Source organism: Amycolatopsis pithecellobii (assembly GCF_009707865.1).
Lineage (GTDB): Bacteria > Actinomycetota > Actinomycetes > Mycobacteriales > Pseudonocardiaceae > Amycolatopsis_E > Amycolatopsis_E pithecellobii.
In genome coordinates this window covers 1-54,036 of record NZ_WMBA01000044.1, presented here as the reverse complement: position 1 = coordinate 54,036, position 54,036 = coordinate 1, and the positions used below count along the sequence as shown (strand labels likewise).

Below are 54,036 nucleotides of genomic sequence, written 5' to 3'. Positions count from 1 at the left end.
CCGGCGTTTCCGTCGGGGGCGCTGGATCGCCGGGCTTGGCAGGCGGGTCGGCCGGTGCGGGGGCGACAGGCGCCGGTTCGCCGGGTTCCGGGGCGACCGGTCGCGGCGCCGGTTGGTCCGGTGTGGACGGTCGCGGAATCGCCGGTGTGGAAGGCGTTCCGGCCGGGCGCCCGGGTGCGGTAGGCACGCCTGGGAGCATGGGGTCCTGAGGAGTAGGCGGCACCGCTGGAGCTTCTGACGCGTCGGGCGCCGGACTGGGCTCGGGTGCCGGTGCGGCCGGCTCCGGAGCTGGCCGGGGGACGGGTTTCGGCAGCGGCCCGAGAGCTTGCACGGTGGTGGGGGACAGGTCGCCACCCAGTTCCCGCACGACGATCCCGGCCGACCACAGACAGGACGCGGCGGCCAGCACAGCCGCGGCGTACGTTCCAAGCTTGGCTATCACGGTGATTCCGGACGCGTCCGGCGCCGCCGAAGTTCCGGCTCTCCCCGCCGCGGGGCACTGGAAGGTCAAATACGTTCCACCACGGGCGGTTCACCCAGCCAGATCGTCGTTCTCCCCCAACAGGTATCGCACGCGCCTCGGCTCGTCGAGCAGTTCGGCCACTTCTGGCAACGCATCCCGTGGGATGGCTTCGACACTCGCCATGATCGTCGGCCGTGGCAGCAGGTCCACGAACCGCGCGATGGTGATCCAGTCCCGGCGCCGCGCCAGTTCCGCCGCGACCGCCGTCACCACGGGCGCCGGCAGGCCCGCGATGATCCCGGCCGCCCGCCGCGGATCCAGCTCCGCGGCGACATCGGCGAGAAAGCGCGACGAAAGGCGTTTCGCGATGTCCACCCCGTGACGCGCCTCGACAAGGCCCGCGATCCGCGCCGAGAGCAGCGGGCCGAACACCCGCTCCGCCAGCCTTGCCAGCAACGGGCTCGGCAGCAGCCTGCTCGCGCCCGCCATCCGCTCCAGTACATCCAGGTGCGCGTCGTAAAGCACGTCCGTCGTCCGCGCGCGCAGCGCCCGTAACTCCCCGACGGGCACGTCCCGCAGATAACCCAGCCGTTCCGGCGGTACTTCGAGTGCCCTGGCGAGCTTGCGAATCTCGGCGTCAGAACCCATTCACAGCCCCATCGCGCGGCGGATCGCCGGGCGCACCAGCGCGGGGATGAAGCGCAGTGCCTCGTTGCCCGCCTTCGCCAGCGCCCGTCCTTGCCGCTGCCGCGCCTCGCGCAGCGCGTCCGCGAGATCCTGCTGATGTTCTTCGGGAAGTGCCGCGACCCCTTCGGGCAGCGGTCCGAGCTGCGCGGCGAGACTGCGGTCGTTCATCGTCCGATCATCTCACCTCACTAAGGTTCGGGGCATGACAACAGCCACAGAGACCGGCACCGTCAGCGTCGGCGAACTGAACGCCTATCTCGCCCGCCCGGCGGGTGGATCCGCACGCGGCATGCTGCTGCTGCCGATGATCACCGGTATCGGCGCCCAGCTGCGGGACTGGGCCGACGAACTGGCCGCGCGCGGCGTCACAGCACTGGTCTGGGACCCGTTTCACGGCGTGAGCAGCGACGACACCAGCATCGAAGAGCTCATGGGCCTCATGCAGAAGTTCGATGACGAAACGTGTCTCGCCGAGCAGCGGGCCCTGCTGGACCACCTGTTCGGCGAACTCGGCTGCACGAAAGCGGGCGTCATGGGCTGGTGCCTCGGCGGCCGGTTCGCGCTGCTGCTCGGTGGAGTGGACAACCGCGTCGCGAACGTCGTCGCCTACCACCCGACCGTGCCCGGAACCCCGGCGCCGAACCACACGCTCGACGCCGCTGAGCACACCGGGCGGATCGAAGCGCCGGCGCTGCTGATCTACCCGGGAGCCGACACCCTGGTGCCGGTCGAGAGTTTCAACCGGCTGCAGGCCGCGCTCGAATCGCGGGAGCACGGTGCGACTTTCGTCCAGCTGTTCCCGCACGCCGAGCACGGATTCAGCGCCAAGGCCCGGCAGGAGAATCCGGTCAACGCCGAGGCTTTCGCGCTCTCCTGGCCGCAGGCGCTTGCCCTGATCGACACTACGACCGCCGCTTAGTGTGGCGGGTCGCGGTGGCGGTGACCGGGTCCTCGGGCCACGGATGCTTGGGATAACGGCCACGCAGTTCCGCGCGCACCGAGGAGTACCCGTTGTCCCAGAAGGACTTCAGGTCACTCGTCACCGCGACCGGCCGCCCGGCGGGGGAGAGCAGGTGCAGGAGCACCGGTACTCCGGACACTCGCGGGGTTTCCAGCCAGCCGAACGTTTCCTGCAGCTTCACCGCGAGCACGGGTTCTCCGGTCGAGTAGTCGACGCGGACATGCGAGCCCGAGGGCACCTCGATCCGTTCGGGGGCAAGCTCGTCGAGCCGGGCCGCTTCCGGCCAGGGAAGTAATCCGCGCAGTGCCTTGGCCGTGTCGATCCGGGCGAGATCGGCCCGGCGTCGTGCCGTGCCGAGCCACTCGCGCGCAGCGGCCAGCACCGCGTCGTCGGACATGTCCGGCCACGGCTCGCCGTGCACGAGATGCAGGAAAGCCAAGCGCTGCCGCAGATTCCGGGCTCCAGCCGACCACGACAAGAGGTCTGGACCTTCTTCGCGAAGGCCGTCGAGCAGTGCCTGGCGCACCAGTTCCGGTGCCGGGTCGCGCAATGGGCGTTCGGACAGCGTGATCGCGCCCAGCCGCCGCACCGACCGTGCGACGATGTCGCCCGACCAGCGCACTTCGTCCACTTCGGACACCAGGTTCGGCGCGGCGCGGAGCGCGAGCTCGAGATCGGCACGGGCGGCGAGCCGGATGATTCCGTGTGCCCGCCCCGGATCGCGCGTCGCTTCGGCCACGGCCAGCCATTCGGCGTCGCCAAGTCCGCTGCCGGCGGGCAGTTCCGCCGCCGTGCCGCCGGCCATCAGATACACCGCGGAATCCCTGTCCCGCCTGCGTGCCAGCCGTTCCGGATGCGCCAGCGCCACGACCAGAGCCGGGTCGGGCGCTTCCGGCGCCGCGGGCACGAGCCGGGCGAGCCGCTGGACTTCCGTGCGCCGGCGCTGATCCGTGGCGAGTCTGCGGAGTTCGGCCTCGACATCGGTGTGCGTCCCGCCGGCGTCCAGCAGCGCCACGACCTCGGCGGCGGACCGCGGCCCGACCTCGGCGGCGCCGTCGAGCAAGGCGCGCGCGAGCCGTGGATGCAGGCCGAGGGTGGCCATTTTACGGCCACGGGCGGTGATTTTGCCGCCCTGGAGCGCGCCCAGCGTGTGCAGGAGCGCCTGCCCGGCTTCGAGCGGGCCTTCCGGCGGCGCCTCCCACCAGGACAGCCCGGCGCCATCCGGGGTCGACCAGCAGGCCAGTTCGAGCGCGAGCCGGGCCAGATCGGCGGTCCGGATCTCGGGTTCGGGATAGGCGGGCAGTCCGGCCTGCTCGTATTGCGGCCAGCAGCGGTAGACGCGGCCAGGCGCCTCACGACCGGCCCGGCCGGCTCGTTGTGCGGCCACCGCGGCGGAAACCCGCACGGTGGCGAGCCCCGAAAGCCCACGGCGATGGTCCACCCGCGGTATCCGGGAGAGGCCGGAGTCGACGACCGCACGCACCCCGGGCACCGTGAGGCTCGACTCGGCGACCGCGGTGGCCAGTACGACCCTGCGTCGTGGCCCCGGCGTGAGCGCGGCTTCCTGGCGTGCGGCGGTGAGCCTGCCGTGCAACGGAAGCACGTCAGCGTCCACATCGGACAGTAAGGAGGTCGTCCTGGCGATCTCGCCGGCACCGGGAAGGAAGGCGAGTACGTCACCGTCCCCTTCGGACAACGCGACGCGCACCGCGCGAGCGACCGATGCCTCCACGCGTTCGTTCCGTACGGGTGGCAGGTAGCTGATTTCGACGGGAAAGGTCCGGGCGTGCGCGGTGATGACGGGCGCTTCGCCGAGTAGCGTAGCGAGCCTGTCCGCCGCGACGGTCGCCGACGTGGCCAGCAGCTTGAGGTCCTCGCGTAGCCCGGCACGAACGTCCAGCAGCAACGCGAGCAGCAGATCGGCGTCGAGATGACGTTCGTGACACTCGTCGAGCAGTACAATGTCCACATTGGACAATTCTGGATCGGACTGTACGCGTCGCACGAGGAGTCCCGAGGTGACGACCTCGATCCTGGTACGTGCGGACACTTTCCGGTCCCCGCGCACCGCATAGCCGACCGTCTCGCCGACTTTCTCCCCGAGCAGCGACGCCATCCGGCTTGCCGCCGCCCGTGCCGCAAGCCGCCGCGGTTCGGCCACGACGATGCGCCCGCCCGTGTGCTCGGCGAGGGCGAGCGGCACCAGTGTCGTCTTGCCGGTGCCCGGTGGCGCGACGAGCACCGCTGTGCCGTGTGCGTCGAGTGCGGCGGTCAGCTCACCCAGTACCGCGTGGACGGGCAGGGTCATCGTTCGGTCACGGCAGGTGGGACGGGCAACGGGTAGCCGGATGGGCCGAGGTTGGTACGCAACGAATCCAGCCAGCTACCGCTGCTGATCATGCGCTGGATGGCGTCGTTCAGCGCGCGTTGTCCATCGGGGTCGTTCTTGCGAAGGCCGATTCCGTAGCGCTCGGTGGAGAACGGTTTCCCGACCACCTTGAGCAGTTCGGGATTCTGGGTTACATAACCGGCGAGGATGACCCCGTCGGTGGTGATCGCGTCGACCTGGCCGGCGAGCAAAGCCGTGACGCAGTCCGGATAACGCGGGTATTCCACCAGTTCTACCGCCTGCGCGAAGCGGGCCTTGACCTCCTGGGCGGGCGTCGAACCGGCGACCGAGCACAGGCGGCGGCCGTTGAGCGTCTCGGGCCCGGTGATGGTGTTGTCGGAGCGTCGCACGAGCAGATCCTGCCCGGTCTCGAAGTAGGGTCCGGCGAAGGAGATGACTTCCTTGCGCGCGTCGGTGATGGAGTACGTCGCGACGACCAGGTCGACGGTGCCCGACGTGAGATCGGTCTCCCGGGTAGAGGAGGTCGTTTCCCGCCAGGTGATGCCCGACGGCGGCACGCCGAGCGCTCCCGCGACATACTCGGCCACGTCCACGTCGAACCCGGTGAACCGGCCGTCGAGGGTGTGTTCGGCGAGACCGGGCTGGTCAAAGCGGATCCCGATGGTCAGCCGGCCGCTGTCGGCCTGGTGCAGCAGCGTGCCGGGGGCATGGGAGGAGCACGCGACGAGCCCGGCGAGCAAGAGGAGGGCGGCGATCACTCGAACGAGCGGCACCGAGTCCTCCCCTCCGTCCTGATTGCCTGAACTCACAGTTTTCTCAGGGCGCGCCGATAGCCTAGGCGTGTGTTCCGACCTTCCCAAGCCGTTCTCGACACAGTCGGGACTTTCGTACGGCTCGGCCTGGCCGCTGTCTGGCTCACGTCGGGGGCGATCAAACTCGCCGATCCCGGGCAGACCTACCTCGCGGTCAAGGCCTACGAGGTGCTGCCCGATGCCCTGCTGCATCCGGTGGCCACCGCGTTGCCGCTGCTGGAACTGGCGCTCGGGGTGCTCGCGCTGGCGGGGTTGCTGACGAGGTCGGTGGCGGTCGTGTCCGCGATCCTGCTGGTGTTGTTCATCGTCGGGGTGTCCCAGTCATGGGCGCGAGGGCTCACCATCGACTGCGGCTGTTTCGGCGGCGGTGGTCAGGTCGCAGCCGGGCAGACGCAGTACCCGCAGGAAATCGCCCGTGACCTGGGCTTTCTCGTGCTGGCGGGATGGCTGATCCGGCGCCCCCGCACGCGGCTGGCGGTGGACGGGTGGCTTCGTCCACGGGAGACGGAACCGGCTGTGCGTGAAACAGAAAGGGCTTGAGACAAGTGGGTGGAGCGAAGCGATCCGAACGCGAGCGCCGGCAGCGGCAAGCGGCGGGCGCACGAGCGGTCGCACAGGCACGAGGCTCGTCGGGCAACCGCCGGACGATCGTGGTGGCCGTCGCGGTGGTGGTGCTGGCCGCACTCGTGATCGGCGGGGTCATCTGGACCAATTCGTCGAAGAACCAGACTGTGGGGCAAGCGATCCCGCCGGTGACCACGAACGCGTCGCTGGACACGCCGAGTGAGCGCCAGGGTGCGGTGGTGGTGTCGGGCAAGCCGGACGCGAAGGCGAAGATCGATGTGTACGCGGACTTTCTGTGCCCGTACTGCGGGCAGCTGCAGAAGGCGTACGGGGCGCAGCTGGAGCAGCAGATCACGGCGGGGAACCTGCAGGTCAGCTACCACATGATCCCGCTGCTGAACAGCCGTTCCGACCCGCCTGGCTACTCGCTGGCCTCGGGAAACGCCGCCTTGTGCGCCGCCGACCAGGGCAAGTTCACCCCGTTCCACGACAGCCTGTTCGCGAAGCAACCCGAGGAAGGGCAACGCGGGTACGACAACGCGCAGCTGATCAAACTGGGCCAGGACCTGGGGATCACCGCCCCGGAGTTCGCGACGTGCGTCAACGGGGCGACCTACAACCAGCAGCTGAACGACGCGCTGGCGAAGATCTCGGCCGACCCGTCGTTCCAGGGCACGCCGACCGTGCTGCACAACGGCGCCCAGATCGACTGGACCCAGCCGGACTGGGTCACGAAACTCGTCACGCAGCCGTGAGCCCCGCCCGCGCGGGGGTTCCTCATGCGGGACCCCCGCGCAAGCGGGCGCGCGGGTTCATGTAGCGTATGCACAGACACGACGCGGAGTTCACTCCGTTCGCGGGGCTATGGCGCAGCTGGTAGCGCACCTCACTGGCAGTGAGGGGGTCAGGGGTTCGAGTCCCCTTAGCTCCACAGGTTTCATGATCGCCCAGCACTGCGGTTTCCGCAGGTCGGGCAGTGTTTTTAGGTCGGCGAAACTTTCGTCCATGGTGGGCTTTATTAAGTTACCCTTCAGTAACTGGGGCAAAACTGGGGCGGCCGATGACCCCATTTGAAACGGGGTCACCCAAAACTGCCCCAGCGCGTTCACCCGACTGGGTGTTCTTCGGACGGTTCTGCGATTGGGCATGCGCACGGAAATTAGCGCTGTAGGCGTGGGCGAACGGACGCCGTCGAATGGTGCTGCGGCTTCGGTCGTCGGTGTGTTGGTTACGGTGGCCTGTCTTTGACGGTGCGTCATCGCGCGCCACGGCGGCGCCGTTGGCGGGCGCGGAGAGCGTCGTTGTCGTCGGGATGTTGTTCATGCTCGAGGACCGACCTGCGGCGGTCGCCTGCTCGCGTGGGCTCGCGGGCGAGCCGTTCCGGCAGTGCTACCAGCGGCGCCTCCCCGAACGCGCTCAAGACGGCCGAAGCACCTGAAAGCCGCTTGCCCTTGACCGAGGAGCCGAGCGTTCCTCGTCGTCCCTCGGCCAACCGGCCGAGGGACGACGACGCGACGAAGGACGCTGCGATTAGCCACAGCCACCACCGGCCGCCGGACCCGGTAACCACGCCAACCCCGCGGACTCGGGTGGCGCTCTACCTCCTCGGCGGTGGCGCCGCCGTCCTCTCCTGCCCGACTGCCCACCCCTCCTGGACACTCGTCCTCGGCGAATCGCACCGCCCCGTACATCCCGTCATGATCAGTCAGCGCGATCGCGTCCAACCCGAGCCGGGACGCCTCCTCCACGAGTTCCTCGGGGTGGCTCGCACCATCAAGGAAGCTGAAGTTCGAATGCACATGCAGCTCGGCATACGGCACCCGCGCCGCCGGCACGTTGTCCGGCATCCGGGCCTGCAGCAAATCCGGCGGCGGTACGTACCCGTCCCGCTTGCGCCGCGACGTCGGACTGTCGGCCCCGGCCCCGCCGACCGCCCCCGGGCGGCCCGACAGTTTGCCCTCCAGCTCCGACCACGACGTGCCCGGACCCGCGTTGAACGCCACCAGCCCTTCCCTCCGCACCTCACCGGCACACACGTCACCGGCACCGAGCTGCCGAGGGGAAGCCAGCAGCGATCGAACCTATGTTCGAAGCATACGCGCCTGACGGCGAAGCCCTGCGGTGACGGCGGGCGAGTTCACCGACATCGGAGTAGATGCGCGGGCGGGTTCCGTCGTCGTCGCCGTGCTCGTGCCGCCAGGCGGCGTGTGCGAAGAACGCAACTTAAATGTCTACGGAGCCGTTTCCTCGGCCACGCGGGTCGTGTGAGCGTTGCCCTGTGCCTGCAACACGAACCGAAGTCCTTGACCGGGGCGGTATTTGTCGGCGGACACGTACTTGTACCGGTAGTTGCAGTCCTGGTAGCCGCTGTCGCCGATCCACTGATGGGTCTCCACGTTGTAGATCCGCAGTCGGGCCTTTCCACCGTCCCCGTTGTTCCAGCACCGGAACCCGCCGACGACACCACCGGCCGGGGGCACGAACGTGCTGGAGACCCACTTCTTGTGATGGGAGTTGAGGTAGGCGGCCGAGATCGTCGTGCTCCAGCCGGATTGCGAGGTGACCGTCCCGTCGTCCGTGCTGGCCGCGGCGGCGGTAGCTGTTGGAGCAGCGCTCGCGGCGGCCCCACCTGCGATGGCCAGGCCACCGGTGAGGGCAAGGGTCGCCAGCCCGAGCGTGATTCGCCTGCGTGTATTCATGATTGGATTCCCTTTCGTTGGTGGTGAGGCGGCGCGGGGGTGGCCGCGCCGCTTGTCCCATCGTGTGGAGAGGGCTCAGTCGGCGCGAGACCAGCCGCGCAGTGTGGTGCAACGCGGGACGTCCCACCCTCTGACCTGCGGCGAAGCGCAATGAGGTGAGGCATTGGCGGGATGCGGAGGGGGCTGAATGGGTGGTTTGCGAGCAGGAGCGGTTCATCTTGCCCGTGAGCGGAGTAGGTATTTGTGGAGAACCGAATAAGGCTGAGTCTTATTGACGGGTGGGAATATGGCTCGGTGGAAACCGTTGCCTGCCGGTCTTGGGCCGCAGGTGCGGGAACTGGTGGTCCGTTTGCGTGAGTTGAAGGACCAGATGGGGATCAGCACGGCGACACTGGCGCGGAAAACGGCCTACAGCAAGTCGTCGTGGGATCGGTATCTCAATGGCATGGCGCCGCCGCCACGGCAGGCTGTCGAAGCGCTGGGGCTGCTGGCTGGGGCCGACCCGTCACCGCTGCTGGCGCTGTGGGAGCTGGCTGGCCAGGGCGTCCGCCATACGATGGCGGACGCCAAGCCCGCGAGCGCGACGACGGACGCCGAGGCGGAACAGGGGCGTCGGCGCTGGATCGTCGTGGCAGCGTCCGTGGCGGTTGCGGTGGCGGTCGGCGCGGGCCTCGCGGCGTGGCTGTCCGTTGGCGGCGGCTCATCGGCGCCCACGTCGGCTTCGGCGGCGGCGCCGGCGCTGCCAGCGGGCTATACCTGCGTCTACACCACACGCGACGGGCGTCTGTATGCCGGACACAGCACCACATCGGATCAGTTGGTCGCGCTCAATGGGGGCAGCGAGGACGTGGTCGAGGTGCAGTGCCTGCTCGTCCACCGCAGCCTCGACCCAGGACGGATCGACGGACTGTTCGGGCAGCACACCGAGCAGGCCGTCAAGCAGTTGCAGACCGCGGCCGGCATACCGGCCGACGGGATCGTAGGGCCGCAGACCTGGGCCCTCCTGCGCTCATGACCGCCCCGTGGCGGCCGCTGCCCGCCTCATTGGCCCCCGAAGTCGCCTACCTGGTGGGCCAACTGCGGGAACTCAAGGATCGATCGGGCCTCAGCCTGGCGAAGCTCGCGGCCAAAACCCCTTACAGCAAGTCATCCTGGGAGCGCTACCTCAACGGTTCGGCGTTGCCACCCCGCCCCGCAGTCAAGGACCTCGCACAGTTGACGGGGGAACCGGTCGAGCGACTGCTCGCCCTGTGGGAACGGGCCGAGGCACGATGGAGCGGCCGCGCCGCCGTCCCCTTGCCCACAACTGCCGAGCCCGAACCCAGGAGCACCCCCGCAGACCCGAAGCGTGATTCGCTCTCCCGCCCGCGGCGCCACAACCTGGTGCTCACCATTGCGGTGACAGGTGCGGTGATCGCCGTGATCGTGGCCCTGGCGTTCCCTCGCGTTCTCCCCGGCGTCGCGCCGTCCGGTCGTACGGCTCCGACCTACACGGTGGGCTGCCGTGGCACACAATGCACCGCTGGTGATGCGCAGGGCATGGCCTGCGGCCTGGACGCCGCGTCCTTCGCCGACCTGCAAGTCGACGGGACCTATCTCGAACTGAGGATCAGTGACCAGTGCCAAGCCGCGTGGGCGCGGGTCTCCCACACGGCCATCGGCGACCGTGTATCGGTGGTCGACGAACGCGGCCAGGCCGAGACGATCAGCGTGTCCGACCCGACCGTCCCCGACACGTATCTTCCGACCCGGATGATCGCCGCCGACCAGCACTCCCATGTGCGGGCCTGCTTGGAGCGAACAGAAGAACGCCACTGCACGCCGTGGGGAAGCGGCCACCCCGTCCACGTGCCGCCGACCACGACGCATCGCGGGTAATCACCACGCTGGTGCTGGAAACCGGAATGCGGAGGTGACGGTGTGTGGTCGCCGGGGCGTCGGTGAAGCGACGGGAACGTTCAGGGCGGCTGGTGATTCGGTCAGGCTGCCGTCGCGTCGGGCTGAAGGGCGGGACCGAGCAGGAGCCCGCCGTCCGCGACGAACCAAGAGCCCGCGACGAACGAGGCGTCGGCCGAGGTGAGGTAGAGGACGAGTGTGGTGATGTCGGCCGGGGCGCCCATCCGGGGGATGGCGTACGGCTCGGGCGAGTAGAAGTCGGCGATGGGCGGCTGGCCGGCGATCGGTTCGTTGATCAACGGGGTGGAGATGACGCCGGGGTGGATGGAGTTGGCCCGGATGGCGTCTCGACCCAGCTCTAGCGCGGCGGTCCTGGTGAGCCCGCGCAACGCCTACTTGCTGGCGACGTACGGCGCGTAGAGCGAGGTGCCGACGTGGGCCATCGTGGAGGTGACGCTCAATGGTCAGAAATTTCTGAACACGTTCGACGCCTTCTCTTACTGTCAGGGGCCCGAGCCGACCACTCTGTCCATCTTCGCAGCGCGCCAGAGCAAGGCGACGCCATGCCCAGGAAGCAGCCATGAACGCAGCTCTACGGACGTCATTTCCTCTGCAGGGAGCCAGGAACTCGCGACATTGCTCGCTCGGAAGCAGAACGGCATCACGAGGAATTCCCAGGCACCGGAACCCTCGAAGTCGAGCTCGCGAACATCGATGCTGATGTGGTCGACATAGCACGGATAAGGGGCCAGCCAATAGCAAGCTCCCTCGTCGATCCTTTCCAGTGCTGCCTGGCGAACGCTCAGCCGCTCGACCGACTCAATCGGCGGGCCGTCATCGATCATGGTATCGAGGTCGCAGTCGAAGATGCGAAGACTGCCCAGGTAGTCATGCGCGTGTTGTCTGGGGAACGAACCAACAGGCTCGCTAAACAATGGCAGGTAACGAGACCATTCCCGGAACTTGACTTCTTTCAGAGAAAGTTCGCGGAACCCGAGGGAATGCACTTGGTTGTCGTAGTCGCGGTAATCGACGCCTATCTCGACCTTTCCCAGCATGCTGTCAACCCCGTGCTGGAAGAGGGAGTCGTCCGGGATGAACCATAATTCGAACAACGGGAATTCGCAAGCGTAGCTTATCGCGTCGCGGAGACGCGCATCTGAGGTTGCGAACACGATGAAATGGCTGGCCGTGACGTTCTTGCGAAAGCGATATGTAATGGTGTTGCGGAGGCGGTAGACGTCGTGACTCACGGCACTCAACCGCAAATGTACGTCTGTTCGCGTGCTGATGGTCGTGAGGTCGCCGCCGAGAATTCCGGCCACAACGTCTCGGTTGGCATCGTTCCTGCCGTAGACGGAGCTCAAAAAGGATTCGATCACTTGTTGCGGAGGCATCGAACCGACGATTGTGGGGCCAGTGAGTTTCGCGAGTTCCGTTGTCAGCCGGCGATGGAGGAAACGCTTATAGGTGAACATCACGACCGCGATCAAGCCGAGTGGGAGCCAAAGCTGCGCGAGGGCCTGATATCCAATTCGTTGCCAGTCCGATGTCGGCTGCCAGGTCAGGACTACGGCGAACGCCGCGACCGACAAGGCGCCGAGCACGATCGAGCCCCGGTTCATCACGGGCATCCCTGCTGGGCCAGGAGCCCATGACCGACGAAATACAGCAGGAGCCCTCCCGAGGTATCCAGCGCCAGTTCCCGCAGGTCATCAGACAGGCGCTGGCCGGAGTTCGTCGGGTCGACCAACTCGCTGCTGATCTGCGTATACACTGCTTCGCCCTTCCCGCCGCCCTGCTTGCTGGCGTCGCCCGTACGGCTACCGGCTGTCGGCCGAATCTAGGCACGACCGCGCCGAACTCGCACGCCGCCTCGGCCACGCCAACGACCGCTACCTACGGATCTACACCAACCCGCCCGAAGACGTCGCCGCCAGCTGGGTGAAGACCTTGTAGCGGTGAGTGCGACACCGCCCGCGCTGATCGACACCTCCCGTCCCCAACCGGTGCGGTAGGTCATCCGGCGCCAGCAGCCGCCGGGCGATCTGCAGCTCGGTCAGTGGCTCGTGGCCGGCCCCGCGGTTTCTCGGCCGGCCAGTGCTTCGCCAGGTGGGCCAGGAAAGCATCGGGGTCGTCGGCGAGCGCCGCCAGACACGCCACCACAAACCCGCGCATCGGCAGGCCGCGCTCCTTCAGGACCGCGTCGGCCCGGTCCTTCACCTCGGCAGGCGGGCGCACGGTCAGGGCCGGATCCGCGTGTTGGCTTCCCATGCACAGATCCTTTCACAAGTGGCTTGCCACTTAAAATCATCCCTGCTAAATTAAGTGGCAAGCCACTTTCTAGCAGAAAGAAGGTATGAAATGAGCGTCTACACGACGTTCCGCGGCTCGATGCACCGCGCGACGTGCGGTCGCGACGGCTCGCCGTGTCCGACCGGCGAGCACGGCTTCTGCCCTGGCTGCCGCGGCGAGGTCCCGGTACAGGCGACGATCACCCAGCACGACGCCGGCTGCCCCGCGGGCGAGCACTGCCCTGGCTGCGCCACCGATGGGGTCAGCCGCGGACACCGGGTCGACTGCCCGTGCGCCTACGACGACCACCGCGTCCCGGCGGCGGTGATGACCGAGGTGCACGCCGAAGCCGAAGCCGAGTACGTCGCCTGGGGCAAGGAAGCACTGGCCACGGCCGCACAGTCCGGCCTGTACTTGAAGCGCGACGAACTGCGCGACGCCGTCCACGCCGCGGCCATGCACTCCAACCCGACCGGCCGCAGCCTCATGCGCCTGCTCGACCGGGTCGGCGCCATCCACATCCAGCTCTTCGACCACGACTACCGCGTGCGCAATGAGCCGACCGGCACCGGCTACCGCGTCACCCACGCCGCCACCGACACCAGGATCACCGAGGCCGAGTTCCGGACCAAGGCACCTCAACGGCTCGACGGCATCGAGATCGTGCAGCTCACCCGATTCGACGGCGGCAGCTTCGACCGCGGCACCTACGCCCTCGCCGCCGCGCTCACCCGCACCAACCGTGTCTTCAGCACCCACACCCTGATCTACCAGGACGAGCGCGACACGTGGCTGCTCAGCACCGGCCACTACGACATCCCCACCCGCGCCGAGGCCATGGCGGACGCCCGCATCCGCGCGCTGGTCTGACCTGCCGGGCTGCCGCCGGATCGCCCGGCGGCAGCCCGGCAGCTGAGTGAAAGGAACGGTGGAGCATGAGCACCAACGACAGCCCGCCCGAGCCCAGCCGCGGCCATTACGAGACCGGCACCCAGCCCGAGGACTGCGAGGAGTGCGTGTGCGCCGACTGCGCCGCATGGGTCGGGGCGCGGGAGATCACCCGCTGCGGCGGCCCCTGCGCGACGTGCGTGGCCGAGGGACCGAGCCAGTGACCCGGCCCTGGTACGTGTGCGACATGGACGACGGGGTTCTGCGGAAGGAACCCACCCGCGCGGCCGCGGTGGCGTGGCTGATCAAGCACGCGTGCGCGGCGCGGGTGATCAACCGGTACTGCTACGGGCCCGGCTCCTACGACTACCACGTCGGCCATGCCCACGACGATTTCACCGACGCGTCGATCGTGCGCTAGGACAGACTGCGCGCCTACGGCATCACCACGCCACCCGAGCAGATCGAACCGCTCTACCCCTACGCCGAGCAACCCCACGAGATTCGGCACGACTCATAGCGGTCCGGTTGCCCTGTCGTCAAATGGTCCTTTGACGACAGGGAGCCGGGAGCTTCGTCCGGCTACGCGGATCATGGGAAAATCGGCGGCGCTTCCGGTCGGGCAGTTCCAGCGCGACTTGCACACGAACTCACCCGGGGACCCCCTGTCTTCCGGTTCCGGGTTACGCGCCACGCCGTGGCAATGCCCGCGCGGGACGGGACCTCAGGGACCACAACAGCGCCGCCATCAGGGGAACGGCGCCCGCGCCGCTGGCGGGGACAACGGCAGCCAGAGCCGTGACCGAACCGGCCAGCACGGTCATCAGCCGCAGCGTGGCCGGCCAGCCGTGCAGGACGATCACTGCCAGCGGTCCGAGATCGCCCTCCGGTACAGCGTCGCGCCGGTGCCGCCCACCCGGGACGGGCACCTGCGGGTGACCGGCTCGGGCGAGCACCTCGGCCACAGTCATCGACTCAGGCAACCGCTCACGGACCCGGCTGCTCGAGCGCGTTGTGTTGAGGGCGCGCGTCGGTAGTGTCATCACCGTTCTGATCTCCGTCTTCGTCAGGGCGGGCAGGACATTCGCGCGGGTCTCCTGTTCGCCCAGTGAGACCCGCGCACCTACGTGTACCGCCGCCGTTCGCCCGGCAGAGGTACGCCGCCATCCTCTCGGCTACTCAGCGGTTATTCCCAGATATGACGTTGAACGGTCATACGACGCGGCCAACGGCTGCCGCGTGACCAGCCCAGGTAGCGGCAAAACTTGATCTGGGCCGCGGTAGGACGCAACGCCTTTCCGCACGTCACCTCCACCATGATCAACTAATCAAGATCCACGCCATACCCGCGATTACCGCATACCCTGACCCAGCTCAGAGCGTTCTCGATTAATCGGATTCGAACGCCTGGTGACGGTCGGTCACCGTCATGTCCGACGGGCGTACGCGGGTGTCATCAGCACGAAATTAGTGCGAACGAGTGATGATTGATCGGCTCGGCCGAAGCGCCGCCGACCGTTCGTCGTGTCGCGACGACGTAACGTCATCGCGGCACCCACCAGCAAGTGTCCGAGGCAAACCAGAACCTCAAATCACAGGGGAGCTGGCGACACGATGACCTCCACGAACGAAGTTCGGTACGTGGTAGAGCCCGGGACGGACGGCAGTTACCTGATCGTCGACCGTGGCCTCGATCGAACCGGCCGACGGGCGATCTCCCGCGAAGAACGCCAACAGGACGCGCATCAGGAGGCCGACGCGCTCAACGCGCTCGACAACATCGATGGACTGACCGGACTGGCCACCGCGGACAGCGGCTGGGGCCCCGAGGTGGACATCGCGATCGCCGATCTCTCGAGGCGGCGATCGACGCGCAACATAACTACGACCACCTCCTGACTTGAGCTGCGCGGTTCTGGCGCGTCGTCACTCGTTTGTCGCAATCGGGAGCCGTTCTGCGACACCGTGAGGAGCGTTGGGCACCCTGCGCACGTGTCGATTTCATCTGGCGGAACGCTGGACTCGGCAATTTGAGTGAACTATATAAAGGTCATATTGTGACCCGGGGGTTCCTTGTGTGACGGTGCAGAAGTCTGCGGAGCACAAGGAGGTGCGCCATGGATGCCCATTCTCAGAACGACAATCCGTCGTGGGCAGCCCGGAACAATGCTCCTGCGCCCCTGTCGAGTACCGAGCAGGTGGGGGAAAACTGGCGACCTGCAATTTGGTCACCAAGCTCAGTCCTGGCGGCCTGCGCCTCGTGTCCGCCGGCATTGACGTGTTTTGCGTCGAATGCGGAGCGTGGTCTCAGAGTGAAGAGGAACAGGAGGCCGTGTGGGTGTTCGACTCGACAGGCGAGCCGATCTGCCAGGACTGCGTGGAGATCCTGGTGGGGTGCAAACCTGGATGTCTCGACGCCGCCCGCACCCTGGCATCGGCCGACTGAGCGGGGAACCAGGTCCGGCGGGCGGAACCGGGAACGGGACGACCGGTCTGTCCTCACGCGCGCCACGCGAACGCAGCGGCGTGGCCGGCGGGCTCGCGCCCTCAGCGCCGCACGGTACTGCGCTCAGCATCCGGGTCAGGGTGGCGAGGCAGGCGGAACAGGCGATCGTCGAGCAGGCTGGCCGCGTGCACCCCGAGTCCATCGGCGATGCCGTAGAGGGTGTCGAGCGTGATGTTGCGGCCGGTGGCTTCCAGCGACGAAATCGCACTTCGGGGCAGCCCGGCGAGATCGGCGAGCTGCTGCTGCGTCAGGTTCTGCGACACCCGCAGCATCTTGACGCGGGCGCCGACCGAGCGCCTCCGTAAGTCATTCAGTTGATCTTGGTCGTTGCTGCCCGCCACGGCGTAGGAGCGTACTGGCCCGCAGATCGCGTGGCCTATTCATGGATCACGCAAGGAACGCGATCTGGGCCGGAAACACGCCGTATGTGACCCATATTTTGCTCATGGAGACCTGTGAACACTACACTCACGGCCCGTGTCCCAGTTGGGCGACGAGCGTGACATCTGGTCGTATCTGCGGGCCGTGACCACGACGGCGAACCTGATAACCAGCGCTGATCCTGCCGAAACGGAGGATGCGGCATTGCGCTATTTCCTCACCCACACGCCCGGAATGCTGCGAACTCTCAGCGAGACAGTCGCCCTGACCTACCGCCGACACGCCCCGGACAGCTCCGGCATGTGCCCCTCGTGCCGACGACCTGACCCGTGCCCGACCAGGAAAGACATCGAACAGATCGTCATCTTGCCCAGCCCACACATAGCTACTGACCTATAAAATGACATAGATTTGGTGTCGACAATGACTCACGAAACTCGCTCCCCCGATCGGCGTGTCGTACCCCCCGGTGCGCCGCGGTGGGCAGCGAAGACGGTGGCCCCACAACGCCCGTCCGCTGCGCCCTCCCCCACTCAGCGGACCGGGGCCACCGTCCCCCACCTCGCCGGCACCACGCCCGGCCACCTCGACCACCGCGGACCCGCCGCGGCCGGCATCACCGAGCCACTCCAGCACGACACCGACAGAGGCCGCCATGGACGGGGTTGACCCACTGGCGATCGCGTCACGGGTGGAGCACGACCGGTGGCTTCTGCCGGTCACCGACCCGTACCCCGCGCTGACACCATGGCGAATCACCGCCTACGTTGACCGGTCCCTGGCGCGGAACCTGGACATCGTGCAGCGCGAGGTAGGGCACGTGTCGCTGCTGCAGGTCGACCTCCGCCGCGACTGGCCGGACTCCGCCGAGCTCGCCCTGCCCGAATTAGGGGCCACGCTGGACTTCCTGGCCGAGATCGCGGCGGACCCGACGACCGGCCGGCTGATCGACGAACTGGAATCAGCGCTGTCTCCTGGACCGGCCGCCGCGGTCGTGGTGCGCGAGATCAAGCTCGAGTTTGCCTGGCGCGAGGACGACCTGTACGCGCCGCTGTTGTCGGCCGCGCTCGATGCATGCACATCGTTTGCCCGGGTCGCGCTGGTCAACACCGACCCGCACACCGACGTACGCAGACGCCGGTTCCCCGACCCCAGCGACCGCGAACGCCTCGCGACCGTCGAGGCCGACATGCTGGAAAATGCCGGGTTCGGCGAATACCGCGGCTACCACCTGGCCAGCCTGACCGATCCCGCCTACCGCGCCCTCAACACCGAAATCGTGCTCAGCTGGCTGCTTGAACGGCTGACCACCCGGCGGGCGGGCCGCATGGTGACCCACCACGACTCGGTGTCAAAGGCCCGTTGGTATTCGGGTTGAGCGCGCGGCCCACCTGCATGCGCCATCGGGCGCGCGGAACCTCGTTCGGGGTTCACCTTCGGGCAGGCCTGCTAGTTGGAATCGCTACTGGGGACAGATCAAGTCGAAGTACTTGAGAAAGAGCACCTTTGTGATGACTCGCGTGGAAAATCCACCTGCATCTGTTCTCTCGACCTGGCCCGGCAGATTGGCCCTGGTGCTGCTGTGTGCGGCGGGCTTCGCGGATCAGATTGATGCGGTGATCGTCAATGTGGCGATGCCTGCGATTCAGGCCCGGTTCGGCCTTTCTCAGCAGAGTTTGCAGTGGGTGGTGTCCGGCTATCTGTTGGCCTACGGCGGTGGCTTGCTGCTGGGCGCCCGCGCGGCGGACCTGTTAGGGCGACGACGGGTTTTGGCCGTCGGCGTGGCTGTGTTTGCGATCGCATCCCTGATCGGTGGGCTCGCCCCCACCGCGGGGGTGCTCGTCGGTGCCCGCGTTCTCCAGGGCGCGGGCGCCGCGGCGATGGCGCCAGCGGCGTTTTCCCTGGTGTTGACCAGTTTCGGCTCCGATCGGCCTCGAGCGATCATCGCCTGGGGCAGCATCCTCGCAGTGTCCACGACGGCCGGAGTCCTGCTTGGTGGTGGGCTCACGCAGACGGCCGGGTGGCGGTCGGTGTTGTTGATCAACCCGGCCATCTGTGTGGTAATCCTCACCGGGATCTTTCGGTTGCTGCCCGACGATCGACGAAGCGCGCCGTGGCGGACCTTCGACATCTACGGTGCCCTGCTCAGCACCGGTGGACTGGGGCTGCTGATATGGGCCGTGGTCGAAGCGCCCCAGGCTGGCTGGGGGGCTTCGATCACGATCGCCCGCCTGGCGGGCGCGGCGGCCTTCCTGTGTGGCTTTGCCATGAATGAACGCCGCTGCGAACGCCGCGGCGGGAAACCGTTGGTCCCGTTGTCCATCGTCCGGGTCCGCGGACTCGTGGCCGCCAATGCGACCCAGGCGGTCGCGATCGCCGGCCTCTTCTCGATGTTCTTCTGCGTCACCCTCTACATGCAGTCCGTGCTGGGATACTCCGCACTCCAGACCGGTCTCGCCTACCTGCCCGCCACGGTGGGTGTCGTCCTCGGCATCGGTGTCGCGACCACGTTCTTGATTCCGCGGATAGGGACTCGGCCAGTGATCGTGGGTGGATTGGTGCTCGCGGCCGCCGGCGTCGGGTGGCTGTCTCTCCTGCCGGTGCACGGCGACTACGTGGCAGATCTCCTGCCCGGATTGATCGGGTTTTCGGTGGGGCTCGGTCTCGTTTTTGTGGCAGTTCTGAACGCAGCCACAGCAGGAGTAGGGCCCGATCACTCAGGGCTCGCGTCAGGGCTGGTGCAAACCTCCACACAGATCGGCGGAGCGATCGGTATCGCGGTACTGACCACCGTCGCGACGTCGCGCACAACCGACCTGCTCGCCGCCGGTGAGCCGCCCCTCGACGCGTTGACCGCCGGATTCCGTCTCGCCTTGCTGGTCAGCTGCATCGCCATCCTCGGCGCGGCGGGGCTCGGGCTGCTCACCGCCAACACCCGCAAGACTGACGCCGTGTGACCGCCCACGTTCTGTTCAAGCTCATGGTCTCTGCGGGAGGCCGGCCAGCAGGCCACGGCGAGGTGGAAGCGGCCGAGGCCGGGTCGTACGACTTGCTCGCTGGTCGGGCGAGCGGAAACGCTCGGGGTCGGGGGCACGCCTTAATTGCGCCACTGCGACGTGACACACACCTCACGATCAGTGAATTTTTCAATACCCAAATGGGTGCGGTCGACCCATTCGGACCTGGGGAAATAGTTCATATCAGGTCGTATCGAGCCTTTATCGTGACGTAGGTCACGGGGCCAATTTTTCGCTTCCCTCGCCCGGGTTTCGTAAGGTTCGCCCTCAGGTAGAGCCTGTGCGGGTTCTACTGCTCGATGACGGTCCCACCAGTGACCTCTCTCGATATCCGTCCTACCCGCGGGGGGAGTGGATAACCAAAGAGAGAGGGGTTGTGCCCTATGAAGGGGCGGAGCCGGGCGGCGCGAGTAATCGCCCGCCTGACGCAGTGGTATCAGAACCGAGTTGAGGAACGCCGGGCCTTGGCAGGCAACCATCCGGCCCAGCGCTCCCTCGCGGCACTGCAGGTAGTTCTGCTCCTCGCGAGAATCACGTTGGTGGTTCTGCAAGTGGCGAACGAAGTGCACCACTTTTGATCTGATGTGCATCGGGTCGGCCCGCAGCCAGCGGGTCGGCCCTCCTGTACTCGTTCGCAACGTCACGTGATCTACCAGCAGCGTTACTGCTCCCGCAATATGTATCCGTATCCGGAAGCCGCGTCACTGTAAGCCTTGCGTTGACCCCCTGAAAAGGGGACACCGGATAAGGCTCCCCCATCGTATGTGGCAGGAGTCACTTTCCTCGTCAACAACGTGATGAAAATGCCCAGCTCAGGCCACCCGCTGCCCAACATTTATGTGACGCAGATCGCGTGACTGGGCTCTCAACAACAGATGCCACGCTCGAAAGGACTACCTGTTCGCTCAGCTGGCGTGCAGGACCCACTGGCGGCGCTCTTGTGAGTGAAGGCCGAGTAGCCAGCCGGTAGACCGGGTCCGACAGGCACCCGAGCGGCATAGACGGTCCGGCGCATCGCCCCGTACTCCTTCAACGCCACCTCGGCCTCCCGAAGGTGACCGACGAGGACATCGACACCGCACTCGGCATCACTCCCGACACCCCAAGAATTACGAGTACTTCTGATCACCGTTTGCCCGACGTAGGTGCAGCGCACCCGTGACTGTGGTCGAGCCGTTCCAGGCTTCACTGATGTTCGGATCGTCACGCGTTACGTCGTCACCTCGCACGTTGCTACCGAGGAGACGTTTTCCTTATTTCCCCACTTCACAGGGCTGCAAGACCGCTGCCGTGTACGTCACGCGTGACAAGGTCACACGTACATTGGTGCGTCGCGGTCTGCGGTGATATTTCTCCTGAGGAGGCCGGTACGGTTGGTCGGCCAGCGGACCGGAGGAACGTTTGCGCGCATTGGCTTCTCCTACGCTGCTCCGGTGGTTCATCCCCGGTGAACTCCGTGCTCTGCGGGAACGGCTCGATCTGACTCAGGAGCAGGTTGCTCAGCGTCTGCGGCGCGATCGTAGTTACGTGGCGCAGATCGAGCGGGGCCGAAACCTGCCCTCCGCACCGGATCTGGAGATCATGCTGGAGTTCTTCGGCGTGGGCCAGCGCGTCCCGGAGATGATCCGGCTGCGTGATGCGGCCGACTTTGGCGAGGACTGGTTCAAGGAGTGGGAAGGCGCCGCACCGGCGTGGTTCAACCTCATGCTCGCCGCCGAGCGGGTGGCTGACGAGGTGGTGGCATACCAGGCGGGGGTGGTCCCTGGCCTGGCGCAGACCCGCGCCTACGCCGAGGCCCTGATCCGGGACCTGATGCCGGAGCTGTCCGATGAGGAGGTGCGGGCTCGTGTCGAGCTGCGCGCCACCCGGCAGCAGGTTCTTGACCGCCGTACCCCGCCGACGGTGCATTGGCTCATCGAGGAGGCGGTGCTGTATCAGTGCCGTTTCGGTGTCGAGGTGACGCAGGAACAGCTGACCCGGGTGGCGGAGCTGGCGGCTCGCCCCTGGATCACGATCCAGGTCGTGCCGTCCGCAGCCGGGCCTCACCCGGGTATTCACGGTAGTTTCCTGATTCTCGATCTGCCCGATTTGCCGTTCGCGCCGTCGCTCGCCTATAGCGACGGCCCGCTGGAGGGAACCTACTTCAGTACGAAACCCGAAATCGCCCAGTACCGCGAGAAGTTCCACCGCATCGCAGCCCTCGCCTACAAGCCGGAACCCTCGCGCGAGTTGATCGTGAACGCCGGCGCGCGCCTGCGATGAGGTACGAGGATCTGCCCCAGGGGCTGGTATGGACGACGTCCTCCTACAGCGACGCGAAGGGTGATTGTGTCGAGGTGGCGCTGTGTGAGGGGCACGTGCTGGTGCGTGATTCGAAAAACCGTGCCGGCGGCGCGCTCCGCATGAGCCAGCCGGGGTTCGCGGCGCTGGTTCAGTCCGCGAAGGACCTGCCGAACCGGGAAGCAGCGGGATGATGCGGAGTCCCGCGGCTGGCCGCGGGACTCGCTGGCACCACAGGACGGGCCACACCGCGACCGGTGAGCCCGGGGTGGCAAGCTGGCCGACCGGCAACACCGCGTTCAGATCAAGGCAGGACACGGTCGCGACCGGGCCAGCACAGGCCACCCAGATGTCTCCTGATGACATCGGCCGCGTCACCAGCCGACCATGACGCTTCGCCGGCTGTGCCCCGTTGGGGTTCCCGGCCGGTGTGCCGGTGAGGGAACTACCCGGCAGACTGAGCGTCCGATGCACCTGTGATGGGGCGGCGAGTGAAGGGGATCCAGCACATGGACAACACGGTGGGGAAGCCGATACGGGCCATGTCGGAGGATGAGGCACGGCGGTTGTTCCAAGCGTCGACGGACAAGCCGCACGAGGGACGCATCTACGACTGGTATTTGGGCGGCAACTCGAACTACGCCGTAGACCGGGACTTCGCCGACGCACAGATCAGGCTCCTGCCGGATATACCGTGGGCGGCCAGGCAGAACCGTGGGTACCTGGCCCGCGCCGTCCAGTACATGATCAACGAGGGTGTCCGGCAGTTCATCGACATCGGCTCGGGGCTGCCGACCCAGGGCAACGTGCACCAGCTGGCCGAGCGGTTCGCGCCGGGCGAGTGCCACGTCATCTACGCCGACCACGATCCTGTCGCCTCGGCGCATGCCTATCTGCTGCTGGAACAGTCCGGCCAGCTCGAGCGCAACGTACCGATCAACGGGGACTTCTTGCGCTACGAGGAGCTGTGGACCGCCATCAGGGAGACCGGGCTGATCGATCTGGGCCGGCCGGTCGGGCTGTTGCTGGTGGCGCTGCTGCACTTCGTGCCTGATGACGCCGCAGCCGACCAGGCGGTGCGCTACTTCCGGGAGCTGCTGCCGTCGGGGTCGTGCCTGGCCATCTCCCACGCCAGCACCGAGCACATGTCGGTGGACGCGAAGGCACGACTGGAGAACGTGCTGAAGAACTACGACGCGGCGACGTCCAAGGCCCGCACCCGCACGCGCGCGCAGGTGCGGGACTTCTTCGGGGACTGGGAACTGGCCGACCCTCCGGGCCTCGTGTGGACTCCGGAGTGGACCATGCCCGGTCTGGAGCAGGAGTCCCTGGTCGGCGAGATGGACGCCAGCCGATCGCAGGCCATCGCCGGGCTAGCGCGTAAGCCCTGACACGAGCGCGATGCCGCCTGGCACACTCACCTCGTCCCCCGTTCCTTGGCTTTCGCCGCGGCCCGGAAGGTATTGGCGCGAGCGTGCAGCTTGTCGGCTAAGGCACCCATCTCACGGGCCAGTGACTCCAGGTCGGGCTGGTCCGCGACTCGCCAGCGGTTCACCTGTTCACGGATGCCGATGGCCAGGCGTTGCGCTTCATGCGCGAGCAGGTAGCAGTCATGGGCGTCGTAGAACTCCACAGCCGGGTTGGTGAGGTGTTCCAGGTAGGAGCTCATGCCGGCTGCCAATCACGAGTGACGGTGTCACGCGTGACAGTGTCGCTTACCTCGTTCCGTTTCTGCTAGCTCGAAACACCCTCATCGGTGTCCCGGTGAGGTGGAGCGAACGTGGACGCCGGGACGCGTACGACACCGCTCGTGGGACCCGTTCCCGGCCCGTATCGTTTCGCTGGTGACTACGACGCCCCCATCCCGGCGGCGCGCCACGACGGCCATCGGTCTCACGCCCGATGTCGTTCTCGGCGTGGCGCTCGAGGTGGTCGTCGACCACGGTCTCGAGGGCCTGCACATGCGCGAGGTTGCTGAGCGGCTCCGCTGCAACCCCACGGTCATCTATCACCACATCGGCAACCGGGAGAAGCTGCGTGCCGCCATCGTCGAACGGGCCGCGGACATGGTGCCGCTACCGCCGCCGTTGGGACCGGAGGATTCGTGGGCCGAGGCCCTGACCCAGCTGGCCGCCGGGATGCGGGACACGCTGCTGCCGCTGCGTGGCGTGGCCGGGCAGCTCGCGATCACCGCGTCGGCCGACCCGGACCGGTTCAAGGTCATCACCTACGCCACCGAGGTGCTGACCGCTGCCGGGCACACCGGGGCGGCATGGGCGGCCAAGCTGTTCGTGCGGGCGATCTGCTCGGAGATCGCCCTCGACAGCGGCGCCGACGATTTCCGTAATGCCGTGTCCCTGCTCATCGGCGGCCTGGGAGCCACCCGGTAACCGTGCCGTTCCATCAGCGTGAGAAGCCCCTGCGCTCAACCCGAAGGGGAGCGCAGGGGCCGCGTGACCGCCGGATAGCTCGGCGGCCGCCGTCATGCCGCATCCTTGGGCGGTGGCGTGTCGTCGGGATCGTCGTTCGGCCTCAGCTGCGAACGTAGCTGTTCATTCAGTGCCCATTCGTGTTTGTTCATGAATCGGGGAACGAGGACCTCGGCACCGTCGCTGAGCTCCGGGCTTTCCATGAGGATAGACATGATTCGTTGCCATAATTTGCGGAACATCGCGGCTGCCTTAGTGGTCGTTATTATATACATATCGATACTCGATGTGACACCAATCTTTTTTTGTGTCATTCCACCGGAACAACGAATCGTGGTCTAACCTGGCTGTTAGCTCTGTCGTCACACACGATTTCTTTGAAGGCAGTAGAGCGATTACCAGTGTATTCGCTGACGTGGTCTCGACTCGTATTAAAGTGCCGCTGGCAAAACTGGCTGACTCGCTGTCATCCTTCCATCGATGCGTATGCAACCTCATCGGTTCCCCGAGATACTCTGCCAACATGTGCGCGGTTTCTTGGGTGACTTTTTGTGGGGGAAGCTCGATCTCGGGGGCGGGGCCGTTTTTCTCCAGTTCCGTCATTGACCTGGCGAAGTCTGCCTTGGGGTCGATGCCTTCTCTTTTTGCCCACTCTTCTAGATTTTCTAGATTTTTGCGAAACTTGTCATCGATCGCGGGTTCCGGTTTCTGCATATCTGTCATTGGGCGTCACTGCCACCGTTTTGAAAGGTGTTCATCAGCCCGGAAATGGACCGTATTTGTTCCGCAGGATCATTATGGATTCGCTCTAGTGCCTGGTCCATTGCGGCCAATTCGCCCGGTGCGAGCTTGGCTCGTGCTTCTTTTTGCGACAAGCCAATATTCCGGTAGTGGCTGTATTTGACCATCGCTTTGTCGCCGGGAGTGTTCAGTCCGGCTTCGGCGAGGACCTCATCGCTCAGGTAGGAAGGTTCCTCCGTGGGGTCGTCCGTAGACATACTCTTCTCCGTTGAATCGAGGTTGAGCATTTCAAGGGCGTGACAACTCGCGAATGTGTTTTTTCTAGTGTGGTTACCGGTCGTTTCCGCGATGGAGGAGTCGCCTCCGGGTTCACGATGATCTCGCCGTGCGCTGTCCTTTGCCTTTAGGTCACGTGCGCGACCCAGCGGGTCAGGAACATCAGCACACACAACTCCTGGGCCTCGTCGTGGCCGGTGAGTTCACCGAACATGTCGGGGATCGTGGCGGTCTCGCCCGCGGCCGCTCGGGCTATCAGCCGGCAGGAGATGATCTCCACAGTGGCGAGCTGGTCCAGGTCCGGTGACAACGTGCTGGCGTCGGAGTGGGTCACCGATCCGTGGGTGGAGGTGACTGGTTCGCCCGGGTTGTAGGCGCGGCCCAGCAGCCGGGCCAGGATCATCGCCGCGGTCGCGCGTGCTGGGCGGCTGGAGAATGCGAGGCCGAGGTGCGAGACAGTGGCGTGCGCCAGGACCAGCTCCTCCAGTTCCTGTCGAGCCCAGTACAGCGCCACCAGCCGAGTCAGCGGGGTCGCCAGGTCCAGCAGGTCCTGACGATCGATCGAGACCATCACCGCGGTGAGCGCGGCCATCAGCCGCACGTACCGCGACGGCACCACGGTGCGAGGCAAGTCCTGGGCAACCATCCTGAGCAGCATCAGCGCGAGTTGTTGCTGATCGGCGCGGTCCCACACGTCCACCACGGCGAGCGTGGCCCGCATCTGGTCCTCGTCGTGGGCGGCGGCGGCGCCGAGCAGGTGCATCACCGTGGTCGCCTTCGCGTCCTCACCGTGCCCGGCCAGCATCGTGCCGAACGTGGCGTCACGGGTGACGTTGTCACGTGTGGTTCCTCGGGAAAGTATCTCGGCGACCAGGTCGCCGACGTCGATGCCGCCAGCGAGGACCAGGTCGGCGAGCTCGAGGTCGAAGTCGTCGACCGGGCCGGCGACCAGCGCACCGGGCAGCTCGCCGTGGCTGAACTCGCCCAGCAGGTACGCCCAGTGCCGCAGGAGCAGGATCAGTAGCGGGCTCTGCTCACTGCTCACGTCGAGCAGCACCGTGTGCACCGTGTCGAGGTCGTTCTCCCACGTCGCGGTCACGCAGGTGTCCGAGGCCGCGAGCATCGTCCTCAACAGCCGCTGATCCTCGGTCTCCTCGGTCATACCCGGCCCTCCGGGCGTGGATATGGGTCCCACACGGGGGCCATCGGGTCTCCGCGCAGGTCGGCGTCGTGCAGGTTGACCAGGTGCATCCCCCGCCACGGCCGGAAGCCGACCTTCTCGATCAGAGACACCGCCCGCACGCACGCGAGCTCGGCGGACACCCGGTCAGGCACGAGCTCGATCCAGTCGACGGGCGAGAGCCGGCACACCGCGAACCGGGCGAACGGCCCCATCATCGCCAGCGACGCGGCGAGGAGACCGACACCGAGGCCGTGACCGCGCCACGCCGGCTCGACCTCGATCCTGCGCAGTACCACCATGCGGGCCGGGCCGTCCGGCATCGTGGTGTCGACCTCGAACCGCAGCGCACCGGTGCTCGTGAACAGCGTCTCGACGATGTACTCGACGGTCAGGTCGTTCCCGATCCCCAGGTCGGCGAGCCCGTCCTCGGGCGCAAGGGTGGCCAGATCGAGCAGTACATCCGCGACGTGCGGCGTCGGGCACGGTATCGACTCGCGCACGCTCGCGGTCACTTGCCACGATTCCAGCGCCTCGTCCGACGCGTCCAGCCGCCACCAGGGCCGCGGATACGAGCGGCGGGCCAGGTCGATGTACCGCACGTCTACCGGCAGCCGGGCGGAGGAATGCGTGCCGATGCTCATTCCGGTATCCCTTCTGTGTAGCCTGAAAACCATTTCCGTTTCACCTGGTGGATCCACCTCGAAGACAGGAATGCGGTCGTCGTCCCGCCCGAGGGGGAGAGCGGGACGACGACCGACTGGGAGGGCTGGCAGCACCTGGCCATCAACCGGCAAAAAGGGGCAAACTTGCTGGTCAATGACCTTGTACCGCCAACAAGTGACGCTAGTCGATGTTACTGGTTGAAACAAGCCGTTCACCCGCAAAGCCGAGTCCTTACTAAACTGTGCGTCACATGTGACACAATTTTGTGTGGATTCGGCAGGTAATTGGCGGGCTCGCTGACCGTCAAGCTGATCCAAAGCCATTTCGGCACACTGAGGGGCGTGGCCTCGGCCGTCGCGAAACGGCGAAACGAGCGGGCTCTATCTCGTGCCGCCAACGGACCGGGCGGAATGATCGTCAATTGTTGACACTAGGCCAAACGGGTTACCGTCAAGCGATGCGGGCCCGGGTGACGTCGATGTCACCGGGATGCCCTACGCCATCGCGCCGATGCTGGCATCGACGGCGACCTACCCGGGGGCCAGCTGGCTGCGTGAGTGGAAGTGGGACGGTTTTCGGTGTTTCATGACGGTCGCACCGAACGGCACCACCAAGCCGACTAGCCGCAACGGCAACGACCTCACGTCGGCCTTCCCCGAGTTGGCCGCGGTGTTCGCCGACGCCCTGACCGGCAGGGCCGCGGTTCTCGATGGGGTGCCCCATCAGCTGTACGGCTGGCCGTTCGGATGGCTGGCGAAAGCCACCTCGAACGGATCGACGACCTCGTCGTATTCGGTCGCAGAGATAGCGGGCTGCCACGAAGCGTTCTCAGTGTCCAGCTCGTCACGCAGGCGGTCCTTGTCGGTGAGGTCCGCGACGGATGATCGTGCCTGGCTGCCATACGTCTGACCACGGAATGCGGCCATGATGCGGCGGTAGTCTTCCTTAGACATTTCAAAAACCCCGCGTCGTTCGTGGGGTCGAGCCCCTAGCCGCAATGAGGGGAGGTTCGATGGTGGCCGGGGGCTCCGGTACGGAACATGGCCTCGACCGGCTAGGAGATCCATGCCCCGTGGCCTCGGGTAAGCCCGATCTCCATACGTCCGCGCCGTCGGATCTGCGCACGCAAGGCATCGGTCGACGGCGACTCTTCGACGATCTCCACGATGAACGGATGGTCCGGCCGGGGAGGCACGGCACCCTCGTATGGCTCCTCCGTGTACACGCGAAGGCTGAACTGCTGGCTGGGGCCATTGCCGACTAACGGGTTAGGGGCGGCGGCATTCAATTCTTCAGCCGTCATCTGGACGCGACCACCTTGCTTGGCCACGACAGCGATCAAAATGTTGATGATGTGCCCCTGGGTCAACTCTAGGCCGTATCGCTTCGCCATTTAATTGCTGCTCTCCGCTAGCGAACGTGTAGAAATCATCTGGATCGAATGCAACGCCTTCGTCGACAGCGCACTGACCGCACAGCGGGTGACCGTCCAGGTCTTCACGCCACTCCTCCTCTACGGGTGTCTGCTGGCGGGGTATGAGGCATGACCAGCACGTTACCTGGCCATACTGGTCGACCTCTCGACTACAGCGGGGTTCATACTGTGTAGACATGGCGGACCTGGCTAACGCGTTGCTAAGTGGATGATTGAACGCCGTTTGGCACTATTCAGCGCGCGATGCGAACGGAAGGCCCATCGCCCGAATGACGCAAAGAAAAAGGCATTCGATTTTAGCAGCTGAAACGGCATGGAATCACATTCACTCGTTTCCGAGTGCAATTCATCGCCAATTGTCGGGCGCTTCTTCTTTCACTGCCTCCCTCTTCGTGTCTCGTAGGTGATCTTGGTCTCAACGATCAAGATTAATAAGCCCTGTTCAGGGCTTGAAGTGTAGCACATGCAAGTCATTTCGCCTTGTATGTACGACACATGAGGTAGATGGGTGCCAGTACCTTGCCCCGCTGATGACGAGCGAGCCCGAGGGCGATGAGGACACCGACCTCAGCCAGACGGATGAGCAGGTGTGGCTGGTAGCTCTTGGCCAGCGCATCCGCACGCGTCGGCGTGCCCTGAATCTCACGCAGGCGGACCTTGCCCGTCGTGCACGGTTTGACCGTTCGGGTATCGCAGAGTTGGAGGAGGGCGGCCGGAACCTCCGGTTGAGCAGCCTGCGCCGCCTCGCCGAGGCGCTCAAGATGCACCCGGCGGACTTGCTCGAAGACCGGCCCGGCCGACGTAAGTCGAACTAGGTCGTCGCGTTCCCTCCGTTCAGCTTCCGCAGGTATGGGCCGTCAGGTTCGCCGGGTCAAGACGGTGTGCTTTGTCGGCGGCGGTGATGACTTGTATGGCTAGCGTGTCGATCACGGAATTACACGAGCACGGTGGGACAAGTCGCCGATCGGTGGTCCTTCCAAGTCCGGGCTGCCCGCGCGAGCGTTTGCTTCCAGTCCTCGTCCAGCTGTTCCCGTGCAATCTCGTTCCACATTGTGGTGAGCGCCGCGACGAACACGTCGATCGCTGCCGGGCGGCTTCGACCCAGGCCGGGTAGTCGTTTGCAGCGGACCTCTTCTGACAGGGCTTCGAGATCGTCGATGATCTGGATCTCGTTGTCCGTCTCCGCCGGAGCCGGCGGCTTTAGGTAGACCATCATGGCCGTCATGGGAGGACGGGCTAATACTCGTAGCAACCGCAGCCCCTGTTGCACTTCCGCGTCGCGAACCGGGTGTTGCCGACCGTGACCGTCTCGCCGGTAGGTACATAGTTGTGCACGTCGTAGTTGTCGCTCTTGCGACATATGCAGCTTCCGCAGTCGGAAACCTTGTCGCCGTTGCGATTTACGTTGCACAAGTCTGAGTTCCTGTTCCTGTGGTCTGATTCGTGTGATCCCGGTGGGTTCAAGCCTGGCGCATTGCGGCTAGCGCCCTCGGCGGCGAGGTGGCGGCAATCGGGGCAGCAGCGTCGTTCCGTGCACCGCCACCAGGGCACGCCGCATTCGCGGCAGACCGCAACGAGCATTCACGTTGGCCCCTACACCGTCGCCGACGTGGCGGCTGGGTCGGACTCGGTTTCGTTATGGGGTTTGCGGCCTTCAACAGCGTTGTGCACCAGTAGCGCGCGCATTTCGAGGGCGCCAAGGGTCAGGAAGGCCGGGAGGACAACCAGGAACGCGCGAGGCACGTTGAGCAGCCACGTCGCGAGCATGGCGGCACCGAGGGTTGCTTCGAGGAGCGGCAGAGCGTTTGCGGGCCAACCTGTTTGAGCGAGACCTAAATACCACTGGCGATATGAACGGTCGGCCAACTTTCCGCATCGGGTGCAACCGTCTGGCCTATGGGTCCGCCGAATGATCCAGGTGGCAAGCAGTAACAGCAGTGCTGGAGCGGCCACCGCGGCGAATGGGACGCCGTGCCCCGCTGGATGGCCGCATGTGGCGGGGCACGGACCGGCGTGTACGGACCAAACGAGCCCGCTTGCCACGAACGCGGCGCAGGCCGTAAGGACAACCCAGGCGATATGCGCGATGTGCGCAACGAACTTCACAATTAGCCTTTCTCTTATAGAGGTTGTAACAACTGTTCGTTGGATCGATTGATTTGTTCTCGGTGTTCGTCAGCTCAGGCAGAAGATCCCAAACGCCAGCACAAGTACCAGCAGCCAGCCGCCGCACGCCAACGTGTTGGCATGCGGCTGAGCGGGACCGTCACAGGCGTTGCAGGCCCGACAGAACTCGCTGCATCAGCTCACGTGTGACGACTGCGGGGAACCACCACCGCCGGGAATTCCTCGTTGTCCGCGCAGGCCATGCAGTCGATGCACCACAGCAGCGGAATCAGGTGTTGAACTCCGACATGCCATTTTCCATATCCGTGTCGGTGCACCAGCCTTCGTTCACGAGCTGGAGACCGATGAGCCCGAAGCCGTTTCGCCGAGTCCGGGTCCTCCCGGAATTTGTAGAGCATCGTGGTGAAACCAGAAAAGCCCGAGCAAGCCACCGCGGCTCCGTACCGTGACCCCACTGGCGATCAGGAAGTCGGCCAGTTCTACGACCGGTCCCAGGTCGCACGTGCGGGCAGCACGGCGAAACGCTTGGATCAACTCGGTCTCGAAGGCATCGACTGCTTGATCGGTTAGCGGGTTCGGGCTTCCTGGCCATCCTCAGCTCGCTAGTCGGGCGAATCAGTCGGTTTCGTAGGTGAGCACGAGCCTGCTATGGGTTTTGTCGATCACTGGTCCGGGCAATTCGCTGTCAGGGGTGTCGGCGGGGTAGGCGACGAGGGTGGGTTTGCGTTTGTCGCGGTGCATGGACCAGGCCCGGATTTCGTCGCAGAGGTGGCGGGCGAGTTCGGTCGCGGCGGGGCCGTGCCCGGTGGCGCCTAGCTCCCATCGGGTGGTGTCGCCGTCCTCGTGGCGGCGGGAGGTGAGGTAGGCCAGCGAGCTGCCCTCCACGAGCGCGGGTGCGCGACCGGGTGAGATCGGGTCGCAGACCGTGGGCTTGGTGTCGGCGGGGACGTTGAGGCGGCACACGCGTGGGTCGGTGACGGTCAGCCGCAGCCACACCCCGTCGTGGGGCTCGTCGCCCGCGATGGTGACGCCGGACCATTCGGTGCTGCGGGGCCGATCGAGCACCCCGTGCAGGGCTTCGAGGTCGAAGGGCTGGTCTTGGTCCCAGTGCAGCCGGATGGTCTCGTCGTCGGTGATCGGCGCGGACTGTTCGCCTTCGTCGTCGCCGACGAGGTAGACGAAGCCACACAGTTCGATCGAGTCGGCGATCAGCCGCCCATCGCGGTAGGTGAACGCGACCGAGCGGGCCTGGCCGCGCCACCGAAGCGGCAGCACCACGCGGGCGCCGGGGGCGAGCTGGCGCCACCACGCCCAGGGAATGTCCCACGGAGAGACGGTGGCGATCAGCCGGTCGTACGGGCCGTGCTCGGGAACGCCGAGCGCGCCGTCGCCGGTGACCACATGTACGCCTGGGTAGCCTGCGGCGGCCAGGTTGTGGGTGGCTTGGGCGGTGACGTCGGCGTCGATGTCGATGGTGACCACGTTGCTGTCCTCGCCGGTCAGCTCGGCGAGCAGGCTGGCGTTGTACCCGGTCCCGGCGCCGATCTCGAGGATCTTGTCGCCGGGTTCGACGGCGAGCTGGTCGAGCATCATCGCGACGACGAACGGCGCGGAGGCGCAGGAGAGCGAGGTGCCGTCGGCGAAGCGGTGGGTGATCACCGCCTGCCAGGGGTTGTGTGCGGCGTCCAGGTTGGCTTCGGGCACGAACTCGTGCCGCGGTACCTCACGCAGCACCCGCGCCACCTCGGGGCGCTTCGCGTAGCCCTTCTCCTGGACCTTGGCAAGCATGATCTCGCGCCGGGCCTCAGGTGAGCTCGCGGCGGTGTCCGTGGTGTTGTTCATCGCTCCCTTTCATTCGCTGAGCAGTAGGCAGGTGTCCCACTGCGTAACCGGCGGTGTGTTCGTACGGGTGGCGCGCTGAGCCAGGATGGCCCCCGTGGCGCCGGTCAACAGCCCGCGGCTGCTCGGAGGCTGGCGTGCCAGGTGGGCGGTCAGGCCGTTGAGCAGGCGTGGGAGCGTGGCGGCGAGCTGGTCGTTGTGGCGGCTGGCGCGCCAGGCAGTGTGCACAACCCCGGCCCAGCCATGGCACAGCGACACGTCACCGAGCTGGGCGAGCTGCTGCTCGTCGGTCAGGCACCAAGACAGGATGTCCTCGGCAAGTCGCCACCGAGTGCGGTCGCGGAGTGCGAGGCCGGCGACTTGTTGCGCGCGAGCGATGCCGGGGGTGCCGTAGCACCAGCTCGGGCGCGACGGGCCAGGCCGTTCGACGATGCCGCGTGCGTGGTCGGCGTGGGTGATGGCCTCGGGCCACCAGGCCCGCGGGGGCGTGCCGCAGCGCCAGCGGTCCAGCCACTGGCAGATCCGGTTGATGGCTGCGGTCTGCCCGGATACGACGATGCCGCGGCGCAACGCCAGCGATAGCAGCGCCAGCGGTCCGCAGATGCCGTGGGCCATGCCGAGGTTGCCGTGGCCGTTCTGCCAGGCGGGGCCAGCGCCGGTGGGGCCGTCGGTCGCCCACCAGCCGGGGTGTCCGTCCTGGTGGGGCTGGGTCAGGCACACCAGGTAGCGCAGTACCTCACGCAGCAGCTCGTCGTTGGCTCCGCGGCGCAGAAGGTAGGCGCCGAGCCCGGTCAGGCCGCCGATGAGGTCGAACTCGCGCTTGTCCGCCAACTCGCCGCGGGCCATGCGCTGGTAGGCGGTCTCCAACCGGCACCGGGTGATCTTCTCGACATGTTCATCGAGCGCAGCCAGTGCTCGGTGCTGGTCGGTGGCGGCAAGGGTGAATGCGACCGCAGGCGCGCCGTCGAACAGGCTCGCCTCCTCGGGGTGGGCCAGTACCGGTTCGGCTACCAGGTTGGCCAGCCAGTGGCGGGCATCCTGGCCCCGTTCCAGGGCCAGCAGCGCTTGCCCGGCCGGGCCATTGGCCAATGACTGCGCGACCAGGGAGCGTGTGGTCACGACTGACCCCCGAAGGTGGTGCGCCAGGTGGCGGCGGCTTGGCGTGCCAGCCGCAGGCAGACGGCTTCGCGGTCCCGGTTGACGCCGAGGGCGCGGTTGTGGTGCATGTGTAACAGCGCGTGGAGGCAGCCATCGAGGTCGGCGTCGGCGGGTAACGCATGCCGGTATCGGTGCACAGCCTCGGCGCGGGCGTGCAGGGCCGCGCCGACCTCGGCTGGTTCCACGACGTCCGGCCATGCCCGGGTACGGACCAGGTGGGTCACGTGGGCGACGTCAGCGCGATCGGGCACCGCCGGGGGCGCCTGCCGAGCCAGCCAGTCGGCGGCGCGCTGCTGGCCGCCAAGGAAGGCGGTGGCGAGATCGAACAGCGACAGACCTGTGGCCGCGACCGGGGACGGCCTGTCGGCGGCCGGCCCGGTCAGGCGGGCGAGGACGTAGCGGGAGTCGGTGGCGAACACGGCCTCGGCCTCGGCGATGGCGCGGTAGCGTCCGATCTCCGGGTAGTAGGTGTCGAAGGCCCATCTGCTGAGCAGACCGTCGGTGCGCAACCGGTCAGCCCATGCGGTCACCGCGGTCAGGATCTTGTCGGCGTCGCCGGTGGTGCGCACGCGCAGCCGCAGGTGGTCGGGCTCGTCGCCCTCGCGGGCTTGCGGGTAGCGCACGAACCACCAGTCTCGCTCGCCCAGGTCGGCTAGCAGGTCCGGCAGGTGGTGCACCAGCAGAGGATCCATCCGGTACTCGGCCAGGTACAGCTTCGCGTAGAGCCAGGCCGACCGGGGCGAGGCGGGCGGATGACCGTGTGCGCTACCCAGAACGGGAAGGAACTCCACTGGCGGAGAAGGCTCGGGTGCCCGTCGGGAGACCAACGGCAGCACGACGAGATGGGAACGGCCGTCAAGCCAGCCGTCGGCATCCGGCTGGGGCGCCTCGACCAGAACCGCCTCGTCGTGCTGGTGCAGGTGGTGGTAGACCACCTCCCTGTGCGCGGGCACCGTCAGATCCAGCGGCAACTGCTGATCGAAGTCGCGCAGCTCAACCCGGTGGGGGCAACGCCACGTCGCGCGCCACCGTGCCAGCGCGTCATCCCAGCCAGCCGGGTCGCCGGGCAGGGCTTCCCGGGCGAGCCTCCAGCGGGCCGGAGACAGGATGGCGCGCCGGTAGCGCAGCCGCGGCCGAAACGGCAACTCCGCGGCGGTCGGTCCCCAGTCGAAGCCAATCCAGCCGGTGTCCAGCGCCCGGGACAGTTCCCCGAGCAGCCGCGCCAGCGGCGGCTGCTGCTTCACCGCGAGCGCATGCAGCACCATCGGCTCGATCACCCGGCGACGGGACAGACTGACCAGGTGCAGGCGTCGCCGACTTGCGGTGACGGCGAGGTCGTCTACCCCGATCACGCCCTCGTGGTCCGGGCGGTACTCGCCGACCGAGACGACGTCCGGCGTGTACCGCGGCAGGCGGGCGACGTTCTCCGCGCTCGGATACGGCGGCGTGAACGACATCTGCGTGACGATTGCGCCCTCCGTGGTGGACGGCAGGGAGGAGAACACCGCCGCCAGCCCGGCCTCGGGCACCAGGATGCTCAACCGCGCCGACAGCGTGCCTGCGGCCCGGCCCGGCGCCACGGTGAACCGGTACTCGCCGCGTTCCAGGTCGGCCACGCTGACAGCGTGGATCCGCGCTCCCAGGTCGATGTGTGGTGGTACCGCGTCCGGATCACCTCCGGCGGCGGCGAGGGCGTCCACCGCGGCTTCGTCGAGTTCGATCTCGCGCTCGCCCTGGGCGATTGCCTCCGTGATCCAGGACAACAGCAGGCGATCGCGCTCGGAGAAGACGTGCCGCCCGCTCGCCGCCGGACTACTCGGGTAGTCGCGCGGCCACCCCAGTCCCGCCGCCGAATCCACGACTGCGCGGACGGGGACGAGGGTTCCGGTGCCGTACCGGTCGCAGAACGCGGTGAAGTAGTCCCGAAAAGCCCGGCTTCCGGTGTGCTCCCGCACCAGACGCGCCAGCACCCCCGCGGTGTGTTCGATCTCCCGCACCACGCGGTGCGGCAGGCGGACGTCGGCATCGAGCCGAAGATCGAGCGACAACGGCCCGCGGGGCGCGGGAACGAGCGCGTGCATCCGCTCGGCCAGCTGCGCTCGTGCCTGCTCGTGAGGTTCCTGGTTGAGTATGTCGAGCGTGCGGCGGATCTCTATTACCTCCGCCGCGAACGCCGCGACCGGCACCTCGTCAAAGTCGAGTGCTTGCAAGGAATCGGCAAGGTACCCCAGCGGGTCGCTGACCGCGCCCGGCGCTCGCAGGCTGGTCACCAGAAAACGGCGCTCCACCAAGGACAACAGCATCGCGGTAGGGTCACCGGCCCCCGGGTACTCGGCCACCAGCGCCTCAACCAACACCTGGAAGTGGACCGGGGTGGCCGCGAGGCGGCGCACGGAGGCGACTGCAGGGGTGTTTCGGATGCTCACCACTTCCGCTTCGGCGAGCGCGAGTCGGTCGCCGCACTCTTCGACGGCGTCGTGGAACACCACCTTCAGCCGTGCCAGGAGTTGCGGGCACGCCTCCAGCCGCTGGATCACTTGCCGCAGCCAGCGGCTGTCAGGGCGGGCCACTGCGCGATGCCGGTCGCCGACACGCACCTCCGTGTCGTCGCCGATCGTGACCGGAGCGACTCCGGCAAACAGACCGAACGGGGTCGAGCGGCCGAACCGCAGGACATACCGCAGCAGCGCCTCCGTCGTACGCCGTACCTCCCGCGCCGAGCGCCGACGTCCCCGCAGAATCTCCAGGACACCAGAAGCGAGCACCGGGCTCGCATGGGTCACAGCCGCCGCAACCCTCGGCCAGACCTCATCGAGCCACGCCCGGCAATCGAGTTCGTGAGACAGCACCGGCCACCGCGACGGAGCGAGGCGCTGCGACGACGCGCGCAGCAACCCGGTACCGCAATAGCGGTAGTCCACCGTGGGCATCGCCCGCACCTCCAGTATCAATCACGAAATCCATCAGTGGCAGCGGGCGGGCCAGGTATCGGGAACTCCGGCCCGCCCGCTGGAATCATTTCTGCGAGTGACAAGCCGAGATCTCGCAGGTCGAGCCGCACCCGTCGTCGGTCTGGCAGGCCATCGCCTCCGGCCGGACCCGGTCGGTTTCCACCTGCACGTCCAACTCGAACACCGCCGGTACTTCGATCAGAGCCGCGGTCACCGAAATCACCCCCCTTCCCTTTCCTGTCATGAATGATTCTCAATTCGCATTCCGTGGAACGCGAAGACTGCGTTAGTCGGCAGGTTTCCTCGGAGCGACGCTGTCGTCGAGGAAAAGTCCATGTTTGCGAAGAATCGCCTGGCACGCTTCGCAGCGTTCCTTGCCCTCCGGGACCTCGATCACGGTCGCAGGCGCACCGCACACCGCCCACCGGATCCGCAAGCCGCGAAACAACAACGGCGGAGCATAAGAAGACTCGACCGCGTGAAGCGAAGCAGTGAAATACCCGGGATACCAATGGATCGTGCCACCTGGCTCGTCCTGTCCGCTGTCGCCATTCCGGGGTGAGCGCGGTGGCGGCTCCCATGCTTGCAGCCTCGCCAGCACACGCTCCAGGGTTTCGATGTCGACCGGACGAAACTGGCCGGGATCCGGGCGGGGGCCGCCCCCTTTCTCGGGCGCGAGTACCGGCGCAGTCATTTCCGAGCCCGTTCACGTTGCTGCGCATCGGTGCCGAACGGACTGGGACGGTCGAAAAGGAGATACCCAATCCGGATCACGAACACCAGCGCGCACAGAATGACCAATATCCACTCCCACATGGTGGACTCCTTCAGTCGATGGCAGAGGTCCGTCGAGACGGAACTCGATCGCACATTTCTCTGAATGCTGTGCTGCCGTTCAGAAGTCAGGCGCGCCAGTTCCGCGCGGCCTGCGTCGGTCAGCTCGACACGAACGCTGGTGCGGCCATTCGGGACGTGCCGCGGCGCCACCGACAGCAAGCCGTTGTTGATGAGGCCATGCGAGGTCGGGTTGAGGTAGGACGGCAACGCACGGCCCTCGTCCACCACGAGATCGCCGTGCAGCGACAGGCCGCCACGATCCGCGCGGCAGAGAACCTGCCAGCGGGCGATGTCGGACTCGGCAAGATCACGCAGGAGTCCGGCATGCTGGCCGCCCGGGTTCTGCGCAGGCAACGAACCGCGAAGCGGCATCACGCTAGTCCTCCGATCGCTCGGCAAGTCTCCGTGCATTGCGGACACCGGCGGGCAGTACCGGACGACGCTTCGCCGTCTGCGATCCACGCGTCGCAGACGGCCATCAGAACCGAGCCGTCGAAGGAGGTGATCGGCCGCGGCTGGCCGTCGCATGTCTCGCGCGGATGTGCGAGGTGGTCGTAGTGGCCGTCGGGCGCCCACGTTGTTGGTTGGATGAGAACCTGCATTCCTCAGCGCCCCGGGTCCGTGACACCGAGGGGCCACGCGGCGGGCGGGGTAGACCGCGCGGCCCCCGGGCGTGGGCCGACGGCAGTCTGGGGGTATGCCTGCCGCGCGCTCGCCCACGCCTGCGAAGACGCACGGCGGCGAGGAGCGCTCCCGCCAGGCAGGTGATCAATCCTGCTCGCGCCGTGCGCTGCTGGTGCCACGCCTGCACACGTCGTTGTGCGCCACCAGCGGTGGTCAGGGTTGTCGTAGCGTGGCCGCTGCCGTTCGTGGCCGAACCGGTCAGCCATGACGAGGCTGCTCACCGAGTCGGTCCGGGGCGGAGTCGCCGGGAGTACCGCGCCCGGATCAGCGGCTGGTACGCGGCGAGGCCGGAGGCACACGCGCACCGGCCCCGCCGCGGGCACAACCTGTCCAGCCCGCTCGGGGTTCCGCCCACCGGACGAGGCGTGCCGCCCCGCGGACGAAGAGCTCGCCAGGGAGCCATGAACGCCATTCAGGAGCCTCCGCACGAAGCCAGGCGAACGGTGCCGTGCTGTGCGAGAACCGCGCGGCCCGCGCCCCGGCCACTGCTCGCGGCAGGCGCGATCTCGCTGTGCCACGCACCCGGGACACATGGGCAGCGGGGGGCACACCATCGGCGCTGGGAAGATCAACCGGTCGCACAGGGCGCGGAAGCCCTCGGCATCGGCCGAAGAGAGTGCCCGCCCCATGTCATCGTCGTAAACAAGGTGATCCAGCCCGTCGTCCTGGCAGGTCACCCAGATGGCGTGCTGTCCGAGCGGACCCGGACGAAGGTCGCCGGCCGGGCCTTCGTCTCTCCGGTCGCTTCCCCGCATGGTGCCCTCCCGTCCGTGTTCGTTCGTGTTCGTGCCGTTGATGACCATCGGGTGAAGGAGGGGCGCATTCGTAGGCCAAACCGGGGCCAGTACCGGCCAGTTCGGGGACACCAACCCGCGCCTGATCGCGTTTGGCAAGCTCCTTACCGAGCTACGCCGCCAACGCGGCCTTGGCCTGCATCAACTGTCCGAACGCTCCGGTTTGTCCATACGGGCCATCAGCTACCTCGAAGGAGGATTGCGCGAACCGCTGATGTTGACGGTGGTTGACCTGGCGCATGGTCTGGACGTCGAGCCAGGTGAGCTGCTGAATCCGTTGATGGAGCTGCCACGCGAGTAGAACCGTTCACATACGCAACTCGTCGTCAGCACCATGTTCAGGCGACCAGTACGTTCGCCCGTTATCCCGTGTCCTTGGAGCTGCCTCGGGCCAAACAAGGGCCACTTGGGGCCAGATCGAGGCCACTGGCGCTTGTTGCGCACGTGAGCGATGGTTGCTGGCTACGGTGACTGGCAGGAGGCACGGGAATGGTCGACAGAGCACCACGCACGCGGCTGGAGCAACTGCTGTTCGCGCGTCATCTTTCGCTGGGTGACTTCGTGCGTGAGTTTCCCGAGCGTGCCAAGGGCGCTGGGATCCATGCGCATACGTCGGAGCGAACGGCGAAGCGATGGCTTCGGGGCGATCCGAGTGTCCCGCGGGCGGAATCCTGCCGTGTGCTGGAGAGCTGGTTCGGCGAACCCGTGGAGGAGCTGCTAGGTCTGCCGAAGGCCGAGGTCGCTTCGCGCCGCAAGTCCCCCCGGAGTGAACAGGAACTGATCGTGAACGCCGCTCGCCAGTCCGCCGAGCACGCCATCGAGTCGTCCTCCGCCATCGACCCAACCGCGCTGGAGCACCTGCACGCGGCGGCCGGGCGTGCCGCCCGCGCGTACTACGTCACCCCGCCCCTGGAGATGCTGACCGAGCTGGTGCAACTGCGCGACACCGTCTACGACCAGCTCGACCGGACCCATAAGCCGCGCCAGCAGGCCGAGCTGTACTTGCTCGCAGGCCAGGTGTGCGGGCTGCTCTCGTCGGTCTCCTGGGATCTCGGGAATGCCGACGTAGCTGAGGAACAGGCGCGTGCTGCCCATACCTATGGCAACGTCATCGATCACCCCTCACTGCAGGCATGGGCACGCGCGTTGCAGGTCACTGTCGCGTTGTGGCGCCGCCCGCGCCGTGCGGTGTCCATCGCCGCGAGCGCGTTGGACACCGCACCGGCCGGGACGGCCAGCGTTCGCCTACACAGCGTGCATGCCCGCGCGCTCGCCCTGATCGGTGCTCGCGACGAGGCCCAGGCCGAACTCGACTCCGCGGCGACCGAACTTGACCGGGCAGGCGAGGACAGCTTCCTGGATGAGATCGGCGGCGAGCTGGCCTTCGACCGCTCGCGTGCGGCGTTGTGCGGTGGCGCGGTCTTCGTCGCGCTCGGCGATGGCCAGCGTGCCGAGTCCGAAGCCAGCCGCGCACTCGCGCTGTTCGATCAGATGCCGGAGGCGCAGCGGTGGGGTGCGGGTGCGCTGGGCGCTCGTGTTGACCTGGCTACGGCCAGGACATTGCACGGCGACCTGGCGGGTGCACAAGAAGCGCTGGGGCCGGTGTTCGAACTCGACCCTGCTCGCCGGACCGAGGCGATCGCGCAGCGGCTGCATGGTCTGGGCCGCCTGCTCGGGACCACCCGCTACCGGGGTGCGGTCGAGGCAGGGCCCATCGGTGAGGCGATCGAGGACTTCACAGCCGCCAGCCTTGCCCGGGTAGCGGCCCGCCCAGCCCTGTCGTCCGGAAACTAGCCGGGCCAGCAGGCTTATACGCCGCCGCAATGATCGAGTTCCCGCGCGTCCCAGGTGCCCAGGATCGCGCGTTCCTTGTCCGGCGCGATCCCTTGCTCGCTGGCGCGTTCGTGCGCGACGGCGTCTTCGCCGCCATGCAGCCACGCCCAGGTGTCGATCGCAGTGTCGACGAGCGGCCTGGTGATCAGGCCAGCGTCACGCGCCTTGGCGGAGTCGACGGCCCAGGCGCCACGATAGGTCCGCCACAACGGCAGTTCGGTCCACTGCGCGACCCCCTGGGCGACGAGCCATTCCTCATCGGTGATCCAGGTGAAGGTCGCGTCCGAACCGGTCACCTGCTGGCATGCCTTGAGGAAGTCGCTCATCGTCTCGCGTCCGCTAGCCGTCACATTGAACCTGCCGACCGGCCCGTCGCTGGTGGCGGTGTGCAGCGCGAACGTGGACACGTCGCGGACATCGACGGGCTGGATGCGCCTGTGCGGCTGGCCGGGCGCGAGAACCCGGCCTCCGCGTGCGACGCGGTGAAGCCACCAGGGCAGACGGCCGACGTACTCGTAACGGCCGAGGATGACGCCAGGTCGCAGCAATACGGCGCGGTCGTGGCCGAACACCTCGGTGATGGCGCGTTCGCACCCAGCCTTGGTGAAGCCGTAGATCGATGGGCCGGGGTTGCCTTCGAAGCCGAAGTCGGGGCCGGCGTCGCTTGGGCAGTCGAGCACGCTCGACTCTTCGGTGAGCGGTTCGACCGGCCACTCCTCGTACACCGACACGGTGGAGACCAGCACGTACCGGCCGACGACCGGTTCGAGAGCTTTCGCCACCGCGAGCGTCTCGCGCGGGACGAAGCTGCTGGTGTCCACCACGGCGTCCCACGGACCGCCAGCGACAAGCCGGGCGAGATCGTCGGGATTCGTGCGGTCGCCCCGAATCGTGGTAACGCCGGGAACGTCGTGACCGGTCTGGCCGCGCCGGAAGGTGGTGACCTCCCAGCCGCGGGCGAGGGCTTCTTCCACTACGGCGCGGCCGAGGAACCACGAGCCGCCGAGCACCAGCAATCGAGCCATACCGCCATCCTGGCGAATGCCTCGTCCGGTGCGCCATGCGCCCCGGCGACTCCCACCTCACCACCTCCTTGCGACGAGTTGCTGATCGGAGATGACCCGCAGTATCCGTCCTGGACGGCAAGCGGAGCAGGGTATGACTTCACTGCTCGCCGCTTCACGGTGGGTGAGGCCGGTTCGACACAAGCGTGCAGAGCTGGTAGGACGTGCCCCAGACGGGTGACGGCGCGAGCCGCGGTCATCCGATTGGGGACGCTTCGTGTTCGTGTCAAGGGGGTGTCATCGTGCGGAGCACGACATCGAAGTCAGGGTCCGTGTGACGTGGAGCGACGTGCGATTTCGGTGGGGCCGGTTGACTCCCGAAGGCAACGACGAGCGAGGTACGCGAGATGAGTGACGGTCGACGCTCTGCCTTGCCGACCGCGGAGTTGACGACGGCGGTCTGTGCGCATGCAGTGATCGCTCGTCTGCTCGGCGAAGAGTTCCTGCTGACGTTGCGGCATCGCGAGCAGCGGTGGCACATGCTGCCTGGCGGTGCGATCCATTCCGGGGAGACCGTCTGCGGTGGCCTGCGCGCACGCCTCCGTGAACTGCTGGGTGCCGAGGTAGGTGACCTCGCCTTCCACACAGCGATCGAGGACGAACCGCGGCCCGAGGGGAACCACGTCAACCTGGTGTTCGACACCTCGCTGGTCGGTGCCGACGACGTCGAGGTCGTCAGCCGCAACGATCAATGGGAAGCCGTGTGGATCCGGTGGGATGATATCCGGGCCACCGACCTCTACCCGCCACTCGTGCGGCGACGGCTTCCGGTGGGCACGCTCCGTGATGAAGCGTGGTGGGCGACCGAGCTCAGGTCGGCGTCCGAGGATGGCGAAGGCTGACATCCACGCTGCTAGCGCACTCGCGCCGAGATCAACTACTTAGCGTTAACGGGACATCATTTGTTGGCTTCGTCTGTAAGATTTGAACACACAAGATGATGATGTGGGTTTGTGACCGACGCAGGTTGCGTGGATGGCTCACCTGTCTTTGCAGCACGTTAAGGGGAACGTGCAATGCGACCAGGCGGGAGAGTTGCCAGGCACCAATGACCTTGGTGTTCGACGCGGTCACCGCGGTCCCGTTGGCGGCTTGAAATCCGGCGTTGGCGGGCAAGCAGGGGAGGGCTGATGCGCGCTAACGACTGGACGCTGGCGGTCGACACATACAACATAGGTAAGCTGTTCCACAGCAACTGGGATCTGGCGGTGCTCGCACTGCTACGAGACGGCCCGTGCCGCCCACGCGACCTCGCGCGCATGGCAGCCGAATGGCCCTTCCGTGATCGTTGGAACGGCACGAAGGCCACCCTCAACCCAAGCCGGATCACCGAGGCGCTGCGCGTCCTTACCGAGGAGGGCTTGGTCGACAAGACCACCCTCTCCGAGGGCTGGGATCGCTCGGTCGAATACGGGCTGACCGACGCTGGCGCCGAGTTGCTGCCCGTGCTGGAGAGCATGCAGGCGTGGCTGCGCCGCCACGCCGCGCTGTTCGAGAACGCCGACGGGTCCCCGCGACACCGCCGCGCAGGGAAGACTCCTTCCAAGGGACGGCGCCGAGCCTCGGCGTAACGGAACGCTCGCAGGGCTTAGTCCGCTTGCCGGAAAATTGACTGCGCCCTGTGACCGACATTACTCCGAACGGATGGAATTTCCCGTTGACCGGCGCGTCGGTGAACGAGGCGGGGCTGGAAGTTAATCACGAGGCCGCGTACATGTGGGGTAATCGGTTGCAACCGCAGGTCAGGGCGTCGGGAGGTGGGTCATGTTGAGGTTTCCAAGATCGGCGGCGGAACTAGGCGGACGCACGGCTCCGATTCAGAACCCGCTACCCGATTCGGCCCAGCGCGCTCCGGCCCGGCACGGCGAATCTGGCGGCACCGGTCTGTCGGGGGTCGGTGCCACCGATCTTCTTCTTGGCGATCGCTGGCCCGCTTGCGCTCATCCCGGAGGTGCTCGTGGTCTCGATGTCGCCGTGGGCGGTCGAAATGGCACAGCTGATGGCCGGGCCAGTGTTGCTGAGGCCCGCGCCGCTAACGGTTGGCTCGCCGCTGACGGCCCCGGCTTCGTCCGCACCGTGATGTTCGCCGTGGTGTCGACGGCGACCGCGACGCTGTGTTTGGCAGGGTGGTTCCGGTTCGGGACCGCTCCGGTCTTGCTCGCGTGGTGTTGGGCCTGCGCGCTGGGAGGCGGGCTCGCGCTCACCGACTTGCGTTGTCGGCGACTGCCGTTTCCGCTCGTGGCGGCCTTCGCGGGCGGAGGGATGGTGGCCTTGCTCGGCGCCGCGGTGATCGAGGAGCGTTGGTCGCAGCTCGGCTTCGCCTGCGGCGCGGCGGTGGCGGTGTTCGCGCTGGCCGCGCTGGTGCAGGCATGGGCACCTAACCACACGGGGGGCGGGGATACGGCCCTATACGGCGCGCTCGCGTTGTACCTGGGCTGGTTCGGCTTGGACGGGCTGCTGCGGGGGCTCCTGATGGCCAGCGGGCTCACTGCGGTGGTCGCGCTCGTGGTCGCGGTGTGCTCCAGGCGCATGAATTCGCAGTTTCCCGCCGGGCCGTCCCTGCTGGCCGGAGCCTTGGTGGCCATGCTGTTTTCGTAGCTGGCCAACCGCGTGCGGCCGAGGTGGGAAGGTCGGCTTGGACATCAATATCGGATCCGCTGGGGAGGTACTTGTGATGATCGTGAGCATCCGTCGTTGGCCGAAGCCCATCGCGCTGGCGGGCATGGTTCTGGCGCCGATGCTGGTGGCGGGCTGTAGCGGTGCGGATGCTCCGGCACCGACGTCGTCGCCGAACCTGTCGGCTCCATCGCAGGCCCCCTCGGCACCGAGCGCATCCGGGCAGGATCAGCGTCAGGCGGTCGAGGCCGCCTACACCCAGTTTTGGCCTCGGACTATGCATGCCGACGACAAGCCGGAAGACACCTGGCATGACGCGCTGGCCGCGGTTGCGACTGATCCCCAGTTCACGACGACGCTCAATGCGATGCGCTATCAGAAACAAGCTGGCATCAAGATCTACGGCGATGTGACCGCTCGAATCGTGTCAGTCGAAGTCAGCGGCGACACGGCGAAGGTGGTCGACTGCCAGGATGCTTCCCACACCGGTCAGGCAGACGCCAAGACCGGTGACCGCAAAACCGTTGGTGTTCCTAGGAATCCGGTCAACGCATCGTTGAAGCGCGACAGTAGCGACGGCCAATGGAAGGTCGCCGAGGTCTCGTTCCCCGGCGGGACATGCTGACGATGGGACATAGAAGCGAGCTGATCACCTTGTTGGTAGCCGCGTCAGTAGTTGCTGGGTCGATGACGATGTCGCATTCATCAGCGATGGCAGACGATGCGCCGAACGATGACGACGGCCAGGTCATCGTGGTACCGGGCGACACGTCGGGCCGCTACGCGCCGCCCCAAATCGACATGCAGGCCCTGGAGAAGCGGGGGCAGGCTCCGGTCCGGCCCGGCGGCTCGCGGCCGAAGTCCGGTCAGGACGCCCAGATCGGCGTCGGCGGGACCGCGGAGCCCCCGAGCGGCATCCCACCCGGATGTTTCCTCGGTGGGTTCGGCGTTGGCGGTCCACCGGGTGGTGGCCGCCCCGGCGGGAGCGCGTTCGGGATGCGCTGCCTGCCACCTCTCCCCGCCGGGCCAGCGCCAGCGGCGCCGGCCCCTCCGCCACTGCCGACTCCGGCAGAGTTGGCGGCGCAAGCGTTCGAGCAGCTTCGCCTTCCTCTGCCGGTACCGCGGCATTCGCCGGACGTGCGATTGCCGGATGGGGGGGACGCCACGATCGTCGGGGAGAACACCTGGGTGTGGTCCGACCGCGGGGTGTGGAAACCGGCCGTGCAGCGGGTGCAGGTCGGTCCGGTCTGGGCCGAGGTGACCGCCGCCCCGGTGGGCATGACCTTCAACTCCGGCACCGGCGGCTCGATGTCGTGTTCAGGTCCGGGCACGCCGTACGACCGCTCCTACGGATTGCATGCCGCCAGCCCCGATTGTGGGTTCGTCTACACCCGCTCGTCGGTCGGGCGGCCGAATGACCAGGCCACGGCGGAGTGGGCGATCCAGTGGTCGGTGAGTTGGGTCGGCTCGGACGGCACCGCCGAAGTCGGTGGGGACTTTCCGCAGATGAGTTCGCGGGCCACGGCCACGTTCGCGGTCGCCGAGGTGCAGGCACTGCGCGCGAACTAACGAGCAGGACTTTGACAACCGCATTCGGCGAAGTATCGGTTTCTCGCATTCTGCGGAAATAAAGGCAACAACATTTCTGGAATGGGGAGGGAGTTACCCCAGTGGGTACTGCTGTGTCTTTTTCCCGGCCGCCGCAACCGCGCAGCGGCGACTCGGTGGCCGCCGAGCAGGCCGAAGGCGGCGATGGCCCGCGGGTGCCCCGGCGGCGCCGCTGGTGGTTGCTGGGTGTCGCGGTGGTGCTGGCTGCCGTGGTCGCGTACGGCAACTACACGCTGATCGCGGGCCAGGAGGAGCGGGTCGACGTGTTGGTGCTGACCCGGGACGTGGGCTGGGGCCAGCGAATCGGCGAGGGCGATCTCGGGATCGCCAAGGCGGTCCCGGATCAGGCGCTGGCTTCCATCCCCGCCAGTGACCGAGCCGGGGTGGTCGGCCAGGTCACGCGCTCGACACTTCCCGCGGGCACGATGCTCGCCTCCGGCCAGCTGTCCGCCCAACCGGTTCCCGGGCCGGGCGAACGCCTCGTCGGGTTGCCAGTCAAGCCGGGACACCTGCCCGCCCGCGGGTTGGCGCCCGGCGACCTGGTCCAGGTGACCCCAGTTGCGGGCGGCACCGGCACCGGCACGAGCCAAGCCACTGCGAGCACGGCCGGACCGTTCCGAGCGCGGGTGCTCGATGTCGGCCCGCCGGACTCCACCGGCGCGGTCACGGTCGATGTCCTGGTCGGCGCGGACACCGCGCAGGCCGCAAGCAGCGCCGCCGCGGGCCAGGTAGTCCTGGTCCAGCTCGGACCTGGTGCCTAGAAGAGCGACTGCTGTCTGGAAGGGCGGTGAGGGTGTTGGCAATGATCACGATCGTCTCCGGCAAGGGAGCACCCGGCGCGACCACGACCCTGGCCGCGCTAGCGGCCTCTTGGCCCGCGCCGGTGCTGCTGGCCGACTGCGACCCGGCCGGGGGCGACCTGGCCGCGGGCTGGTTGGGCCAGTGGGTCGTGGACGGCACGATCCGCACCGATCTCGGTGTGCTGTCGCATGCCACGGTGACCCGTCACGCGACGGCGGGCGACCCGGCCACCCTGCTCGACCATGTGCAGCAGGTTCCTCCGGCCCGGCATGTTGGCCTGCTGGCCGGGTTGAACGCGCCGAGCCAGCACGCCGCGGTCGGCACCCCGGGGTGGACGCGCTTGACCGCGGCGCTGGCCGCGTTCAAGACCAAGTCCGGGCACCCGGCCGATGCGCTGGTCGACGTCGGCCGCTACAGTGCGCTGACCCCGTGGCCGCTGCTGCTGGCAGCGGACCTGGTGCTGGTGGCGGTACGCCCGACTCAGCGGCACATCCTGGCCGCGCGCCCACTGCTGGCTGAACTCGCCGAGCGGATCGGTCCGCAGCGGCTCGGGTTGGCGGTGTGCGCCTCGACTCCAGCGGGCAGCCGGGAGGTCCGTGCGGCGCTGGGCCGGGAGGCGGGCGTGCACGTTGCTGCGGATGCGCGGGCAGCGGCGGTGTTCTCCGACGGCGCCGACGGGGGCGCGCTTCCGCGCCGGTCGCCGTTGCTGCGCAGCGCGCGCCGCGCGGCCCGCCGTTTGCATGGCACCTACCACCAGTACACCCCGGCGGAACTGCGGGCACCGGCCGCGCCGGTTTCGCCGAGCGTGCTCACGGGAGGTGCTCGATGACGTTGCCGCACAACGGTTACCGCCCCGCCACCGGTCCCACGGCTCTTCCCCGCCCGGCCAACCCGGTACCGCCGTTCGTCCATCCCCCAGGGAGCGGGCCAGCAGCGTCGCCAGCGCCCGCAGCACCGCAGGACGGTGCCGCGGGCGGGTACCTGGACCCGCACACCGTGCGGGAGATCCGGGAGTCGGTCGCGGCCCGGCTGGAACGTGTCGCCGCCGGGGAAACGCATCTGGACTCGCCGCTGTCGGTCGAGGAGCAGCAGGCCCGGATGCGCGCCTACGTGGCCGAGGAAGTCACAGCCTGGGTGCAACGCCGCGCCACCGCGGGCCAGGCACCGCTACCGGTCGACGACGAACGGCGGTTGGTGCGCGCGGTGGTGGCCGCGCTGTCCGGGCTCGGCGCGCTGGAGGAGCTGCTGGAACGCGAGGACGTGGAGAACATCCACGTGCACGGCTGCGATCACGTCATGCTCGAGCTGGCCGACGGCACGATCGAACGGTGGCCGCATCCGGTCGCCGACACCGACGCCGAGCTGATCGAGATGCTCGCGGCGATGTTCGCCCGCCAGGGCCAAACCAGTCGGGAATTCAACGCCGGTCGTCCCCTGGGGAACTTGCGGATTCGTGCTGGTGGCCCGCTCGGGGCGCGGGTGGCGGCGGTGATGGAGGTCAGTGACCGGCCGCGGGTGGCGATTCGCCGCCACCGCCTGGTCGAGGTCGGCCTGGACGACTTGGTCGTGGGCGGCAGCCTCGATCCGTTGCTCGCGTCGTTCCTGCGGGCCGCGGTGCGCGCGGGCTGCAACACGGTCATCTCTGGTGGCCCGGCCGCCGGGAAGACGACCTTGTTGCGTGCGTTGTGCAGCGAGATTCCCGCTGCCGAGCATGTGGTCACGGTCGAGGAGGAGTACGAACTCGGCCTGCACCTCGGCCTCCGTCCGTTGGTGACCCCGCTGGAGGCGCGGCCGGCCAACTCGGAGGGTATCGGCGAGATCACGTTGGACGATCTGCTCAAGCAGACGTTGCGGCACTCGCCGAGCCGCGTGATCGTCGGCGAAGTTCGCGCCGGAGAAGTCACCGCCATGCTCCGCGCGCTCGGGAACGGGGCTACCGGTGGCATGTGCACCCTGCACGCCATTTCCGCGTCGGCGGTGTTCGACCGGATCGCCGCCCTTGGGCAGCTTGCCGATCCACCGCTGTCGATCGAGGCCGCGCACCAGTGGACCGCCTCGGCGATCGACCTCGTCGTACACGTCGCCCGCACCGACCATGGTCACCCGGGCGGGCACCGCCGAGAGCGGTTTGTCTCCGAGGTGATCGAGGTCGGCCCGGTCGGTGATTCCGGCCGACCCGACACCACCCGCATCTTCGGCCCACGCGCCGAGGACGGGCGCGCCGTGCCCGCCTACGCGCCCAGCCGGGACCTGGTGGAGCGGTTGGAGCGCCACGGTTTCGACCGCACCGGGCTCGACACCACCGGTACCTGGCAGGCCGCGGGTGTCCCGGACCGAGGGAGTCTGCGATGACGGCGCTGTGGCCGGGGCTGCTCGGCATTCTTGCCGTGGGGGCACTCGCCTGCGCGGTCGCCGCGTTTCTCCCGCCCGGGAAATCCGCTCGAGGATCCACGCACCGGGCGCTGAACTGGCGGATGGTCGCTGCTGGGCTGCCGCTGCGGCGGGTTCTGGTCGCTGTGGCGGCGGGCGTGGGGGTGTGGTGGGCCACGAACTGGCCGGTCGCAGCGATCCTGGCCGCAGCCGGGGTGATTACGGTGCCGATCCTGGTGCGCGGACACGATGCGCAGCGGCTCATTGCGCGGCTGGATGCGTTGGGGAGTTGGGTGCGGCGCCTGGCCGACGTGCTGGCCTCCGGTGCTGGTGGCTTGGAGCAGGCGATCGCCAGCTCGGCCCGTACCGCCCCCGAGGCGCTGGCTACCGAGGTGGAGACCCTCGCCGTGCGGCTGCGCACTCGCGGCCTGGAACCAGCGCTGCGGGCGTTCGCCGAGGACATCGGTGATGAGGCCGCCGACGAGGTGGTCCTTGCGCTGATCTTGCGCGCCCGTGCGGGCGGACGGGGCCTGGTCGACGTCCTCGACGCCAAGGCCCGCGCGCTGGAGGCCGAGGTGGTGGCGCGCCGGGACATCGAGGCCGACCGTGCGAAACCCCGTACTGATGTGCGCGCGATCCTCGGTATCACCGCGGTCTTGTTGTGCGGGCTGGTGTTGTTCGCGCGCGAGTTCCTCACTCCATTTGATGGCTTGCTGGGTCAAGTGGTGATGGCTGGGGTCGGCGGTCTGCTCGGTGCGGCCGGGTGGTGGATGCACATCCTGACTCGTACTCGCCGTCCGGCTCGGCTGCTCGGCACGGCCTCCCGCACCCCCGTCGGCGCGCCGAAACCGACGCGGCGGCTGGCCGCGGTCTCCCCAGCCGGGGAGGTGGTGTCGCGATGAGTCCCGGTCTCACCGCCGCCGCGTTGGGCGCACTCGCCGGGATCGCGATGGCGTGTGTGATCCTGGCGCTGGTTCGTCCGGCCCCGGTCAACCTGGCCGCTGCGATCGCCGAGCTGGACGACCGCACCGCCCGCCACGCCGAAGGCGCTCCACCGAGAAGCCGGTGGTCGACCAGACTAGAGCGACTCGCCGGCTACTCGGCTCGGTCATCGAGCCGCTGGTGGGGCATCCCCACCGCCGACCTCGACGTCCTCGACCACTCCCGGGAACGCTATGTCGCTCGCCGCCTGACCTGGGCTGCGGGTGCGGCTGCGGGTGTCCTCGTTATGGCGGGGTTGAGCTGGCTCGGCGGCCTCGGCCTTCCCGCCACTGTGGTCGTGCTGGCGGCCGTGCTCGCCGCGGTGGCCGGGTCGGTAGTGCCGGTGCTCGCCGTACGGGAGGACGCCGGAAAGGCGCGGGAGGAGTTCCGGCGGGCCACCGCCGCCTACCTCGATCTGGTCGCCCAGGAACGCGCCACCGGACGCGCCCCGAGCCAAGCCCTCGCCGAAGCCGCCGCCGTCGGCGATTCCTGGGTGTTCGCGCGGATCAGCCGCACGCTCGGCCGGGCCATGCGCGCCGGGCACACTCCGTGGGAAACCTTATCCCGCTTGGGACAGCGGATGGGCGTGGTCGAACTCGCGGACCTGGCCGACATTCTCGCCACCGCCGCCGACGGCGCCGCCATCTACACCACCCTGATCGCCAAAGCCAGTGCGCTGCGCTCCGCCGCTCTGGCCGCTGACAAGGCCGACGCCAACGCCCGCTCCCAACGCCTCGCCCTGCCGGTGGCGCTACTGCTGGTCGCGTTCCTGCTGCTGGCCATATTCCCCGCGCTCATCCACCTGGTGATCGGGGCCACCTAGCCGGAGCCACCGCCAGAAAAGCCATTTTGCGAAGGAGTTGACCTCGGATGTCCAACACCATCCACCACGCCGTCGCCCGCGCGCGCCACCACTACCTGCGCCTGGGACTCGTACTGACGGGGCTGGTGCTCGCCTGCGCAAGCGCCCTCGACAACCGGTGGGCGCGGACCCGCGCCTGTGGGGACCGGGGATCCGAATCGGTGGAGAAGGCCGTGCTGGTGGCCATCGGCCTGGCTGTGGCGGTCGGGCTGGGGTACGCCATCCGTGCCCTGGTCACCTCGCTACAAGGCCAGCTCAAAGCCCCCACACAGCCGTGATCACCCGCGCCCGGCCTCGTAACGGAGTCAACACATCGGAGGAACCAGGATGGCTACGACCCGGGAGATCGAACGTCGTATCGCCGAGGCTGATGCCGCCCGCAGCGCGCAGCGATCCGCTGCGGCCCAACGGATCGGCGAACTCGCCCAGCGCCGGGCCGCGGTCGCGGAGCAACTCCGTGACATCGAGCGGGAACTCGGCGAGGCGCTCGCCGAGGCAAGCGACGTCATCGGCATCGACGAGCTGGCACGGTTCACTGACGTCCCGGCCGCGGATCTCACGCAATGGCTGGGCAGCCGGAAATCCAGCCGCCCCACGCGAAAGAAGCCGAAGCCCACAGGTGGCGTGTCGGGCGCGAAGAACGCCACGAGGCGGAAACCGTCCACAAGAGAAGCCCAAGTGGCCCATTCATCCGCCCTCGCTGGACCTCGCGCGCTCCAGGACGGCACGGTAAACACGCGCGAGCCGGTCACCGCGGAGGTGGGGTGATGCGGCTGCGCGGTCTGGGCGAGGACACCGGGTCGGAATCGGTGGGCTTGGCCGTGCTGTTCCCGATCGTCGCACTGCTGATCTTCTCGGCTGTGCAGGGCGGGTTGTGGTGGTACGCGCACGCCGTCGCCGCCCAGGCAGCGCAGGCCGGAGTCGACGCCGGGCGTCCGGTCGGTGCCGCGACCACCACTGCGACTGAGGCCGCGCGCTCGTTCACCAACCGCGCCGGACGCGGCGTCCTGAGCGCGCCGGAGGTGCAGGCGGCGGTCACCGTGGAAACTGTCCGGGTCACGGTCTCGGGCACCGCGCCTCGCGTGCTCCCGATTCCGGGCTTGGATGTTCGCGTCGAAGTCAGCGCGCAGGCGAGTAAGGAGCGGTTCACCGTGCCGCTGGCCGCCGAAGGTGGTGGCTTGTGAAGTCCCGCCGACGCGATGTCCGGTGGGGCTGGTGGAGTGATGTGGGCTCGGTCAGCGTCGAGGCCGCCGTGCTCGTGCCCGCCGTGGTCTTCGTCGGGCTGCTGATCGTCGCGGGCGCCCGGACCTCGTCGGCCCAGCAGGCGGTCGACAACGCCGCCACCGCCGCGGCGCGAGCCGCCTCGATCGCCCGAGGCCCCGCCGCGGCGCAGCAAGCCGGAGCGGCGGTGGCCCGAGAGCGGTTGGGGCGCGAGGGCATCACTTGCCGCGACTCCAGCGTGTCCGTCGATGCCAGCCAGATCGCTGTCGGCCGTGCCGGTCAGGTCCGGGTCAGCGTGACCTGCCGCGTGCCGCTGAGCGATCTTGCGTTCCCGGTCGCCGGTGACACCCGAGTCACTGGGGCCTTCACCAGCCCAGTCGACCCGTACCGGGGCATCCCATGATCGTCCGAGCAAGGCCGAGGGATGCCGGGTCGGTCAGCGTGATGGTCGCGGTCTTGGTGCCCGCGCTGCTGCTGGTGTTCGCGTTGGTGGTGGACGGTTCCGCGCGGCTGCGGGCCATTGCCCGCGCCGACGCCCTGTCGGCCGAAGCGGCTCGCGCGGCGAACACGGCCGTGGACACCCGCAGCCCGAGCGTCGGGGTCGACACCGCCAGCGCCGCCCGAACCGCGGCCGACTATCTCGCCCGCGCCGGACACCCCGGCCAGGTCACCATCACCGGCCCCCGCGCGGTGCGGGTGACGGTCACCGTCACCGAGCCCACCACCATCGGCTTGCTCGGCGGCAGCGCGCAGGCTACTGGCACCGCGCTGGCCCAGCTCGGTGTCGGCACCCGAGACGGCAACCTGCCATGACCACGCGCGCGGCGCAGCGGCTGCGCGGCCTGCTCGCCGCGCTGGCCCTGCTCGCCTTCGTCGTCGGGATACCGTGCGGGCTCCTTGCGCTCGGCGCCGATTCCTCCCGGCTGATTCCCGACCATTGGCCAGATCTGGCGCCGATGAGCCAGTGGCCCGAGCGGATCTGGAACACCGTGCGGTGGGCGTGGATCACTGGCGACCTCGTCGTCACCCTGGTAGTCGTCGTGGCGTGGTTGGGCTGGGCGCTGCTGGCTCTGTCAGTCGCCGTGGAAGTGATCCGCCAGACCCGGCAGGGAGTCCGGGCCGCCCGCGGTGCGCTGGCCCGGATTCCGCGCAGCCGGTGGATCGCCGGCCTCGTCGCCGCAGCGCTGGTGCTGATCTCCTCGGGCACCGCCTCCGCCCTGCCCACCACCGGCAGCCCTATCGTGGCCACTGCCCCGCAGCAGCCTCCACATCAGACTCACGCCACCGTCGAGGCGCTGTCGGTGCAGATGGACTCGCCGGCACAGCAGAAGCCGAGCCGGACGTGGGTGGACGCGTCCGTACGGCCGGACTGCCCTCGCATCACTGCTCGCCACGGAGACACGGTGTGGGGGCTGGCCGAGTATCACCTCGGCGATGGCCGCCGTTACCACGAGATCGCTGTCCTTAACGCCGATCGCATCCCCAACGCTCCCGAGCTGTATCCCCACGATGTGCTGCTGCTGCCGTCGGATGCGGTGAACTTGCCCGCGGATGCCCCGACAGCCGGGGCGAGTACGCGGGCCGTGTTGGTGGCGCCCGGCGACACGCTCTCCGCCATCGCCGGTCGGGAACTGGGAGATCCCGATGCCTGGCCCGCGCTGTTCGAAGCCAACCGCGGACTCCTACAACCAGACGGGCGCGTCCTGCGCCACCCCGACCAGCTGCTGCCCGGCTGGCAGATCCACCTCCCTGCCGCCGCAGCAC

General features: G+C 67.6%; 63 protein-coding genes, 1 tRNA gene and 1 pseudogene. 37 read left to right on the top strand and 28 right to left on the bottom strand.

Annotated elements, in window-relative coordinates:
• Positions 1–532: 532 nt before the first annotated feature.
• A complete protein-coding gene (locus tag GKO32_RS24890) occupies positions 533–1,111 on the bottom strand; it encodes a hypothetical protein (protein WP_154759325.1) in 579 nt (192 codons plus the stop codon).
• On the bottom strand, positions 1,112–1,318 hold the full coding sequence (locus GKO32_RS24885) for a hypothetical protein (RefSeq protein ID WP_154759324.1): 207 nt from the start codon (positions 1,316–1,318) through the stop codon (positions 1,112–1,114).
• 34 nt (positions 1,319–1,352) lie between these two features.
• Between GKO32_RS24885 and GKO32_RS24880 the strand changes: the two genes are divergently transcribed.
• Positions 1,353–2,069 (top strand): dienelactone hydrolase family protein, encoded by a 717-nt coding sequence (locus GKO32_RS24880; RefSeq protein WP_154759323.1) that lies wholly within the window; start codon positions 1,353–1,355, stop codon positions 2,067–2,069.
• Here GKO32_RS24880 and hrpB read toward each other — a convergent pair.
• Both hrpB and GKO32_RS24870 read right to left on the bottom strand, forming a co-directional pair.
• Positions 2,053–4,419, bottom strand: a complete 2,367-nt coding sequence (gene hrpB / locus GKO32_RS24875) for an ATP-dependent helicase HrpB (RefSeq protein ID WP_154759322.1) — start codon at positions 4,417–4,419, stop codon at positions 2,053–2,055. The genes GKO32_RS24880 and hrpB overlap by 17 nt on opposite strands.
• Positions 4,416–5,234 carry a glutamate ABC transporter substrate-binding protein gene (locus GKO32_RS24870; protein WP_312868502.1) on the bottom strand — a complete coding sequence of 273 codons (819 nt, stop codon included), beginning with the start codon at positions 5,232–5,234 and terminating at the stop codon, positions 4,416–4,418. The genes hrpB and GKO32_RS24870 overlap by 4 nt, the downstream gene beginning before the upstream one ends.
• A gap of 69 nt (positions 5,235–5,303) precedes the next feature.
• Here GKO32_RS24870 and GKO32_RS24865 point away from each other — a divergent pair, with 69 nt between their 5' ends.
• The 3 genes from GKO32_RS24865 to GKO32_RS24855 all read left to right on the top strand — a co-directional run bounded on the left by GKO32_RS24865 (position 5,304) and on the right by GKO32_RS24855 (position 6,768).
• Positions 5,304–5,813, top strand: a complete 510-nt coding sequence (locus GKO32_RS24865; protein WP_312868500.1) for a MauE/DoxX family redox-associated membrane protein — start codon at positions 5,304–5,306, stop codon at positions 5,811–5,813.
• A gap of 5 nt (positions 5,814–5,818) precedes the next feature.
• Entirely contained in the window at positions 5,819–6,592 is a 774-nt protein-coding gene (locus GKO32_RS24860) for a DsbA family protein (RefSeq protein WP_312868498.1), read from the top strand.
• 103 nt (positions 6,593–6,695) lie between these two features.
• Positions 6,696–6,768, top strand: a tRNA-Ala gene (locus GKO32_RS24855).
• A 388-nt stretch (positions 6,769–7,156) separates the two neighbouring features.
• On the opposite strand, the gene GKO32_RS40620 is transcribed toward GKO32_RS24855, so the two are convergent.
• A complete protein-coding gene (locus GKO32_RS40620; RefSeq protein ID WP_376765999.1) occupies positions 7,157–7,684 on the bottom strand; it encodes a PHP domain-containing protein in 528 nt (175 codons plus the stop codon).
• Between the two features lie 384 nt (positions 7,685–8,068).
• Complete coding sequence (locus GKO32_RS24845) at positions 8,069–8,536, bottom strand: hypothetical protein (RefSeq protein WP_154759320.1); 468 nt, start codon at positions 8,534–8,536, stop codon at positions 8,069–8,071.
• Between the two features lie 286 nt (positions 8,537–8,822).
• Between GKO32_RS24845 and GKO32_RS24840 the strand changes: the two genes are divergently transcribed.
• The gene (locus tag GKO32_RS24840; RefSeq protein WP_154759319.1) at positions 8,823–9,551 is read left to right on the top strand and encodes a peptidoglycan-binding protein; all 729 of its coding nucleotides are present in this window, start codon (positions 8,823–8,825) and stop codon (positions 9,549–9,551) included.
• Positions 9,548–10,414, top strand: a complete 867-nt coding sequence (locus GKO32_RS24835; RefSeq protein WP_154759318.1) for a helix-turn-helix domain-containing protein — start codon at positions 9,548–9,550, stop codon at positions 10,412–10,414. Before GKO32_RS24840 ends, GKO32_RS24835 begins: the two co-directional genes overlap by 4 nt.
• A gap of 101 nt (positions 10,415–10,515) precedes the next feature.
• On the opposite strand, the gene GKO32_RS24830 is transcribed toward GKO32_RS24835, so the two are convergent.
• The 4 genes from GKO32_RS24830 to GKO32_RS24815 all read right to left on the bottom strand — a co-directional run bounded on the left by GKO32_RS24830 (position 10,516) and on the right by GKO32_RS24815 (position 12,706).
• A complete protein-coding gene (locus GKO32_RS24830; protein ID WP_246244607.1) occupies positions 10,516–10,821 on the bottom strand; it encodes an SDR family oxidoreductase in 306 nt (101 codons plus the stop codon).
• 114 nt (positions 10,822–10,935) lie between these two features.
• On the bottom strand, positions 10,936–12,066 hold the full coding sequence (locus GKO32_RS24825; RefSeq protein WP_246244604.1) for a hypothetical protein: 1,131 nt from the start codon (positions 12,064–12,066) through the stop codon (positions 10,936–10,938).
• Entirely contained in the window at positions 12,057–12,209 is a 153-nt protein-coding gene (locus GKO32_RS24820; protein WP_154759317.1) for a hypothetical protein, read from the bottom strand. The genes GKO32_RS24825 and GKO32_RS24820 overlap by 10 nt, the downstream gene beginning before the upstream one ends.
• A gap of 242 nt (positions 12,210–12,451) precedes the next feature.
• Positions 12,452–12,706: a hypothetical protein gene (locus GKO32_RS24815; protein WP_154759316.1), complete on the bottom strand. Its 255-nt coding sequence runs from the start codon at positions 12,704–12,706 to the stop codon at positions 12,452–12,454.
• A gap of 90 nt (positions 12,707–12,796) precedes the next feature.
• Between GKO32_RS24815 and GKO32_RS24810 the strand changes: the two genes are divergently transcribed.
• The 3 genes from GKO32_RS24810 (at position 12,797) to GKO32_RS24800 (ending at position 14,036) form a co-directional block, all read left to right on the top strand.
• Complete coding sequence (locus GKO32_RS24810; protein ID WP_154759315.1) at positions 12,797–13,597, top strand: hypothetical protein; 801 nt, start codon at positions 12,797–12,799, stop codon at positions 13,595–13,597.
• Positions 13,598–13,662: 65 nt separating this feature from the next.
• Positions 13,663–13,839, top strand: coding sequence for a hypothetical protein (locus tag GKO32_RS24805; protein WP_154759314.1), 177 nt, complete (start codon positions 13,663–13,665; stop codon positions 13,837–13,839).
• Complete coding sequence (locus GKO32_RS24800; protein ID WP_154759313.1) at positions 13,836–14,036, top strand: hypothetical protein; 201 nt, start codon at positions 13,836–13,838, stop codon at positions 14,034–14,036. The genes GKO32_RS24805 and GKO32_RS24800 overlap by 4 nt, the downstream gene beginning before the upstream one ends.
• Before the next feature lie 262 nt (positions 14,037–14,298).
• Here the strand turns inward: GKO32_RS24800 and GKO32_RS24795 are convergent, their stop codons facing one another.
• Complete coding sequence (locus GKO32_RS24795; protein WP_154759312.1) at positions 14,299–14,586, bottom strand: hypothetical protein; 288 nt, start codon at positions 14,584–14,586, stop codon at positions 14,299–14,301.
• A gap of 643 nt (positions 14,587–15,229) precedes the next feature.
• Between GKO32_RS24795 and GKO32_RS24790 the strand changes: the two genes are divergently transcribed.
• Both GKO32_RS24790 and GKO32_RS24785 read left to right on the top strand, forming a co-directional pair.
• On the top strand, positions 15,230–15,514 hold the full coding sequence (locus GKO32_RS24790) for a hypothetical protein (RefSeq protein WP_154759311.1): 285 nt from the start codon (positions 15,230–15,232) through the stop codon (positions 15,512–15,514).
• Positions 15,515–15,692: 178 nt separating this feature from the next.
• Positions 15,693–16,061: a hypothetical protein gene (locus GKO32_RS24785; protein WP_154759310.1), complete on the top strand. Its 369-nt coding sequence runs from the start codon at positions 15,693–15,695 to the stop codon at positions 16,059–16,061.
• 101 nt (positions 16,062–16,162) lie between these two features.
• On the opposite strand, the gene GKO32_RS24780 is transcribed toward GKO32_RS24785, so the two are convergent.
• Positions 16,163–16,462 carry a helix-turn-helix domain-containing protein gene (locus GKO32_RS24780; RefSeq protein ID WP_154759309.1) on the bottom strand — a complete coding sequence of 100 codons (300 nt, stop codon included), beginning with the start codon at positions 16,460–16,462 and terminating at the stop codon, positions 16,163–16,165.
• A gap of 695 nt (positions 16,463–17,157) precedes the next feature.
• On the opposite strand from GKO32_RS24780, the gene GKO32_RS24775 reads away from it, so the two are divergent.
• The 5 genes from GKO32_RS24775 to GKO32_RS24755 all read left to right on the top strand — a co-directional run bounded on the left by GKO32_RS24775 (position 17,158) and on the right by GKO32_RS24755 (position 23,190).
• Positions 17,158–17,880, top strand: coding sequence for a hypothetical protein (locus GKO32_RS24775; RefSeq protein WP_154759308.1), 723 nt, complete (start codon positions 17,158–17,160; stop codon positions 17,878–17,880).
• 133 nt (positions 17,881–18,013) lie between these two features.
• Positions 18,014–19,459, top strand: coding sequence for an MFS transporter (locus tag GKO32_RS24770; RefSeq protein WP_154759307.1), 1,446 nt, complete (start codon positions 18,014–18,016; stop codon positions 19,457–19,459).
• 1,470 nt (positions 19,460–20,929) lie between these two features.
• The gene (locus tag GKO32_RS24765) at positions 20,930–21,781 is read left to right on the top strand and encodes a helix-turn-helix domain-containing protein (RefSeq protein ID WP_166459718.1); all 852 of its coding nucleotides are present in this window, start codon (positions 20,930–20,932) and stop codon (positions 21,779–21,781) included.
• Entirely contained in the window at positions 21,778–21,993 is a 216-nt protein-coding gene (locus GKO32_RS24760; protein WP_154759305.1) for a DUF397 domain-containing protein, read from the top strand. The genes GKO32_RS24765 and GKO32_RS24760 overlap by 4 nt, the downstream gene beginning before the upstream one ends.
• Positions 21,994–22,308: 315 nt before the next feature.
• Positions 22,309–23,190 (top strand): SAM-dependent methyltransferase, encoded by an 882-nt coding sequence (locus tag GKO32_RS24755; protein ID WP_246244601.1) that lies wholly within the window; start codon positions 22,309–22,311, stop codon positions 23,188–23,190.
• A gap of 26 nt (positions 23,191–23,216) precedes the next feature.
• Here GKO32_RS24755 and GKO32_RS24750 read toward each other — a convergent pair whose 3' ends face one another.
• Positions 23,217–23,468: a hypothetical protein gene (locus tag GKO32_RS24750; protein ID WP_154759304.1), complete on the bottom strand. Its 252-nt coding sequence runs from the start codon at positions 23,466–23,468 to the stop codon at positions 23,217–23,219.
• 175 nt (positions 23,469–23,643) lie between these two features.
• Between GKO32_RS24750 and GKO32_RS24745 the strand changes: the two genes are divergently transcribed.
• On the top strand, positions 23,644–24,189 hold the full coding sequence (locus tag GKO32_RS24745; protein ID WP_166459717.1) for a TetR/AcrR family transcriptional regulator: 546 nt from the start codon (positions 23,644–23,646) through the stop codon (positions 24,187–24,189).
• Positions 24,190–24,281: 92 nt separating this feature from the next.
• Here the strand turns inward: GKO32_RS24745 and GKO32_RS24740 are convergent, their stop codons facing one another.
• The 5 genes from GKO32_RS24740 to GKO32_RS24720 form a co-directional block, all read right to left on the bottom strand.
• Positions 24,282–24,470, bottom strand: coding sequence for a hypothetical protein (locus tag GKO32_RS24740; protein ID WP_154759302.1), 189 nt, complete (start codon positions 24,468–24,470; stop codon positions 24,282–24,284).
• 10 nt (positions 24,471–24,480) lie between these two features.
• Positions 24,481–24,951, bottom strand: coding sequence for a hypothetical protein (locus tag GKO32_RS24735; RefSeq protein WP_154759301.1), 471 nt, complete (start codon positions 24,949–24,951; stop codon positions 24,481–24,483).
• On the bottom strand, positions 24,948–25,226 hold the full coding sequence (locus GKO32_RS24730; protein WP_154759300.1) for a hypothetical protein: 279 nt from the start codon (positions 25,224–25,226) through the stop codon (positions 24,948–24,950). The genes GKO32_RS24735 and GKO32_RS24730 overlap by 4 nt, the downstream gene beginning before the upstream one ends.
• Before the next feature lie 146 nt (positions 25,227–25,372).
• Positions 25,373–26,407, bottom strand: coding sequence for a hypothetical protein (locus tag GKO32_RS24725; RefSeq protein ID WP_154759299.1), 1,035 nt, complete (start codon positions 26,405–26,407; stop codon positions 25,373–25,375).
• A complete protein-coding gene (locus GKO32_RS24720) occupies positions 26,404–27,069 on the bottom strand; it encodes a hypothetical protein (RefSeq protein ID WP_154759298.1) in 666 nt (221 codons plus the stop codon). Before GKO32_RS24720 ends, GKO32_RS24725 begins: the two co-directional genes overlap by 4 nt.
• Positions 27,070–27,580: 511 nt before the next feature.
• Between GKO32_RS24720 and GKO32_RS39300 the strand changes: the two are divergent.
• A pseudogene (locus GKO32_RS39300) lies at positions 27,581–27,793 on the top strand (ATP-dependent DNA ligase); the annotation flags it as partial.
• 20 nt (positions 27,794–27,813) lie between these two features.
• Here GKO32_RS39300 and GKO32_RS39295 read toward each other — a convergent pair.
• Entirely contained in the window at positions 27,814–28,044 is a 231-nt protein-coding gene (locus tag GKO32_RS39295) for a hypothetical protein (RefSeq protein ID WP_246244630.1), read from the bottom strand.
• Between the two features lie 101 nt (positions 28,045–28,145).
• Complete coding sequence (locus GKO32_RS24710; RefSeq protein WP_154759296.1) at positions 28,146–28,484, bottom strand: hypothetical protein; 339 nt, start codon at positions 28,482–28,484, stop codon at positions 28,146–28,148.
• Between the two features lie 572 nt (positions 28,485–29,056).
• On the opposite strand from GKO32_RS24710, the gene GKO32_RS24705 reads away from it, so the two are divergent.
• Complete coding sequence (locus GKO32_RS24705; protein ID WP_154759295.1) at positions 29,057–29,341, top strand: helix-turn-helix domain-containing protein; 285 nt, start codon at positions 29,057–29,059, stop codon at positions 29,339–29,341.
• 119 nt (positions 29,342–29,460) lie between these two features.
• Here the strand turns inward: GKO32_RS24705 and GKO32_RS24700 are convergent, their stop codons facing one another.
• The 7 genes from GKO32_RS24700 to GKO32_RS24670 all read right to left on the bottom strand — a co-directional run bounded on the left by GKO32_RS24700 (position 29,461) and on the right by GKO32_RS24670 (position 37,813).
• The gene (locus tag GKO32_RS24700) at positions 29,461–29,742 is read right to left on the bottom strand and encodes a hypothetical protein (protein WP_166459716.1); all 282 of its coding nucleotides are present in this window, start codon (positions 29,740–29,742) and stop codon (positions 29,461–29,463) included.
• Between the two features lie 377 nt (positions 29,743–30,119).
• Positions 30,120–30,293: a hypothetical protein gene (locus GKO32_RS24695; RefSeq protein ID WP_154759293.1), complete on the bottom strand. Its 174-nt coding sequence runs from the start codon at positions 30,291–30,293 to the stop codon at positions 30,120–30,122.
• Between the two features lie 975 nt (positions 30,294–31,268).
• Positions 31,269–32,495, bottom strand: a complete 1,227-nt coding sequence (gene fxlM / locus GKO32_RS24690) for a methyltransferase, FxLD system (RefSeq protein ID WP_154759292.1) — start codon at positions 32,493–32,495, stop codon at positions 31,269–31,271.
• Positions 32,496–32,504: 9 nt separating this feature from the next.
• On the bottom strand, positions 32,505–33,611 hold the full coding sequence (locus GKO32_RS24685) for a lanthionine synthetase C family protein (protein ID WP_312868497.1): 1,107 nt from the start codon (positions 33,609–33,611) through the stop codon (positions 32,505–32,507).
• Entirely contained in the window at positions 33,608–36,580 is a 2,973-nt protein-coding gene (locus GKO32_RS24680; RefSeq protein WP_154759291.1) for a lantibiotic dehydratase, read from the bottom strand. Before GKO32_RS24680 ends, GKO32_RS24685 begins: the two co-directional genes overlap by 4 nt.
• Positions 36,581–36,665: 85 nt before the next feature.
• Entirely contained in the window at positions 36,666–36,815 is a 150-nt protein-coding gene (locus GKO32_RS39950) for an FxLD family lanthipeptide (RefSeq protein WP_166459714.1), read from the bottom strand.
• Between the two features lie 476 nt (positions 36,816–37,291).
• Positions 37,292–37,813: a hypothetical protein gene (locus tag GKO32_RS24670; RefSeq protein WP_154759289.1), complete on the bottom strand. Its 522-nt coding sequence runs from the start codon at positions 37,811–37,813 to the stop codon at positions 37,292–37,294.
• 1,185 nt (positions 37,814–38,998) lie between these two features.
• Between GKO32_RS24670 and GKO32_RS24665 the strand changes: the two genes are divergently transcribed.
• Together GKO32_RS24665 and GKO32_RS24660 are read left to right on the top strand one after the other, a co-directional pair.
• Positions 38,999–39,217, top strand: a complete 219-nt coding sequence (locus GKO32_RS24665; protein WP_154759288.1) for a helix-turn-helix domain-containing protein — start codon at positions 38,999–39,001, stop codon at positions 39,215–39,217.
• Positions 39,218–39,405: 188 nt separating this feature from the next.
• A complete protein-coding gene (locus tag GKO32_RS24660; protein ID WP_154759287.1) occupies positions 39,406–40,710 on the top strand; it encodes an NsdA family TPR-like regulatory protein in 1,305 nt (434 codons plus the stop codon).
• A gap of 14 nt (positions 40,711–40,724) precedes the next feature.
• Here GKO32_RS24660 and GKO32_RS24655 read toward each other — a convergent pair whose 3' ends face one another.
• Positions 40,725–41,774: an NAD-dependent epimerase/dehydratase family protein gene (locus tag GKO32_RS24655; protein WP_154759286.1), complete on the bottom strand. Its 1,050-nt coding sequence runs from the start codon at positions 41,772–41,774 to the stop codon at positions 40,725–40,727.
• A 386-nt stretch (positions 41,775–42,160) separates the two neighbouring features.
• On the opposite strand from GKO32_RS24655, the gene GKO32_RS24650 reads away from it, so the two are divergent.
• The 16 genes from GKO32_RS24650 to GKO32_RS24575 all read left to right on the top strand — a co-directional run.
• Complete coding sequence (locus tag GKO32_RS24650; protein WP_154759285.1) at positions 42,161–42,655, top strand: NUDIX hydrolase; 495 nt, start codon at positions 42,161–42,163, stop codon at positions 42,653–42,655.
• Between the two features lie 288 nt (positions 42,656–42,943).
• On the top strand, positions 42,944–43,384 hold the full coding sequence (locus tag GKO32_RS24645; protein WP_154759284.1) for a winged helix-turn-helix transcriptional regulator: 441 nt from the start codon (positions 42,944–42,946) through the stop codon (positions 43,382–43,384).
• Positions 43,385–43,892: 508 nt separating this feature from the next.
• Positions 43,893–44,411: an A24 family peptidase gene (locus GKO32_RS24640; protein ID WP_376765998.1), complete on the top strand. Its 519-nt coding sequence runs from the start codon at positions 43,893–43,895 to the stop codon at positions 44,409–44,411.
• Positions 44,412–44,487: 76 nt separating this feature from the next.
• Positions 44,488–45,054, top strand: a complete 567-nt coding sequence (locus tag GKO32_RS24635) for a hypothetical protein (RefSeq protein WP_154759282.1) — start codon at positions 44,488–44,490, stop codon at positions 45,052–45,054.
• Positions 45,055–45,140: 86 nt separating this feature from the next.
• Positions 45,141–45,998 (top strand): hypothetical protein, encoded by an 858-nt coding sequence (locus GKO32_RS24630; RefSeq protein ID WP_246244598.1) that lies wholly within the window; start codon positions 45,141–45,143, stop codon positions 45,996–45,998.
• 101 nt (positions 45,999–46,099) lie between these two features.
• Positions 46,100–46,798: an SAF domain-containing protein gene (locus tag GKO32_RS24625; RefSeq protein WP_312868496.1), complete on the top strand. Its 699-nt coding sequence runs from the start codon at positions 46,100–46,102 to the stop codon at positions 46,796–46,798.
• Positions 46,799–46,839: 41 nt separating this feature from the next.
• Positions 46,840–47,667 carry a hypothetical protein gene (locus GKO32_RS24620; RefSeq protein WP_154759281.1) on the top strand — a complete coding sequence of 276 codons (828 nt, stop codon included), beginning with the start codon at positions 46,840–46,842 and terminating at the stop codon, positions 47,665–47,667.
• Positions 47,664–49,190, top strand: coding sequence for a TadA family conjugal transfer-associated ATPase (locus GKO32_RS24615; RefSeq protein ID WP_154759280.1), 1,527 nt, complete (start codon positions 47,664–47,666; stop codon positions 49,188–49,190). The genes GKO32_RS24620 and GKO32_RS24615 overlap by 4 nt, the downstream gene beginning before the upstream one ends.
• On the top strand, positions 49,187–50,110 hold the full coding sequence (locus GKO32_RS24610; protein ID WP_154759279.1) for a type II secretion system F family protein: 924 nt from the start codon (positions 49,187–49,189) through the stop codon (positions 50,108–50,110). The genes GKO32_RS24615 and GKO32_RS24610 overlap by 4 nt, the downstream gene beginning before the upstream one ends.
• Positions 50,107–51,012 (top strand): pilus assembly protein TadB, encoded by a 906-nt coding sequence (locus GKO32_RS24605; RefSeq protein WP_154759278.1) that lies wholly within the window; start codon positions 50,107–50,109, stop codon positions 51,010–51,012. The genes GKO32_RS24610 and GKO32_RS24605 overlap by 4 nt, the downstream gene beginning before the upstream one ends.
• A gap of 47 nt (positions 51,013–51,059) precedes the next feature.
• On the top strand, positions 51,060–51,329 hold the full coding sequence (locus tag GKO32_RS24600) for a hypothetical protein (RefSeq protein WP_154759277.1): 270 nt from the start codon (positions 51,060–51,062) through the stop codon (positions 51,327–51,329).
• Between the two features lie 49 nt (positions 51,330–51,378).
• Positions 51,379–51,819, top strand: coding sequence for a hypothetical protein (locus GKO32_RS24595; protein ID WP_154759276.1), 441 nt, complete (start codon positions 51,379–51,381; stop codon positions 51,817–51,819).
• Positions 51,819–52,235: a TadE/TadG family type IV pilus assembly protein gene (locus GKO32_RS24590; RefSeq protein WP_154759275.1), complete on the top strand. Its 417-nt coding sequence runs from the start codon at positions 51,819–51,821 to the stop codon at positions 52,233–52,235. The genes GKO32_RS24595 and GKO32_RS24590 overlap by 1 nt, the downstream gene beginning before the upstream one ends.
• Positions 52,232–52,675: a TadE/TadG family type IV pilus assembly protein gene (locus tag GKO32_RS24585; protein WP_312868495.1), complete on the top strand. Its 444-nt coding sequence runs from the start codon at positions 52,232–52,234 to the stop codon at positions 52,673–52,675. The genes GKO32_RS24590 and GKO32_RS24585 overlap by 4 nt, the downstream gene beginning before the upstream one ends.
• The gene (locus GKO32_RS24580) at positions 52,672–53,085 is read left to right on the top strand and encodes a hypothetical protein (protein WP_154759274.1); all 414 of its coding nucleotides are present in this window, start codon (positions 52,672–52,674) and stop codon (positions 53,083–53,085) included. The genes GKO32_RS24585 and GKO32_RS24580 overlap by 4 nt, the downstream gene beginning before the upstream one ends.
• Positions 53,082–54,036 (top strand): LysM peptidoglycan-binding domain-containing protein (locus GKO32_RS24575; protein ID WP_154759273.1); only part of this gene is annotated, 955 nt, incomplete at its 3' end. The genes GKO32_RS24580 and GKO32_RS24575, both read left to right, overlap by 4 nt.

Bases quoted from the DNA above. Each gene is read 5' to 3' on its own strand.
- GKO32_RS24890 (WP_154759325.1), bottom strand. From the start codon at position 1,111: ATGGGTTCTGACGCCGAGATTCGCAAGCTCGCCAGGGCACTCGAAGTA.
- GKO32_RS24885 (WP_154759324.1), bottom strand. From the start codon at position 1,318: ATGAACGACCGCAGTCTCGCCGCGCAGCTCGGACCGCTGCCCGAAGGG.
- GKO32_RS24880 (WP_154759323.1), top strand. From the start codon at position 1,353: ATGACAACAGCCACAGAGACCGGCACCGTCAGCGTCGGCGAACTGAAC.
- hrpB (WP_154759322.1), bottom strand. From the start codon at position 4,419: ATGACCCTGCCCGTCCACGCGGTACTGGGTGAGCTGACCGCCGCACTC.
- GKO32_RS40620 (WP_376765999.1), bottom strand. From the start codon at position 7,684: ATGCCGGACAACGTGCCGGCGGCGCGGGTGCCGTATGCCGAGCTGCAT.
- GKO32_RS24845 (WP_154759320.1), bottom strand. From the start codon at position 8,536: ATGAATACACGCAGGCGAATCACGCTCGGGCTGGCGACCCTTGCCCTC.
- GKO32_RS24840 (WP_154759319.1), top strand. From the start codon at position 8,823: ATGGCTCGGTGGAAACCGTTGCCTGCCGGTCTTGGGCCGCAGGTGCGG.
- GKO32_RS24835 (WP_154759318.1), top strand. From the start codon at position 9,548: ATGACCGCCCCGTGGCGGCCGCTGCCCGCCTCATTGGCCCCCGAAGTC.
- GKO32_RS24825 (WP_246244604.1), bottom strand. From the start codon at position 12,066: ATGCCCGTGATGAACCGGGGCTCGATCGTGCTCGGCGCCTTGTCGGTC.
- GKO32_RS24815 (WP_154759316.1), bottom strand. From the start codon at position 12,706: ATGGGAAGCCAACACGCGGATCCGGCCCTGACCGTGCGCCCGCCTGCC.
- GKO32_RS24810 (WP_154759315.1), top strand. From the start codon at position 12,797: ATGAGCGTCTACACGACGTTCCGCGGCTCGATGCACCGCGCGACGTGC.
- GKO32_RS24805 (WP_154759314.1), top strand. From the start codon at position 13,663: ATGAGCACCAACGACAGCCCGCCCGAGCCCAGCCGCGGCCATTACGAG.
- GKO32_RS24795 (WP_154759312.1), bottom strand. From the start codon at position 14,586: ATGACTGTGGCCGAGGTGCTCGCCCGAGCCGGTCACCCGCAGGTGCCC.
- GKO32_RS24790 (WP_154759311.1), top strand. From the start codon at position 15,230: ATGACCTCCACGAACGAAGTTCGGTACGTGGTAGAGCCCGGGACGGAC.
- GKO32_RS24775 (WP_154759308.1), top strand. From the start codon at position 17,158: ATGGACGGGGTTGACCCACTGGCGATCGCGTCACGGGTGGAGCACGAC.
- GKO32_RS24770 (WP_154759307.1), top strand. From the start codon at position 18,014: ATGACTCGCGTGGAAAATCCACCTGCATCTGTTCTCTCGACCTGGCCC.
- GKO32_RS24760 (WP_154759305.1), top strand. From the start codon at position 21,778: ATGAGGTACGAGGATCTGCCCCAGGGGCTGGTATGGACGACGTCCTCC.
- GKO32_RS24755 (WP_246244601.1), top strand. From the start codon at position 22,309: ATGGACAACACGGTGGGGAAGCCGATACGGGCCATGTCGGAGGATGAG.
- GKO32_RS24750 (WP_154759304.1), bottom strand. From the start codon at position 23,468: ATGAGCTCCTACCTGGAACACCTCACCAACCCGGCTGTGGAGTTCTAC.
- GKO32_RS24740 (WP_154759302.1), bottom strand. From the start codon at position 24,470: ATGTTCCGCAAATTATGGCAACGAATCATGTCTATCCTCATGGAAAGC.
- GKO32_RS24735 (WP_154759301.1), bottom strand. From the start codon at position 24,951: ATGACAGATATGCAGAAACCGGAACCCGCGATCGATGACAAGTTTCGC.
- GKO32_RS24730 (WP_154759300.1), bottom strand. From the start codon at position 25,226: ATGTCTACGGACGACCCCACGGAGGAACCTTCCTACCTGAGCGATGAG.
- GKO32_RS24725 (WP_154759299.1), bottom strand. From the start codon at position 26,407: ATGACCGAGGAGACCGAGGATCAGCGGCTGTTGAGGACGATGCTCGCG.
- GKO32_RS24720 (WP_154759298.1), bottom strand. From the start codon at position 27,069: ATGAGCATCGGCACGCATTCCTCCGCCCGGCTGCCGGTAGACGTGCGG.
- GKO32_RS39295 (WP_246244630.1), bottom strand. From the start codon at position 28,044: ATGTCTAAGGAAGACTACCGCCGCATCATGGCCGCATTCCGTGGTCAG.
- GKO32_RS24710 (WP_154759296.1), bottom strand. From the start codon at position 28,484: ATGGCGAAGCGATACGGCCTAGAGTTGACCCAGGGGCACATCATCAAC.
- GKO32_RS24705 (WP_154759295.1), top strand. From the start codon at position 29,057: ATGACGAGCGAGCCCGAGGGCGATGAGGACACCGACCTCAGCCAGACG.
- GKO32_RS24700 (WP_166459716.1), bottom strand. From the start codon at position 29,742: ATGATGGTCTACCTAAAGCCGCCGGCTCCGGCGGAGACGGACAACGAG.
- GKO32_RS24695 (WP_154759293.1), bottom strand. From the start codon at position 30,293: ATGCTCGCGACGTGGCTGCTCAACGTGCCTCGCGCGTTCCTGGTTGTC.
- fxlM (WP_154759292.1), bottom strand. From the start codon at position 32,495: ATGAACAACACCACGGACACCGCCGCGAGCTCACCTGAGGCCCGGCGC.
- GKO32_RS24680 (WP_154759291.1), bottom strand. From the start codon at position 36,580: ATGCCCACGGTGGACTACCGCTATTGCGGTACCGGGTTGCTGCGCGCG.
- GKO32_RS24660 (WP_154759287.1), top strand. From the start codon at position 39,406: ATGGTCGACAGAGCACCACGCACGCGGCTGGAGCAACTGCTGTTCGCG.
- GKO32_RS24655 (WP_154759286.1), bottom strand. From the start codon at position 41,774: ATGGCTCGATTGCTGGTGCTCGGCGGCTCGTGGTTCCTCGGCCGCGCC.
- GKO32_RS24650 (WP_154759285.1), top strand. From the start codon at position 42,161: ATGAGTGACGGTCGACGCTCTGCCTTGCCGACCGCGGAGTTGACGACG.
- GKO32_RS24645 (WP_154759284.1), top strand. From the start codon at position 42,944: ATGCGCGCTAACGACTGGACGCTGGCGGTCGACACATACAACATAGGT.
- GKO32_RS24640 (WP_376765998.1), top strand. From the start codon at position 43,893: ATGTTCGCCGTGGTGTCGACGGCGACCGCGACGCTGTGTTTGGCAGGG.
- GKO32_RS24635 (WP_154759282.1), top strand. From the start codon at position 44,488: ATGATCGTGAGCATCCGTCGTTGGCCGAAGCCCATCGCGCTGGCGGGC.
- GKO32_RS24630 (WP_246244598.1), top strand. From the start codon at position 45,141: ATGGCAGACGATGCGCCGAACGATGACGACGGCCAGGTCATCGTGGTA.
- GKO32_RS24620 (WP_154759281.1), top strand. From the start codon at position 46,840: ATGATCACGATCGTCTCCGGCAAGGGAGCACCCGGCGCGACCACGACC.
- GKO32_RS24615 (WP_154759280.1), top strand. From the start codon at position 47,664: ATGACGTTGCCGCACAACGGTTACCGCCCCGCCACCGGTCCCACGGCT.
- GKO32_RS24610 (WP_154759279.1), top strand. From the start codon at position 49,187: ATGACGGCGCTGTGGCCGGGGCTGCTCGGCATTCTTGCCGTGGGGGCA.
- GKO32_RS24605 (WP_154759278.1), top strand. From the start codon at position 50,107: ATGAGTCCCGGTCTCACCGCCGCCGCGTTGGGCGCACTCGCCGGGATC.
- GKO32_RS24600 (WP_154759277.1), top strand. From the start codon at position 51,060: ATGTCCAACACCATCCACCACGCCGTCGCCCGCGCGCGCCACCACTAC.
- GKO32_RS24595 (WP_154759276.1), top strand. From the start codon at position 51,379: ATGGCTACGACCCGGGAGATCGAACGTCGTATCGCCGAGGCTGATGCC.
- GKO32_RS24590 (WP_154759275.1), top strand. From the start codon at position 51,819: ATGCGGCTGCGCGGTCTGGGCGAGGACACCGGGTCGGAATCGGTGGGC.
- GKO32_RS24580 (WP_154759274.1), top strand. From the start codon at position 52,672: ATGATCGTCCGAGCAAGGCCGAGGGATGCCGGGTCGGTCAGCGTGATG.